This window comes from Acidimicrobiia bacterium (assembly GCA_012959995.1).
Taxonomy (GTDB): Bacteria; Actinomycetota; Acidimicrobiia; order Acidimicrobiales; family MedAcidi-G1; genus MedAcidi-G2B.
In genome coordinates, this window is sequence record DUCC01000002.1 from 1 (window position 1) to 57,671 (window position 57,671).

A 57,671-nucleotide genomic window follows, 5' to 3' on the forward strand; every position below is an offset into this window, starting at 1 on the left:
ATAAATTCATTGCAAGGGGTAGTTGAGTATGACACCAGTTAAAAACTTACAGCGAAAGTCGCGGAAATCGAGCCTTCGAAAAGGTTCGTCAAAGCGCGCTTTATGGGCTACCGAAGAAAATCCTTCCGAGGAAAACAATGAAAGTGAATAACAATGTTGAAAGTTAGTAAGTTTTTACAATTCCAAAGAAACATATTTTTTGGGATTCTCGCTGTCGCGGTCGCGGCCACACTTCTCGTTGTTGTTCCTCAAACAACTCGTACCGCGGGTGCATCTGTTGAAGATTTACCTTCCGATACTGGGTTTACTTGTTCTTCTGAAGGGCGTGGTGGCTTCCCGTATCAAATGATGTGGGCGAACTCTACGAAACAATCAAAGAACTTGTTTAATGGTAATGGGGCAGTTCCTTCAGAGGTAACAGCACTGAACATTAACCCAGAGAGCCATATTCATTTACAACTAGCGAGATATAACGCTGCCACCGAAAAATATGATGTTGTGGGTACTTGGGCTCCAGCTCTTAATGGAGGATTAAAGAATGATAATGGGGAAACATTACTTTCTGCTAACACATTTTTAAAGAATAACTTTGAGCAGGTAAATGGACTTGCTATGGATCCTTATGGAAACGCGTATGTTGCGATTCAACCTGTAGATGGAAAGGGATCCGCATATTATGTTCAATTAATTCCCCCCGCGGAGGGTGAGCTTGGAACGATGCGAGCAATCGCAGAGTTGGCTGGTAACCCAACGAATATTAATGCCGCTACTTATTATGAGACCGCTCTCCTCGGCCTGCCAAAAGTAGTGATGGGTGGAAACTTTTTTAAATCTGCGCCTTATAACGTTCTTCTCTATAGGGCAGAAGGGGCTGCGGTCCCGCTTGTTCAAAAAGAAGAAACTCGAACGGGTAATGATCGTGGTGGGCCAAAAGATTTCTCTTGGATAAGGGAAGGGATTTCTTGGACTGGTTCTTATAGCCCTGGTGCTGGGCAAAGTGATGTAAATGGAACCCAAATTTATGACCTGATCGCTCTTCATCCGGATAGTTCTGGAACAACGGGAACAGTATTTTTAGGTCAAGCTGCTGGTCCGAGTACCGCCAAAATTTCTGGTGTATCTATACCTGCAGAAGCAGAAGCTAAAAAAGACACGTTTGGTGCGTCATATAACTTCAAATTGGGTGACGATAAAACTTACATATATTTCACGGCGAATAAGTCTGGTCAAATGATTCAGGTTGAACTGCCAGATCCGAACAGTGATGGAAATATTACTATTACGGGTGGAAACAGTTTTGATGTAACTCATGTTGGTAAGACTGCAGCAACTTCTGAGAACGATGGAGCAGGATGTCCTAATGACCCGCCACCTCGTTTAGGTTCTCTTGTTGCATCAACGTGGCCGCCGGACTGTAACCTCGCTGACCCGGACGGTAAGGGTTCTACTTTCCCGATTTCGATCTTTAATAGCGAAGACAACCCTCAAAATGTTTTTATTACTGTAAAAGTAAACAATGTAGTTGTTACTGGAGGTCAATATTTCAGTAGTGGTTCTGCCTATAACCCAACGTTAGACGGAACTCACAAGATGTCTGTTCCAGGTAAGAAAAATGGTTCTCAGGGAGAGTTGATTCTCACTGTTGATATCGAAAAAGATCAAACATGGTCTGTCGAAGTTAAAAATCCTAACGATGGCAACAAAATTTTAGAGCTGATTCCAAGCGGCGGCACACTCAATACAGCAGCCTGTGATGGGGATTTTTCTGAAGAAACTATTTTTAACGCAAACCATACCGTTGGTACCTGTAACTCCGTAGGAGACAAATACGAAATCGGTGTTGCGATAAATAACAGTATGTCAAATGTTGACGCAAGTTTCAGAGCAATCGTTGATGGTTTTACTCAAAGTTTCATCACAACGATTCCTCATGGGACAGATTCTCCAGAAAATGACTCTATAAAAAACATTACTTTGGACGTCAGCCCAAATGATCAGATCGTACTTGAGATTGGTGAAAAAGGAGAAGTACCTACCGCCACTACTTACTATGCAACTGATTGTGTAGTCATTGAAGAAGCATCGATAGATCCGTTTCCTTGTAGCTCACCTGACGTAAACGGCCAGATACAAGTACGGCTCAATGAAGACAGTACGGCCTATGCGGTAGTTGTGTTAGATCCATCAGCAGGTGGGTTTAATACTCTTTGGGAAATGCCTTTTACTTGGACGTCAAGTGATGGAAATGCTGCTAACAACTATGAATATTTAAATGGGACTGCTATTCATCCCACGACAGATGAAGCATATGCCTTGCTCAGATTTGAAGACGATAGGTCATATCTAGTTCGTTTCGATGACGAAAAATTTGAATACGTCTTCAAGCTACCTAACTACGGAACTGCAGGTGGGTGGTCTAACAACGGTACTTTTGACGATGATGGAAACTTTTATTATTGGACATCGGGTGGCGTTGTAGCAAAGATTACTGCAGCGCAAATCAATGCGCAGGCGAATCTAAATCACTGGGACATAACCGACGCAAACATACCGACCCTTACCCCTTCTCTCGGAGCCTCATCTATGAGAGGAGCAGACCTGATTGCGGTGACGGATGATTTCGGTTCGGGAGAAAAAACCTATTTAATAGGAATACAGTCAGTAAGCGGAGGAGCAGGAGGTGTCTATGTTTATGACGTCGCCGGTAACATCATTACGCAATTCGCTAGTTTTGGATTTTCTGACGGCAAACCCATGCCTGATGAGGGATACGGGGCGGCTTACAAAGTTACAGACAACAACGGTGCTCCTGGAGTTTTCTTTTCCAGTAATGGTGGAGATACGGGAACAGTAGTCACATTAAACCTTGACTCTATTGATATCACTGATAACTCTCAAAAAGTTACTTTTTCTAAAGCGGGAGGTCTTCCAGCAACAAACCAGAACGATGGTATGGGATGTGCGGTTTCGATTCTTAGCGTCCCTCTTGAATTTGGTGATGTTTATGGATACATGTGGGTTGATTTCAACAAAGACGGCAACCGGACTGCGGTAGAAGCTGGAACGGAACCACATGTAACCGGGTATGACGTTACGTTCACGAACGTAACTCCCTACTTGGATTCAGCTGGCAATGTCGTTCATTTGCCAGGTGCAATGAGATTTGAGGATCATGCCGTAATGGGCGGCACGAATGACACGAATTATAAGTGGGAAGCCAACCTTCCTTGTAAAGACAACAGTGGTGGCATAATTACGTGGCAAGCCGAGTTTGATTATTCAGATGCAACTTGGCCGACTGGTTTCACCCCTGCTGGATACACCGTTCAAAATAATCCTGACAGTGTGAATACAGCAGTATTGGATTCGGATACAGAAATATCAGCTGCAGTCAACTCCATGTCGTCACCCTTTACTGTGAGTTGTGACAGCAGTGTTCATCGAGCCGATGCAGGAGTGGTTGGAGACTATGTATTTACCCCGACCGCTACTATCGATATTGATTGTGCGGCCGGAACCATTGTTGTAAATCTAGATAACAGTGCCTCAGATATTGATTCGAATTTTGTTGTTGGTGTTTACACTGTTGATTCGTTAGGAACAGTCACTCAGATAACAGCAGAGTCAGCATCACAGGTAGTTGCAGCTGGAGTTGGACCTACCGCGTATGCAACCGGAATCACGATCCCTGCGGCAGATACGTTGCTTTATCTTGTAATTGAGGGACAAGGCTCTTTAAATAGTGTTGTCAATTCAACTGATTACAGCGAAGTGGTTTTGAATCAGTCTGCTAATGACGCGATCAACGTTTTGTGTGTCCAAGTCCAAGCAGAAACCGATTGTGCAGGTGACGGCGTCTCGGTAGTTCTGGATAACACTGAATCAAATCAGATAGCGAATTTCACTATTACACCAATTATGAATGGCGTGAACCAAACATCAATCACTCAAGCTGTTCCAGCAGCTGGAACTGTTACGTTAACCAACGCGGATTTAAATATTCCAGAGGATTCTACGTGGGGTATTCAATGGGAAGTCGCTGGCGCTACTGCTGGAAGCTTCGGACCTTATCGGATTCCAGAATCGGCCACAGACGATATGACATTGGACTGTGTGGAACCTGTTTTCGCACCAACAATTAGTGGAACTATTGCCTGCGCATCAAACGATGCAGTCACCGTTACCTTCACAGTAGATAACTCTAATTCCACGCTTACAACTAATAACTCTGATCCAGTGACCGATGGGAACACGGTACAAATCACCAGTGTCGCCGGAGGCGTGGACGTATTCAATCTGAATCGAACCAATGTTGTTCCGGGTGCCACGTATACCGAAACTCTTACCCTGGCTGAAAATGAACCGATCGCGATCAGCGTTTATTCTCTAAACGATGTTTTTGGAGCTGCACTCGTGTTTCCGGTAACAACATGTCCGGATTTTTCTCCTTCAACTTCTATGACCTTTGCATGTGGTGTAGATAATGATGCCTTTGTAAGTTTCACAGTAAATAACAGTGATTCTGAAGTGGATGTTCGATACAAGCTTGTAGCGATTGATTTTGAAAAGAATGAAACAACAGTTATAGATTGGGAAACTCTCCCCGCCGGTTTCGATAAAGAAGTCTTCATCACAGAGACTGGCGAAAAACGAATGGAATATGAGGTGCGGATCAAATCCCTTCATGCCGATCAATCTGGCTGGAGTGCCGTAACTGAATCCGTGTATACAGATTGTGAGGGTGAACCTACGACCTTTGATCCAACAGTGACTCTGGTTGCACAATGTGGTGCTGATCCGAAAATTGTTGAATTAACTCTTGATAATTCTCGGTCAGATTTCCATGCGAGTTTCCAGGTAGATGTTTTTGATGGTTCAACTACATCAGCTGCGAAACTTGATGCACTTTCTACTACACAGGAAGTAGGAGAAGGGTCTCTCGATGCTTACCGCATAGATATTCCTGTCCCAGATCCTGGCAAAATGATCAGTGTTGAAATACTCGCAACCGCATTAAGCACCGGTGGTAAATCAATCACTGCATCCATAGTAATTGAATCTACAATGGCAATTAGTTGCCCTTACGAACTCAATTTTGGTTTAACAACTGCTCCAAACTGTGGTTCAGAATCCATAAACATGGTTCTAAATAACGAAAAATCTGGTTGGAATGCCTTGGCAACACTAGTGCTCTTTATTGATGGAGAACCATCCAATACCAAAGAAGTTCTCATTGATGCTGGTGAACAAAAGGCAGTAAATTTCCAAGTCAGCAACGGTCAAGAATGGTATGTAGCTTGGTCTCTTTCCGTATCAGGAACCACCTACTATTCAGCAGAAACTGAGCCAAGAGTATTTGCTCCTTCTCCTGCTTCTTCCTGTCCAGAAATGCCATTACCTACCGGCTAATTAAGTCATTTTGGTTGCTGGCTTCTTCCATAACCTAGGTGGAAGCCAGTAACCAAACATGTAAGCCCGGCAATCAAATTTTCTCGTCTTTGACCTAAACTGAAATTAAGAACGCTTAATTTAGTTGGGAGTGCAAATGACTGACCTAGTTGAACCTCCAAGAGCTTCCTTTACTTCTTTTGAAGAGTCAACCAAAGATGACCGGTCGTTGATTATGCCCCAACGCTAAGGTTCTACCATTGAACTACATCCACATAAAATTAGGGATAATTTTTAATTGCTATGAGGCTCAAATACCGTAAATTTCTTTCATTCTTTTTTCTTTCCTTACTTATTTTTGGGTTCTCTTCTTGCAGCAAGCCCGAAAGACCGATATTAGTTACTGGTGAGAATTTAATTGAAGAGATAGTCGCTACCAGTTCCTTGCCTTTAATAACTACTCCTTCTGAAATTCAGCAACAAAGTGAATCACCAGTCGAAGATACAGAAATAAATAGTCAAATTTCGTTAACTATCCCGACGGTTTCTGGATACGCAATAGTCAAAGAAAAGATTCCGGTTCTAGATTTTTATTTTTCCCCTGATCCTGACGCTATATATTCAGAAGGATTAACTAACCCCGGGCCGTTTGAAGGGTTTCGTACGCTGCAAACAACTGGCGAGGTAAAGGGCAAATATTTAGAAGTAATACTTCCTCGTTTACCAAATGGGTCAAAGGCATGGATTTTATCTAAAGACGTAGACATTTTTTATAGTGATAAGAAAATAGTCATTGATTTATCCGAGCGGACAGCAAAAGTAATTACGTCAAAAGAGTGTTCTGTTTTTGGTTTATCTGAAGTGCCTTTAATGGCATGTAAGAATTTAAACAATAAGGTTCTGGCTGAAGCTCCGGTAGCGATCGGGAAAGACTCCTCTCCAACTCCTCTAATTGATGCGGTCATTGATTATCTTTGGGAACGGTCAACCTCTTCTGTTTACTTCAGTCAAGGTTATGGTGACCGTATCTTTGGGCTAAATCAACACTCAGAAGTTTTAGACAATTTTGGAGGCAAGAGGCCAGCAATTGCTATACATAGCACTTCGTCTCCCGAATTAATAGGAGGAAAAGTTTCAAATGGCTGCGTCCGCATGAAACCAGAAGATATTGAAATTTTTTTAGAGCATGTCACTTTAGGAATGAAGGTACAAATAGTTGATTAGTAAAATAAATCACTAAGGACCCTCATAGGGAAATCCGAGATCAATAGCAGTAACGAGCGGCCGAAATTCAATATTTTCTGCTGCTGCCAATGAACCACAAGTCCCTCCTCGGTCAACCACTGGCAGAATCATTACTGGATCAGCACCTAAGTCACGAACAACTTGTGCTGCCTCCAAAGCCACAGTCGTTACTTTTGGCTTCGAAGACGGGTACTCCTTCTACACCAACGATAACCGGGATGCTTTCACCACGGCCCTTCACGCCTGGGCCGACGAGCACCCAGACGCAGTTCAAACTCTTCAACACAAACTGGGCACCTCTGTAGCTTTGGATTCCTTGCTGGTCGGCTCTACGAAAGAACTCGACCTCGACGCAACTTTGCATGCTCGCTGGGGGTTTACCGCATGAAAACACGTAACCGTGGTTTTGCTCTCATGGAAGCAGTCGTTGTTTTTCTCCTCATGGGCATCGTCTCAGGGATACTCTGGGGACGCATCAACACTGACGACGTACTGCATCGCTCTGCTGTCTCCAAAGTAGATCTACAAACTGTGGCGTTAGCTGAACACGATTACGCTCTCAGCAACCGTAGTGGCTTCACTAGCGACTTGACTGTGTTACCTGGTTTACTCAACATCGACCTCGCAACGGTCACAGCGTACTCTTCGGTAAACGCCGCCTCCCCTGTCCTGGTTGTCTCTGCTCTGGCCGACGGCACTTGCGTCTACATCGAAACCTCTAATCCGTGGAATCCGTCTAGCACCCAAAAAGGCATAGCGGAAGCTCAAGTAGTAACACCCACGCCAACAATCTGCACAGCGGCTGCGTTGTACTCCACGGACACTGGGGAACTGTCATGATGCGCCGCAGAGGTGTTGGCATGTTAGAAGCCGCCGCATCGATTGTGATCTTTTCGATTGTCGCCGCGATGGTTTTGGTAACCGCTGCTCGCCTGTCCCTGGCGGCTGCTGATTCAGAAATGCGTTCCGAAGCTCTGGCTGCCCTAGATGGTCAGGTAGCTCAAATCGCAACCAACTCGTGGGCAGACCTCGTTGACGGCCTCTCGTCAAGCGACCTCCCCAACAACTATTCTTTAGACGCAAACCAGTCAGCGATCTTCGTAGGGCCACTCCTCATCGAAACCCCTGTCGCCTGGACCATCGACACATCAAACTCAGATACCTGGGTCATTGTCACAGCAACCGTCGCTCTCCCCGACCGGTCAGGGGATGTAACTCTGTCAGCGACGAACCATATTTGGTCACCAACATCGTCAATAATTGTTGAATAAATAAATAAAAACTTTCGTCCCTGGCCGTTAAAAAGAGGCAGAAGAAACGATTTGGCCTTTACTTTGTGCAACAAAATGCATAAACTACACGCATGTAATCTACAGCCTTTACAGGTCAAATGCCCTGCTCAGACTATGTTTTCATATGGAGCGGACGACGAGATTCGAACCCGCGACCCTCACCTTGGCAAGGTGATGCTCTACCAGCTGAGCTACGTCCGCATTGCGTCGTTACCTTATCGGCCTAAAAGCCGATTCGGCCGCTTACGACGTTGAGTCGACTGACGGCCTTAAATCAATACGCAAGGTCAACACGCCATCTTCAAAAGTCGACTGGGCATCGCCGATAATGGCAAAATCTTGAAAATCATTTTGCGCTTGTTCAATAAACATTTTTCGCTCATCCCCACCAATTGGGGGCAGGTTCCGGTTCCGTACCGCCGCCGAGCGTTCACGAAAACGCTCCAACATGGCCTCAACATCTAACTCCTCAGACATGATTAGTTGCTCCTTCATCGGCATCGTTACCAGGTACTTCACGGCTCATAGAATTTGACAGAAGCTCTCTCGAAGATTTCGCCTCGCTCCGGGGCCTCGGTTCAGTATTACTTTCTCGCAATAACGGTTTTTTCTGTTTCGGCGCCGAAACGGTACCGTCTACCTCGCCTCGGTCAACCGCCGCTTGCCATCGCTGCGTGGGGCGAGTGTGCCACCAAAACCCGACCGCACCCATAGCCACTCCCCCAGCAATTAGGCGCAAGGTCAGCACAATTTCATTCACCCGATCGTTGGCCGTTTTTCCCTCTGCATCTACCGCAGAAGGAATCGTCTCTACGGTGGTTACCTGCGCGCCAACCGAAGGAACCAAAAACAAACCGGTAAAAAGCAAAGCTGTAGCAAACCTAAGCCCGCCTGATTTTCGTTTTGCCCCAAGGCTCATAGTGACTTGCTCCCTCTCCGAATCTTCAGGATAGTCCCACAAACCCGTTACTGCTGATGCTGCGGGCACCACCAAGTAGTTCGCCCACCAATAGTGGCCTTTACCAACGGCTCACCCTCTTGAGGGCAACAAGCACCAGGATGGCGGTGTTCGAACAATTCTCCCATGTGCGAACCCCCACGCTTATCCAACTGGTTGAGCACTTGGCGCATTACCCGAGCCAGCACTTTGCTCTCTTGATCGCTCAACAAACCGGCCGGCCGACGGGGGTCTAAACCAGCTCGCCAACACATTTCATCAACCAACAAATTGCCCAACCCGGCGATGCGAGATTGATCCAACAACCGTGCTTTTAACGGACCTCGGCCACCCGACAAAGCCAGGCGTAAACCCCCAACCCCCAGAGTCCACGCATCGGGACCTAAGGCTGCTTCATCAGGAGCTATTTCTACCCCACCAAAACGTCGAGGATCATCCATAATCAACTGGCCGCCCCCCGTAAACGTTAAACCAAAACGATGCCACGCCGGGTTAAACCTTCGGCTTCCCCATTCCAAATGCTCAATGGCTGCCTGACCATCCACCAACAAACGACCCGTCATGCCAAAACGTAGACCTAACGTAGGCCCGCCAGAATCCAGCAACAACAACTTGCCAATACGCCGAGCCTCAGTAAATCGTCGGCCCACCAGAGCAGCAGACACCGACTCCGGGGTGGCCCCGCCTTTAATAAACCAAGTGTCCGGGGCCTGCACCGAATGCACGGTACGACCCACCACTTGCTCGGCTAACCGGCGGTAGACCTCAATTTCTAAAATCTCTGGCATGGGGCTTACCCCTCTGTTGCAGCCAACGCTTGAACAAAGTCGGCTTGCAAATCGTTGACCTGCTCAAGACCACACGACACCCGCACCGTGCCCGGACCAATACCCGAAAGCGCAAGCTCCTCAGGGGTCAAGCTGACATGGGTGGTACTCGCCGGGTGGGTCACCAACGTCTCTGGCCCTCCCAACGAAGTGGCTTGCCAAGCTATTTTCGTAGCCTCCACAAACTTTTGGCCAGCCTCTGCCCCGCCCACCAAATCAAAAGTCAACAACGAACCGTTTGAATTCATTTGGCGCTTAGCCAACGCTCGTTGCGGGTGAGAATCTAAACCGGGATACCGCACCTCGCAGGCCCCTGGGTTGCTTTCTAAAAACTGCGCCAAATGCAGCGCCGTAGCTGCTTGCTGATCAAGACGCACCCCCAAGGTACGCAAACCACGAAGCGCATTCAAAGCATCGAACGGCGAAGCATTACCCCCGTGCAACACGGCAAAACTCCACAACCAAGCCAACAACTCTTGGCTGCCGGCCACCACCCCAATGGTGGCGTCGTTATGACCCGCGATGCCTTTGGTGGCCGAATGCAAAACTAAATCCACCCCAAAAGCCAACGGGTTTTGACCCAACGGGGTAGCAAAAGTAGAATCCACCACGGTCATAGGGCCACTCAGCGCCCCCAGCGCTTCAAGGTCCACCAAATCTAGGCGTGGGTTAGCCGGTGTTTCGGCAATAACCAGCATCGTTTTACCGGGGATAACCGCATCGGCAAAAGCACCTTCTGCGGTGCCGTCCACAAACGTCACGTCAATGCCCATACGGGGGCACACCGATTGCAACAACAGCTGTGTCCCGGCATAGATTTGGCGCTGAGCCACAATATGGTCGCCCGAAGAACACAGCCCCATCACCACCGTGCTCATGGCCCCCATGCCCGACGAAAACGCTCGAGCCGCTTCGGCCCCTTCGAGGTCGGCCACCGCTTCTTCAAACGCATTAATGGTGGGGTTCCCGTAACGCGTGTAAAAGCGTTCCGGAGCCAACGAGGTAGCAAGTTTTTGTCCTTCTTCTACGGAGTCATAGGTAAAGACCGACGACGGGTAGAGCACCGGAGCCAATGAGTTTTCGCCCTCTGCCCGACCCGCCATAACCGCACGGGTCCGCAAATCAAGTGGTTGTTCATTGTTTTCTGCCATTAGGAAATCTCCTCTAAAAAATGCTTTATATGCGTTGATACTTCGTGGGTGGCCGTTAAAAACCCGTCATGTCCGTCATCGTTTTCGACCACATACTGCGTGCATTGGCCACCTATTGCTTGCACCGCTTCGTAAATTTCTTTTTGCTGTTCTACCGGATACAAAAAGTCAGAGCTAATGCTGAGGGTCATTACCGGTACCCGAGCCACCCTTGAGACGGCTTCGTGCACGCTTCCTCGTTGGCGAGCCACATCATGAAGATCCATGGCCCGGTTAAGCACCAAGTAACTGTTGGCATCAAAACGGCGTACCAGTTTTTCGCCGTGGTAATCCAAATAAGACTCCACCTGAAACTGGTCCCACAAGCCGTAGATGCTGCGAGGGTTCGCTACCTCCCGGCCAAAACGTTCAGAAAAAGACCCCGCACTACGGTAATGAATCTGAGCGATAGAACGAGCTACCGCCAACCCGTTATGTGGGCCTTGACCAAGTTCCTGTTGGTAATAGTCGCCGCCAAGAAACTGAGGGTCCAAAACCAAAGCGTTGCGGCCGGCGGCGCTCCAACCGATTTGCCAAGGACTGGCCGCCAAAGCAGTAGCTAGCGGAGCCAGCGCCCCCACCCGGTCGGGGTACATGATCCCCCATTCCAAAACTTGCATTCCGCCCATTGAGCCGCCGATAACTAACTTCCATTGGTCGATACCCAAATGGTCGGCTACCCCAACTTGAGCCCGGACCATGTCTCGGGTTGTGACCACCGGAAAAGCCGAGCCATAAGGCAACTCGGTTATTGGGTTAGGCGAAGCCGGGCCGGTTGACCCTTGGCAACCCCCCAACACGTTGATACAAACAATGAAATGCTTAGCGGGGTCCAAAGCTTGCCCTGGGCCGACCACGCCGTTCCACCAGCCAGGGGTTTTGTGTCCTTTACCGGCTTCACCAAAGACATGAGCATCGCCAGTCAGAGCGTGGCACACCAATACCGCATTGTCGGCTTGCGGCGACAAAGTGCCCCAGGTTTCGTAGGCCATGGTGACTTCGTCGAGGGTTCCGCCGCCTTCTAAAGCAAACGGGCGCCCTTCGTTAATTACCACAAACTGGCGGTCGCCCACCGGGTCACCCTTTTGCCATGCACCAGTAACCGGCAGGTCGACGCTACGCAGACGCCGACTGCTGGCTGGTTTAGTCGAGTCAGGCTCGGAAGAAATGCCGTGGGTGGGGTCAGTCATGTTTTGGTGAGACGAACCACCGGAACCCGGCGACCGGGAGCCTGCATTTGCTGACCCCGGACACTTTGTTGTTCTTACGAACCACATCCTTGCCTAGAAGGCAAGCGGGCACCTTGGGTGTCCGTCCCAGGTTGCCGGATCCAGCCGAAACTGGACCTCTCATAATGTCTTGGCCAAAGTGTAGGCCATTTAGTCTCCAGATGGGCAGACAATTACTCTGCCGTCATGCTGGGGTTAAGCGGCATCCTCAGCGGGATCCCAAGCAGCTAAGTCTTTTAGCCGCTCATCATTAGAAAATATTTCCACGAAGGGGTACTTCATACCTAAGCGGCGCATCAACTTCCGGACTTCCATTTCTTCGTTCCAGAGAACCAAACTGACCACCACACCAGATTCGCCGGCTCGAGCGGTACGGCCCGAACGGTGCACATAAGTTTTTGCGTCAGAAGGTGGGTCGTAGTGAATTACCACGTCAACGTCATCAATATGGATACCGCGGGCCGCTACATCGGTAGCCACCAAGGCTTGCACCTTGTCGCTGGCAAAATCTTTCAAAGATTTCTCGCGTTGCGACTGACGTAGATCTCCATGAATGGGAGCGGCAGAAACACCGGCATCGTTTAGTTTGGCGGCCAACTTATCAGCCCCCCATTTGGTGCGAGAAAAAACAATGGTGCGGTTAGAAGCGTTGATGATGGTGGCCGCCACTTTGATCCGGTCCATTTCGTGCACAGTCAAAAAGCGGTGCTGCATTTCTTTAACTGATACCTCTTCATAGGCCACCTCATGCATGGCCGGGTCAGTTTGATACCGGCTAATGAGGCTGCCCACCATGCCGTCGAGGGTGGCTGAGAACAACATGGTCTGGTGTTTTCCTTCTACCCCACGGAGAACCCATTCAACCTGCGGCATAAAGCCCATATCGGCCATTCGATCTGCTTCGTCAACGATGACCAACTCTAAAGCAGCAACAGAAACTTCTTTTCGCTCTATCAGGTCGATCAAACGACCGGGGGTGGCCACAATAAACTCCACCCCTTTGTTTAAGGCAGCGATTTGTTTCTCAATGGGGGCGCCGCCGTAGATAGCTTGTACCCGAAGGCCACGAACTGCAGCCAAAGGTTCGAGTTCGGCACAAACTTGCACAGCCAACTCGCGGGTCGGCACCAAAGCAAGGGCAGTGGGGCGCCCAGGTTGGGCTTTAGACATAAGTTGCACACAGGGAATGCCAAAGGCCAAGGTTTTTCCAGAGCCGGTTTTGGCTTTCCCGCAGACATCTCGCCGCGACAAACTGTCAGGGATAGTCATGGTTTGAATATCGAACGGCGAGGTGATTCCCCGCTCTGAAAGGGCCTCGACAATATCGGGATCTACTCCGAGGGCCGCGAACTCATTGGTGGACATGCTTCCTAATTTCTCGGTAGCCAGGCCACCGGGTTCGTCACCCGCCACTCTGACAGGTACCGCCACCGCTCTTCATGGGTGACGAACCTATTGAGGTCGAACAATCCAGCAGTCGACACTTCTCAATAGACCTCTTTACTCTACCTCAAGGCCACCTTGACCCGGCTTCTTACCCGTGACGTGGGGTCTGACTCCACGTCACGAACTTGTGGGGGCGACGCGGCCGTTGGTGATGGTTACTCCTTCGGCACACAAAAGACGGGTTTGTTCGTTTTCTAAACCCGGCACCAACCGGCCAGAAGCAGTGACGACCCGCCACCAAGTAAACCCTGGATTGGTTTTTAAAAAACGCCCTACTGCACGATGCGCCCCCGGGAAACCTGCTTCTGCCGCTACCTCACCGTAAGCCAACACCTCGCCCGGTTGCAGCCCCTCCAGCACCCGAGCAACTTCTTTTTCAAACGGGGTCACTGTTCACCAGGGTTTTTAAACTTTTCAAGCGAAGACAACTGCACTACCTCAATCGGATCGCTAAAACCATCAAGAGACCGCAACCCGATTTTGCGAGCAGCAGTATTTACCATCAATTTAATTACCAAATCAGCGGGAGCCAGCACTTGGTGCGGTTCTGCAAGGTCACAAAGCCTTGAGGCCAGAATGACTGGAGCCCCCACATGATCATCCCCATCAATCAACAACACGTAGCCCTCGGCAATGCCAGCGCGCATAGGCAACGGTGACTGAGAGAAGTCAACAAGCCCCTCCATAGCGATCACTGCCTCTACCGTTTCTTCGGCCTCTACCCCCACCAACATGGCTCCATCGCCCAACCATTTGGCTATACGGACCCCCCGCAAAGAAGCCACCCGCCGCACCGACTCGCGAAAACCAATAAGCAACTCCATGGCTGCCTCATCGCCTTCCGTGTTGGTGAAATGCGTAAATCCTGAAAGGTCAAGAAAAGCAAACGTACGTTTGATACGCCGATTAGGTGAGCTATTTTCATCCATAGCTACTTACCAGAACCTAATTTTTGACGGCCCTTTAGGGTGATAAAAGCCCCGACTGCTAAAGCAATCATGCTCAACCATATGTTGACCCGAACCCCAGCAATGAGCGATGCGTGGTCGATACGCAAAGCCTCCACCCACAGACGACCAAGGCCATAACCGAAAATCCAGAGCCCCAAGAGGTGACCTGGTTTGAGCATCCGCCGAGCATCGACCCGCATCAAAAACCAAGCCAAGGCGAGGTTCCAGAGGCCTTCATAAAGAAACGTCGGGTGAAAAGTAGCCACATCAACAAACTCTGTTGGTCGATGCGCCGCATCAATTTTTAAACCCCACGGCAAATCGGTGGGGCCGCCAAAAAGTTCTTGATTAAACCAGTTTCCTAAACGACCGATGGCTTGCGCTATCGGCAAACTCGGAATTACCGCATCCAGAATCCCCGACGGAGAAATACCCCGTTGGCGAGCCACCAACACGCCGACAATTATCCCGGCCGCCAAACCGCCCGGAATACCCAAGCCGCCTTCCCAAATCTTTACCGCATCTCCCCAACTGCCTTGATAACGCTTCCAATCGGTAGCCACGTGATAGACCCGGGCGCCAATTAACCCGGCTGGTACAGCCCACGATGCGATAGCCGTAATGTCATCTTGGTGGCCGCCTTTGGCCACCCAACGTTTCTGCGCCACCCACACCGCAGCCACCACCCCGAGAGCGATCATCATCCCGTAGGCCCGCAACTCTAAAAAGCCAAGATCAATTGAACCGCGGCTCGGGCTCGGCAAAAAAGCGAGGAAGCCCATTAGTTGGCGAACCCATCAGCAGCCATCGCATAAAGATCGCTGGCCCCGGCGGTAACCGACGAAAGTTGCGCCCGCACCACCGGCAAGAGTTGTTGCGCATAAAAACGCGCCAAAACAATTTTGCTCGCCAAATGGTCATCCTCTGAACCTCCGGCGCCATCGGCCAACTTTTCTTGGGCAAAAAGCGCTTGACGCACCACCAGCCAACCGCCGACTAGTTGACCGAACATGCGCAAATAAGGGGTAGCGCCAGCAATTACCTCGTTCGGGCGATCCGTACCCTGGTCAGTAATCCACTGGTTAGCTTCTCGCGTGGCAGCCAAAGCATCGGTTAGGCCAACAACCATGGCAACAAAATCTGGGCCTGCCTGGTCGGCCTCTTTAATAGTTGCTTCAATATCGGCCAGCAGATCGTTCATTACCTGCCCCCCGTTCATGGGGAGTTTACGGCCGATGAGATCCAAGGCTTGAATGCCATTGGTGCCCTCGTAAATCGGAGAAATTCGCGCATCACGGAAATGCTGTGCGGCACCAGTTTCTTCGATATACCCGTAGCCACCATGAACTTGGATACCCAACGAGGTCATCTCACAACCCACATCGGTACACCAAGCTTTGGAGATCGGGGTAAGGAGTTCCGCCCGGTCGGAAGCCTTTTGCGCCGCAGTCGGGTCGTCGTGGCGAGCCGCTATGTCAAGGCACGCTGCGTTGAGGTACAGCAAACTACGCATGGCGTCGGTGTAAGAGCGCATGGTGAGCAACATGCGTCGCACATCAGCATGGTCCACAATGGGCGACGGTTGCCCGGCCGGGCTACCCACCGCTCGGCCTTGAACTCGTTCCTGAGCGTAATCAGCAGCCAACTGCAAGGCGCGCTCGGTTACCGCTAAACCCTCTACCCCCACGCCCAGGCGAGCGTTGTTCATCATTTTGAACATGTAACGCATTCCTTGATGTTCTTCACCTAAAAGGTAACCCACTGCGCCTTGACCTGATTCCCCATAAGACATCACACAAGTAGGGCTGCCATGCAAGCCAAGTTTGTGTTCAAGCGAAAGACACTGATAATCGTTGCGCTCTCCCAAACTGCCGTCTTCGTTGACCAGATATTTAGGGACGATAAACAGCGAGATGCCTTTGGTTCCCGGGGGGCTATTTGGGGTACGGGCCAGCACCGTTTGAATAATGTTTTCGGCGAGTTCATGTTCGCCGAAAGTAATGAAAATCTTGGTGCCAAAAATACGCCAAGTGCCGTCTTGTTGCGGTTCTGCTTTGGTCGTCAAAGCCCCCACGTCAGAGCCCGCCTGGGGTTCGGTCAAGTTCATGGTGCCCGACCACTCTGCGGTAATCATTTTCGGAAGAAACACTTCTTTTTGTTCTTCGGTGGCAAAGGCATGCAAAGCCTCCACCGCCCCCACCGTCAACATGGGGCCCATAGACCATGCCCGGTTAGCGGAGCCCAACATTTCTGTCACCACGGTTTGCACCGCTTTTGGAAAACCGCCGCCCCCGTATTCGGGGTCTTGGGAAAGGGTGGCCCACCCGGCGGCCACAAACTGATCCCAAGCGGTCTGGAACTCTTGGGGCAAAGTGACCACCCCGTCTTTTACCGAACAACCTTCAAGGTCTCCCACCCGATCAGTGGGGGCAACAACCTCAGCCACAAAACGGCCAAACTCATCAAGCAACCCGTCGATTGTTTCGGGGTCTACATGGTCAAAGCCGGGTAGTTCGCAAATGCTTTCTAAATCACTAATGGATTGCAAAGCCAGCCGAATGTCAGCAAGAGGAGGTCGGTAGTCGCTCATATATGCAGGGTACCTCGCTTAGCGGTGCGGCTTCCGAGCGGGACAAGAGAATGTTTATCAACTAGATTCTGACCGTGACCGCCACCCCGCTTCTCAACGAGTTATTGCAGCAAACAGCTGGTGATTTACGCCCTGCGAAACAAGTAGCGTCCCCCCAATGGTTAGGGGCTACTCGGCAAACCCGACTGAGTTTTAGCCGCTCAATGCTGCGACGAGCCCAAGACCACCATTGGCAAGGTGAACAGATAACGAGCGACCTTGACCAGCAAGGCCGCGGTCATCTCGTTTATCGCATAGAAGCCGAAGGGTACCTTTTTCATTTCGTGGCCTTCACCACCACCTTGGACGAATCCCAACACACCGACCGGGTAATCGCTGATGCTTGGGAGATTTCTGCAGCGCTTATTGAAGGGCCGCTTACCGACGACCTTTTTACATTGCTGTCCACCGAGGTTCCTGCTCAAGAAGACGGCCGATTCGACCCACGGGTACTGGTGTTGGCTCGCGGTAACCGCAGCGTGCGCTTTTACGATCTAATCGTTGGACACCTCGCCGCCGGTCGTCAGCCACCAGTTGACCAAGCGGCAGACGCTGGATACCTGCTGCGTAGCACGGCGTTTTATGGAAACGGCAAATTTGGCTTACGGTCGTTTTTGAGTTTCGAAAAAAACCACCCGCTTGCTGCCCCCTATCGAGCGCAGTTTCTCGCCGCCTGGCTATTTCGCGAGGTCGGGTATGACACCGTTGAACACTGCGCTCAAGTCAAAAGCCCAGAAACCGCGGTGGCCTTTGACTCACAGTGGCGCTGCTTCTTTGGGGTAGGCAACGCCACCGGTTTAGGGCTAGTTCCTTGGGCAGTCCGCCACCCCAAAATCATGAACGCTTGGGTCGGAGTGCGTGAATTAGCGCTGGCCAAAGTCCGCAGCAAAACGGGGTCGTCACCAGACAACTTGACCCTAGAAAAATGTTTCAACCGGGCTGCGCAGCATTTTTCTTCGCTAGGCGGCGAAGACCGCCACCCTTGGCGCGGCCCAGGTTGGCTCGCCCAAAGAGTTCAAGAGGTTGCCGGCGTATGGGAAGAACTAAAAGCTGAACCACTCCCCTACGACGCTCTTTACCGCTGGGCCGAACAACAACCCCCAGAAGCCACCGAACTCGTCGTGTCTTTGCTTTTAGAACTCGACCAAACCCCCGACGAACTCATCGACCAATTGCTACTCACCGAAGAATCTTCCCCACCGCCCACGGCCCTTACCGTCGGCGAAGCTTGCGCCCTTCTTGAGCAAAAATATTCTTGGCTAGAAGAAACCGGGGTCAAAAACGCTCATGCCGACCATTATTGGTGGGCGGTTTCTGACAACACCGCCGAACCACGACGAGCCAACCGTCGCTTCGTAGACCCCGAACACCGTGAAGTACCCATTGACCTTCTCCTGCGTTTACACCGATTAGAACAAGACCTTACGACGGCCGACCCGGCGCTGGCCCTCGACACCTTTCGCCAAGAATTTCCTCACCATGGGCTAGCCATTGACCGATTGGTCGACGACCTCGGCCCTTACGGCGAAGCCCGCGACAACGTTTGCGCTCAAGACCATTTGCCGTTAAACCTGCAACGCTTTCAACTCGCTATGTACGGCATGGACAACTTCACCCCACAGTCCACCGACTGGCTGCGCGTTACCTTGTTCCAGGGGGCTCCACGCCTCACCGACCTTTCAACCGGGCTAACCGACCAATGGGTCTGGCCCCCTTGCCCCTCAGGAGAAACCAATGATCATTGACGGCTTAGAAATAAACAATTGGGACCGTTCGGTTGTTGAACAAGTCCGCTCGGGGGGCATAAACATTGTGCACGCCACCTGCGGCGTTTGGGAAGACACCGCCGGAGCGATGACCCGCATCGCTGATTGGCGTCATTTTGCTCGGCAAAACGCTGACCTAGTGCGCATCGTGGGCAGCATCGAAGAAATGCAAACCGCCAAAGCAGACAACGTGCTGGGCATCCTTTTAGGTTTTCAAAATAGTTCCATGTTGGGCGACGACCCCGAAATGGCCGGCATTTTTGCGGACGTCGGCATCCGAGTAGTACAACTCACCTACAACGTGGCCAACCATTTAGGGTCAAGTTGTTGGGAACCTGAAGACGGCGGCCTCACCCGGGTAGGCCAACGCATGGTTACTGCTCTTAACCAGGCTGGGGTGCTCATTGACCTCTCCCACGTAGGAAACCGCACCGGCCTTGAGGCCATTACCGCTTCGTCTAAACCAGTGGCCGTAACTCACGGAAACCCGTTTAGTTTTTGCGACTCCCCACGCAACAAGCCAGACGACTTGTTAAAAGTCCTCGCTGAGCATCACGGGGTTATTGGCTGCACCCTCTACCCGCTTTTCTTGGGCGGAGCCGATGTGCCTCGCCAAACATGGGGGCAAATGATGGCCGACCTTGTTGAACTCATCGGCATCGACCACGTGGCTATTGGGAGCGACGCCGTAGTGGGGTGGGAACCCAATGCTTTGGGCTGGATGCGCAACGGTCGCTGGGACCGCCCAGAAAACCCTGATGCCGTACCGGCTTTTCCTCCATGGCCCGACTGGTTTCAAGGACCCGAAGACTTTGGATCGCTCGGGGTAGGCCTTGAAGACGCCGGGTTTTTACCGGCGGAACGCCACGCCGTGTTAGGCGGCAACTGGATGCGAATATTTGCAGAGGTCATGGCATGACCACAGACCTAGTGCTGGTGGCCCCTCGTGAAATCGTTGACGTGGTTGCTCAAGCCAGCCAAGTGTTGTCGTGCGAAGCCAGTTTGGCCAGCAGCCTCGCTCAAGACATCACTTACTGCCAGGTCCACCACGGAAACGGGGTAAAAGCTTTTCTTCAACTGGCCGCCCAGGGCCCGGAAGTTTTTGTATCCACCCTAAAAACAGCGCAAGAACTTCAGGTGGCGAACCGCTACCAATTCTCTTGGGCCAACCCAATCCTCTTTGCTTTGCTGGCCCGACTCCTCAACGAACGAGGAAACCAAGGGTTTATTTGGGAAAACCAGAATGCCGCAGCAACCGGCACCGACTTAGTCCCGGGCCTTGAGTTAGTGGCTGGCTCCACCCCTTCCGCCACCCCAAACGTGATGCAACAGGCGTTAGCCCAAGGGGTTTCTTTAGATAAAAAAACTTGGGTTTCATTAACGGAGATCGCTCGATCTTTTCTTACCGCAGAAGCAACCCTCGACGCCAACCAACCGGTGGAGGCTTAACCATGTTGACCGTTTCGCTTAACGAGATAGAACAAACCACCCAACAAGCGTTGCTGGCCCACGGCGCCAGCAACCAAGTAGCTGCTCAAGTGGCTCGTGCGGTGCGGGTGGCCGAAGGAAACGGCAACCGTATTTGTGGCCTTTACTACGTTGAGAGTTACTGTCAGCAACTCCGCAGCGGAAGAGTCGACGGCACGGTCACTCCTTTAGTTTCTCATGACCGGCCAGGAGCAGTAAGAGTAGACGGGCGTCTTGGTTTTGCCCAAGCAGCTTTCGCCGCTGGCCTGCCCACTGCCATAAAAGCCGCCAAACAAAATGGTATTTGCGGTTTTTCGGTGGAACACACCCACACCTGTACATCGCTGGGTTACTTCACTGAACAACTTGCCCAGCAAGGGTTCTTGGCTATCGGGGCCACCAATGCGTCGGCCCGAGTAGCACCCCCCGGGGGTTCGGTTCCTGTGTTAGGCACTAACCCCATTGCCATGGCGGCACCTGATGGGTCCGGCGGGGTGGCTTTTCAATTTGATTTCAGCACCAGCGCCGTGGCCTTAGGAAAAATAACCATGGCGGCAGCCGCTGGAGAAGACATCCCTTTGGGCTGGGCCCTTGATGCCCAAGGAAAACCAACCACCGACCCCCAAGAAGCATTGGCCGGGTCGCTCGTCTCTGCCGGCCACTACAAGGGTTACGGCATTGGTTTAATGGTTGAGGTTTTAGCCAGCGCTTTAACCGGCTCTCGGCTCAGCACCGACGTCCCTCCACTAAAAACCCCTGAAGGGTTGCCTCATAATCTTGGGCAATTTTATATTATTATCGACCCTGCCGGTTTTCACGAAAACTTTGCTCAGCAACTCAGCGCATTGGCCCAATCAATTACCGACCAAGAGGGAGCCCGTTTGCCGGGCGCAAACCGAGTAGCCCCCGCCGATGTTTCGTTAGAGGACACGGTTTGGGCAACCGTGCAATCATTAGCCAAGGGGTAAAGACAACGCCCTCAAGCAAAAACGCTTTGCTTGCTAATTGACAATGACCTTGACATGCGCAGTCACCACTCGGGTGCTTTGGGAGCCGCTATCACCGGCTAACCAGTGGCGTCGACACCGCAACTCATACGTCACTTGCTGATTATCGGGTTTGTCGACCACCATCAACGTGCCATCGTAAACCTGCACCCCATCTACCAATCGAGCGTTATGGGTAGCGCGGGTCCCGCACCAGCAACGGGCCTCAACTTGTACCTCTACCGATTCATCAGCCAATTCAAGCAAACGCTGGGTTCCTTCAAAAAGCACCCCTTGAAAAGAAGTCAACAAACCGAAGGCGTACACATCTGTATTGAGTTCATCAACCACGCGGGCCAATTGCTCAATTTGTTCCGGCCGGTAAAACTGCGCTTCGTCGCAGATCACATAGTCCAAACCGGCAGCACGGTCGCTCATGGCTACCGCGAGTTCAAAAAGGTTGAGCAGCGGCCCCACCTCTACCGCATCGGCCGAAACCCCAAGGGCACTTGACACTTTTCCGTCCGCTCGATCCAACTGACTGCACAGCAAGCCTTGAAGCCCCCGAGAAGCCAAATTGTGGTGGATTTGCAAAGCCAGAGTGGACTTACCAGACCCCATGGTTCCAAAAGAAAACCGCAGAACAGCCATTAAGAGCACCCACTGGTGGAGCCACAATCGATACACACGTAGCACGACCCAGCGCGTTGCATCGCTACCCCGCATTGCATGCACATGGGGGCATCTTGCGAGGGACGCATGCTCATTTCGGCCGCCAACTGCGAAGCCGAGGGCACGCTTGGCGGGTCGGCCGGTACTTCAGAGCCTTGGAGGGTGGCCGTGGCGGATTCCATCACTCCCGGCAAGGTTTGCTGGGTACGTTCACCAACCGTCAAAATGTTGAGTTCGGCACGTTCTTCAGCGCTGAGGTACTCCACGGCCAAACGGCGGAAAAGATAATCAATGATGCTTGAAGCGATACGCAAATCTGGGTCGTCGGTCATCCCCGCCGGTTCAAAACGCATACCGGTAAAGGCCTCAACATAGGCCCGCAACGGCACGCCGTATTGCAAGCCGTGACTCAATGAGATGGCAAAAGCATCCATGATGCCGGCCATGGTGGAGCCCTGTTTAGAGACACGGAGAAAAATCTCGCCCGGTCGGCCATCTTCGTACTCACCAATGGTGGCCCACCCTTTGCAATCCGCTACCCGAAACTCGAAGGTACGAGAAACCCGAGTACGAGGCAGTTTGCGCCGGACCGGTTCAGCCAGTGCAGCGGCAAGGTTTTCGGCCACCGTGGCTGGGGTTGATGCATCTTTACCGGTAGAAAGCGGCTGGCCCAGCTTGCAGTTATCACGATAAATAGCTACTGCTTTTAGCCCGAGTTTCCATGACTCAAGGTAGAGCTCTTCTACTTCGTCAACGGTTACTCCTTCGGGCATGTTGCAGGTTTTAGAAATAGCGCCCGACAAAAACGGCTGCACCGCTCCCATCATGCGTACATGACCCAGGTGGTGAATGAAGTTGTCGCCCATTGAGGTAGCGAACACTGCTTGGTGGTCTGCGGAGAGTTCCGGGCAACCGGTCACCGTTTGGTTTTCATCGACAAACGCCGTGATGGCTTTTACCTGATCTTCGTCGTACCCCAAGTGGGTAAGAGCTCGCGGAATTGTTTGGTTGATGATGGACATGGTTCCGCCGCCTACCAAGCGCTTCATTTTGACCAAACTAAAATCTGGTTCGATTCCGGTGGTGTCGCAATCCATGAGCAAACCGATAGTGCCGGTGGGGGCCAGCACCGTGGCCTGGCTGTTTCGTACTCCCACTCGTTGCGCCAAAGCGCAGGCCTCGAACCAGTCTTCTCGACCGGCCGCAACCAAATCTTCAGCAACCCCGTCGTCAAGCAACTCGGCGGCTTCACGATGCTGATCAAGAACCTTCAACGTGGGCTCTCGGTTGGTTTCAAAACCTGCAAATGGTTCTAAACGGTCGGCGATGCGAGCCGAAGTACGGTAAGCGTGGCCGGTCATAAGCGAGGTCAGCGAAGCCGCTACTGCACGGCCTTCGTCGCTGTCATAAGGCAAGCCCAAAGCCATAAGCAAAGCGCCAAGGTTGGCGTAACCCATGCCCAACTGGCGGAAGTCTCGGGTGGTTTCGCCAATGGCTTCGGTCGGGTAGTCAGCGTTAGAAACCAAAATGTCTTGAGCGGTGAACACCAGTTCTATGGCGTGGCGAAAGCCCTCAATGTCAAATGCTTCGATGCCGGCTTCGAGGTCAGAATCGTCGAGAAAAGTCATGAGGTTCAGGCTGGCCAAATTGCACGCCGAGTTATCTAAATGAACATATTCGCTGCATGGGTTGCTGGCCGTAATGGGGCCGGTGTTAGAAGCGGTGTGCCAATGGTTAATGGCGGTATCGAATTGCAAACCAGGGTCGGCGCATTCCCAAGCGGCTTCAGACATTTGGCGAAAGAGCTGGCGGGCTTTAACGGTTTCGATTACCGAGCCGTCGGTGCGAGCGGTGAGGTCCCAGTCGCCGTCGGCTTCTACGGCTTCCATGAAAGCATCGGTTACCCGCACGGAGTTGTTGGCGTTTTGAAACTGGGCCGAGTGAATGTCTTTGCCGTTCAGGCTCATGTCAAAGCCTGCGGCCTCCAAGGCTTTGATCTTGTGTTCTTCTTTGGCTTTGCACCAAATGAACTCTTCAATGTCAGGGTGTTCGGCATCCAAAATAACCATTTTGGCGGCCCGACGGGTTTTACCTCCGCTTTTGATGGTGCCAGCCGAGGCATCGGCACCCCGCATAAAGCTGACCGGACCGCTGGCTTCTCCTCCACCTTTAAGAATCTCTCGTGAGGAACGAATACGGCTGAGGTTTACCCCCGCACCGGAGCCACCTTTAAAGATGGTTCCTTCTTCGACATACCAGTTCAAGATGGAACTCATTTGGTCATCAACCGACAAAATGAAACAAGCCGAAGCTTGCTGAGGAACGCCTGCTACCCCGATGTTGAACCAGACCGGCGAGTTGAAAGCCGCCCGCTGGTTGATGATGAGGTACTTGAGTTCCTCAGAGAAAACAGTTGCTTCTTCTTGATCTTCGAAATAACCGTCTTTGAACCCCCATGCGGTGATGGTGTCAACCACCCGATCGGCTACCTGGCGAAGCGAAGATTCTCTTTCTTCGGTGCCTACCGTGCCCCGAAAATATTTCTGAACCAAAATATTGGTGGCGTTTACCGACCAATCAGAAGGCACTTCAATACCGAGTTGTTCAAAGGCCACCGAACCATCACGGTGATCGACAAGCCGTGCGTCTCGGGTGTCCCATTCGATGGAATCGTAGGGGTGGGTATCGGGTGAGGTGAAATGCCGCTTGAAGCCCAACACTCCTCGGTCTGTTCCTACTGTCATAGTGTTCCTATTCTTTCAAAAAGTTTTATTGTTATTTCTCTGTTGCTCGCCGCGACCAGAGGGGATCTTCACCTTAGAGCCAATACCCCTACTTGTCGGCCATACCAAAAAAGATGCGGTCGGCGACGGGAGACCCAGGTCAAAGACTGTTCTTAAGGCTCCTTTAAGGGCCCCCATCCGAGCCTTAACATCAGCTCGGTTCGAAGAACCCGCCGATGCGTCATGCCGGAATCTCCCGTCGCTGATCGCTACCCCTACAGTACGGAACTTCCCCTGTGGATTGAAAGAGGTAAATCTTGTGGAAATCGGAGAAGTTCTCCACAGCCTTAACAAGATACGGTTTAGGCATGCGACAGCTCCTTCCGCCCGGCGAAGACCAAAACCCGCTTGACGTCTACGACCAACCCCGCCCAACCCCCAATAACCGGCCCTGGGTAATGGCCAACATGATTTCTTCTTTGGATGGGGCAATTAGTGTGCGCGGCACCTCGGGTGGTTTGGGGAACCCTGCGGATCAAAAAGTTTTGGGCATCTTGCGCTCGCTGGCCGACATCATTTTGGTGGGCGCCGGCACGGTGCGTGCCGAGGGGTACCGACCACCTCGCACCCCGCACCCCGAAGCAGCCCAACGGCGAGTAGCCCGCCATCAAGCGCCCCGAGCCCGTTTGGCCGTGGTGACCGGCCGTGGCGACCTGGACTCGCAGGCCGCGCTTTTTGCCGACCACCCACCTGAAGACCCGTTGCCGCTTATTTTTACCACGAGCCATGGGGCGGCCGCTCTGGGTGAATCTTTTGTTGGGCGGGCAGAGGTAGTGGCTTTGGCTGGCCCACGGGTTGACCCAGATTTGGTCATGGAAGACTTGCACCAACGAGGGGCCGGCATTGTTTTGAGCGAAGGAGGACCCTCGCTTAACCATCAGTTGGTGGCCGCTGGGTTGGTTGATGAACTTTGCTTGACCGTGGCCCCGTTGCTGGTTGGCGGCGAGGGGCCGGGCCTTATCAACGGGCCGATACTGGAAAGCTTGGAAGAGTTTGAACTGGCGGGATTGACCACCGAAGCCGGTTTGCTGTTCTGTCGTTACCTTTCGGCCTGAGCGTTCAGCAAACAAACGAACCCTTTCTTACCAGCCGGAAGGAAGCACCAAGCGCTGCCCCGGGAGCAACAAAGAACCCCCGTTAACTGCTTCAAGGTGATCTACCATAAAACGGATGTCTCGCCCGGGAGGAGAAATTCGTTCAGCGATCGCCCACAGCGTGTCCCCCGGTTGCACCACATAAACCACTGGTTCCGCAGCAGCACCGGCGGGCGTTGACCCAGGGACACCGGTTACTCGACCCAACAGCTCGCCGCCCATCATTGACACGGCAAACACCGTGACGGCCAATAAGACAGAAACCATCAACCGGCGGCGGCGATACACCTCGGGAGAAAGAGACAGCCCAGAGGCCACCAGCGGGGAAGAAGGAAGGTGAGTAATAGCGGTCATGGCGTACATCCTTTCAGAGGGGTGTGACATTCTCGCGAGGACCCCAAAGCCAAAAAGGCCTTTTTTTCAAGAGGGTCCTTGACATGGAACGCTTGTTCGGCGAACATATGTGCGGAGAACAGGCGTTCGGTCATAGGCTATACCTTACCGAACATATGTTCGTTGTCAACCCCTAAAGGAAAAACCCTATGAATACAGACCTAACAGACCGTCAAAAACAGATTTTGGAGTTCATTGACTCCCAAACACGCCAAAAAGGCTTCCCGCCGACCGTACGTGAAATTGGTGCCGCCGTGGGTTTGACCTCCCCCTCAACGGTCCATGCCCATCTTTCTACGCTGCAAGAGAAAAGTTATTTACAACGTGACCCCAGCCGGCCACGAGCTTTAAAAGTTTGCCGCGACCCCTACAGCGGTGCCCCCATGGCCGAAGGCACCGTGCAACATGTGCCCCTAGTGGGTGACGTGGCGGCCGGCACCGACGTGCTGGCCCACGAAAATATCGAAGAATCCATCGCCCTCCCCTCAGAGTTCACCGGCGACGGCGAACTCTTTATGCTGCGAGTACGCGGAGAATCCATGATCGAAGCCGGGATATTCGACGGCGACTTCGTGGTGGTCAACGTCCAAAAAACCGCCAACAACGGCGACCTGGTGGTGGCCGGTATTCCCGGCGATGAATCCACCATCAAACATTTTCGTTTAGAAGGCGACCAGGTGGTGCTTATTCCGTCAAACCCAGCCTTTGAAGAAATGCGGTACCCCGCTCACCAAGTAAACATCTTTGGCCGAGTCGTTACGGTCATGCGCAAGGTTTAAACCCCTTGAGTAAGCAGATCCACCAAAGCGGCAAAGGTCGCTTCTAACGGTGCTCGCTCCACCCGCTCATCTGCGGTGTGAGCCAGCGTGGCATCCCCCGGGCCAAAATTAACCGCCGGCACCCCGTGGCCAGAAAAAAAAGCCACATCAGTCCACCCCAATTTGGCTTCAACGGGCAAATCGTTGCGATCAATCAACGTACTGAGCAAAGGATGATTTAACCCGGGGGCGGCGGCCGGCGAATGATCCACCAACCTCACCTGGTCACCGTCTTCTAAAAACGGGGCCAGCACCGAATGCACATGCGCTTCGGCTTGTTCGCCCGTTCGGTCAGGGGCATAGCGATGATTAATCAACAAAGTCACCGCATCGGGCACCACGTTGCCGGCCACCCCACCCGAAATATTTACCACCTGCAAAGCCTCTCGATAAGTGCAGCCATCCACTACAGGTTCCCGGTGCTGATAACCGGCCACTGCGTCCAACAACGGCCCGGCCCGATGAATAGCATTACGCCCCATCCACGGGCGAGCAGAATGCGACCGCACGCCAGCCAGCGTTACTTCAAGACGCATGGTGCCCTGGCAGCCCGCCTCAATAATTCCGTCGGTGGGTTCGCCCAAGATCGCTACATCGCCCGCCAACAACTCGGGGGCCTCCGAGAAAAGTTGACGCAAACCGTTGTGTTCGCTGGCCACTTCTTCGCAGGCATAAAACACGTAGGTGACATCTACCGTTGGTTCGGTCAAGGTGCGGGCCAGTTCCAACATGACCGCCAACCCGCTTTTCATATCGGTGCTTCCCAAACCCCACAAAGTGTCGCCCTCTCGGCGCGACCCCTGCTGGCCCGGCACGGTGTCGGTGTGGCCGGCCAAAATCAAACGATGCTGGTGCCCCAACGTGGTGCGGGCCACCAAGTTGTCCCCCACCCGGTCAACGGTAAGACCGTCAATGGCACGAAGCTCAGCTTCCAAAAAAGCCACCAAAGCCTCTTCGTCGAAACTAACCGAAGGGATGTCCACCAGCTGCGCGGTAAGCGCTAAAAGATCAGCCATCTGCTCAGGTGCTCACGCCATGGCTACGCAGCACATCGTTAAGAGCCGACTTGTTGTGGCGCTCCCCCTCGGTGAGGCGTTTAATGACCAACACGCAAGGCAGACCGAAGGTGCCGCCAGAAAACTCTCGTGACCGAGTGGACTGCACCGCCACACACCACGGCGGGATTTCCCCCCGGCTAATTTCTTCGCCGGTTTCGGCATCAATAACCGGGATAGAAGCGGTAAGCACCGCCCCTGCACCCAGCACCACACCCTCGCCCACTCGGGCGCCTTCGGCAACAATGCACCGGCTACCAATTAAACACTCGTCGCCAATAACTACCGGCACTGCATTGGCGGGCTCTAACACCCCACCGATACCTACCCCGCCAGAAAGGTGCACGTTGCGGCCAATTTGAGCGCACGACCCTACGGTGGCCCAGGTATCGACCATAGTGTTTTCACCCACCCACGCCCCAATGTTGACAAAGCTGGGCATCATGATGACCCCCGGCGCCAAATAACTGCCCCAACGGGCCAGCGCCCCAGGAACCACTCGTACTCCCTGGGCCTCAAAATTAGACTTAAGAGGAATTTTGTCGGCGTACTCAAAAGGCGGCGTCTCAATGGTGGACATCTGCGCCTGTTTAAACAACAACAAGATGGCGTATTTGAGCCACTGGTTGACCACCACCCCATCAGGTCCTGGCTCGGCTACCCGAGCGCCACCGGAATCCAGCAACCCCACGGCCTCATGGATAATCGCATTGGCATCGGCGTCCTGAGCCTCCAACGTTTCTCGATTAGCCCAGAGTTCTTCTATTTGTGCTTGGAGTTCTGCCATGGGCAGAGACTACTCCCCGGCCCCGCCGCCACGGGTTCAATTTGTTTAACTTAAGGCCGAGGCCCGCTGGGCCACCAAAGCTAAGCGCTCATCGGTGGCCACCGCAGCCAAGCGAACATAGCCCGCTCCACGCTCCCCGTAGATTTCACCCAAGGTGGCGACCACTCCGAGTTCTTGAGCCAACCGGCTAATTAGCCCCGCGGCGTCTCCTTGCGGGGCTGCCACCCATAAATAAAACGATCCCCCCGGCAAGCAAGCCTCCACGCCCATCTGCCCCAACACCTCAATCAACAAGTTCAAACGGTTCAAATAACGCTGATGCTGCACCGCCACGTGGTCTTGGTCGCCCAAAGCCACCACGGCCGCCGCTTGAGCAGGGCCCGGAACCATTAACCCCTGGTGACGGCGGGTCTCTCGCAAATAACTCACCAGGTCTTGATCACCGGCGTAAAACCCAAAACGCAAACCCGCCAAATTGGAGCGCTTAGATAACGAATGCACCGCCACCACCCCTTGATGGCCATAATGCAAAATTGAACGAGCAGGGCCATTCCAAGTGAACTCCACGTAGCACTCGTCGCTAAACACCGGCACCCCGTTGCTGCGGCCCCATTCGGCAACTTCTTCAAGATCGTCAAGGCCGCCAGCCGGATTACCCGGGGTATTTACCCACAAAGCCAGTGCCCGTTGGGCATCTTGCGGGTCAATGCTCGAAACATCTAGCCGCCACTGATCGTCCATAGCCACCGGCACGGCACGACACCCGGCTAGCGCTGCCCCCATGGCGTACGAAGGGTAAGCCACTTCGGGGTACAAAATAGTGTCCCGCGAAGGGTCACGGAGTTTCAACAGATGAGGCAACCCCGCCACTAACTCTTTGGTACCGATGCAGGTACCTATTTCGGCTGGGGTTACGGAAACATTTAGCCGGCTATCCAACCAAGAGACAATGGCGTTTTCAATAATGCGTCGGCCAGCCAACGTGGGGTAAGGCCGGGCCGGGTCTGGGTCGGCCAGCACCGCAGCGATGAGGTCCGGTACGGGGTCTACCGGCGTACCGATAGACAAATCTACGGCCCCACCGGGCAACAGTTCTGCCTGTTGACGTAAAGCGCTCTGCCCATCAAAGGGCATGGGGGGCGGCACAAATCCCGATGACTGGTTCATGAGTTTGTCTTGGCTTCTGGGTCAATGAACTCTTCTAATCGGCCTACCGAAGCTTCTTCAAAACGAGCCCGTATTAGCCAACCTTGGCTGCCACTGGTCTCGTTGACTACCTCGCCTTCCCGATGCACTTGAGCCAAGATGTCTCCACGGTCAAAAGGGATCAACAGATCAACGGTGCGGGTCAAACGCCGAAGGTGCGAACCCACTACTTCTAAGAGATCTTCAAGGCCTTCGCCGGTGGTGGCCGAACACACCACCGAACCCGGTTCGCGGGCCTTCAACTGTTGAGCAGCCACTGGGTCAAGGTCAGCCTTATTAAAGACGAAAACTTCCGGCACGGTGTCGGCACCAATTTCTTTTAACACCGTGCGCACGGCGTTAATGCTGCCGGAGGGGTCGGGGTCTGAGGCATCCACGAGATGCAACAAAAGGTCCGCATCGATCACCACATCAAGCGTTGAGGTGAAGGCTTCCACCAGTTGATGGGGAAGTTTGCGCACAAAACCCACCGTGTCGGTCAAAAACACGGCCTCGCCACCGGCCAAGGCAAGACGCCGGGTGGTGGCGTCCAAGGTGGCAAACAAGCGGTCCTCTACCAACACCCCGGCATCGGTGAGCGCATTCAACAAGGTGGATTTTCCGGCGTTGGTGTAACCCACGATGGCCACCGCACGGTTGCTGGTTCGTTTGCGAGACTTCGATTGGGTGGCCCGGTTTTTGCGCAACTGTTTTAAGTTGCCTTCCAATTTAGTGATACGACGCATAAGCCGTCGACGGTCTACCTCGAGTTGCGTTTCACCCGGGCCACGGGTGCCGATACCGCCCGCTTGCTGAGAAAAAGTACGCCCCGAACGACGCAATCGCGGCAACCGGTAACGCAACTGAGCAAGTTCGACTTGCGCTTTACCTTCCGGGCTCGAAGCGTTCTGCGCAAAAATATCCAAGATGACCGCTGTGCGATCCAGGGCACTGCGTTTCAATATTTTTTCTAAATTACCTTGTTGAGCCGGAGACAACTCGTTATCAAAAACCACGGTGTCGGCGTCCAGAGACTCAGATATTTGACGAATCTCTTCGGCTTTACCGCTGCCCACATAGGTTGCTCGGTCGGGCGATAAACGGTTTTGCTGTACCCGAGCCACCGGGTCGGCCCCCGCCGTGTCAACCAGTCGAGCCAGTTCATCTAAAGACGCTTCGGCTTCTTCAATGTTGTCGCCCGGCAAAGTTACCGAAGCCAACACAATGCGCTCACGAAAAGCCCGGTCAATAAAACCGCTGCTTTCGCCACCGAACTCGCCAAACGCCCCCCGGTGGTCGCCTTCGAACGCTTCATCAAGTTCTTCGGTTTCTTCTGCTGGCTGGTCACCCATCAGTTACCTCAAAAGTTGTTTCAAAAGTAGACCGGCAACGGTAGGTCGGTTCGCCTTCTACAGTGATGTTGGCCACCCCGCCAGGCATAGACACCGCTACCTCGCCGCCCACCAGTCCCCAACGGTGCGCCACCAAAGCAGTGGCAGTGGCCCCGGTGCCACAGGCCTCGGTCAGCCCTACACCACGCTCCCAGGGGCGCATGGTCAGAGCGTTAGCGTCTTGGGCTTGCACGATGTGCACGTTGCAACCGGTGGGCATAAAGAAGGCCTCTACGGCGGGGCCCACCTGCGCAAGATCAACCGAATCTATGTTGTCGACTTCGATCACCAAATGCGGATTGCCTAAATCTATGGAATCCATACGGCCTCCACCGAGGCCCGCGAGGTCAAGGTTTAACCCCGCAAAATCCGGGCCCTTTTGAGGCTTACCCATACCCACGGTGGCCATTACCTGATCTTGGTTCGCGGCGCCATCTACCTTTATGGAGCGCGGCCCGGCTGTGGTGTCAACTTCAAGAGAAAGGTCATCAACGGAAAGCTTTTTCGCCAAAGCATGACCAAAGCACGCCAAACCGTTTCCGCTTACTTCGGCCCGACCGCCATCGGCATTAAATAACGAAAACATGTATTGGTTTTGGGTACCGGGGGTACCGAACACCAGGCCGTCGGCTCCCCACGGGCTGGAGCGATCACAAAAGCGGCGCGCCAAGGCGGGCGCCTGACTGGGGATCGTTTCGGCAAAGGCAATCAAGAAGTCGTTGCCTAACCCGTGGTAGCGGCTGATCTGCATAGTTAACAGTCTGGCCTCTGGGCGAGCCTCTGGGGTGGTTGATTAATGATTTGCCAACTCGTCAAAACGCAAGAGCACTTTTTCCAGCACTTCTTGCGAACTTTCTTGCACATCAAGCCATTCGATTCTTGGGTCGCGGCGAAACCAGCGTTCTTGACGGCGAGCAAAGCGGCGGGTATCACGCACCGCTTCGGCCACCGCATCTTCGAGCGTGCAGAGGCCATCAAGGTGTGCCGCAAGCTGGCCATAGCCCAACGCTCGCTTAGCGGTTCGAGAAGGCTCCAAAGCCATGACCTCAGCCACTTCGTCGAGAAAACCTTCATCGAGCTGCTTTTGATAGCGCTCGGCAATGCGCCGGTCTACTAACTCTCGGCTAAGCCTCAGCCCAACCTGGGTAAAGGGGGTCGGCGGGTAAGCATCTATGCCGGGGCCAAAGGCAGAAAAAGGCCGTCCAGCCCCCACCGTGACCTCCAAGGCCCGCAATATCCGGCGCCGGTTAGAGGGCTCCATACGGCCGGCCGCCAGCGGGTCAAGGGTCAACAAGCGTTGATACAACACCTCGATGTCGCTTTCGGTTTCTAACTCGGCTCGTGTTTCAGGAAACTGCCCCGGGATGTCGAGGTCGTCGACCACTGAGCGAACGTGCAGGCCGGTGCCGCCCACCAACACTGCTCGCTTACCCCGTGTTTCTATATCAGCAATGGCCTGTTGGGCAGCCCTTTGAAATTGCGACACCGTGAACTCCTCTGTGGGAGCCGCTAAATCGATCAAATGGTGCGGCACCGCCGCTTGTTCCTCTGCTGTTGGAGTAGCGGTGCCAATATTCATGTGCCGATAAAGCGCCATGGAATCCATGGAAACCAACTCAACGTTTGGGCGCAGTTGAGCCAAAGCAAAAGCTAACGAAGACTTCCCCGAAGCAGTGGTACCCAGAATTACTAAATGGCCGTTGGCAACAACCATGATTAAGCAGCGGCCACCGGAATACGACGGCGGTGGCGAGGGTCGGCGGTTACTTCTTTCAACTCGCCTATTAAGTAAAAGTTGCCCGCATCAATAATCTCAACGTCGGCATAAGCACCCACCCGCAAGCCAGGGGCCGCCGGCAAGTTAACCATCTTGTTTTGACGGGTACGTCCCGTTACTTGATTCGGTTCACGCTTAGCCGGGCCTCCGATGATCACCGACTCCACCCGGCCCACCCGGGCCGCATGGGTAAGGGCCGACGATCGACTCAAGACCGTTCGCAACCGTTCGTAACGGTCCACGCTCACCGCATGGTCAACAAACTGGTCGGTCATTTCTGCCGCCTCGGTACCCGGTCGAGGCGAAAAAATATAGGTGTAGGCAGCGTCAAAACCGACTTCGGCTATTAGCGCCAAGGTTTCTACAAAATCGTCTTCAGTTTCGCCTGGGAAACCCACAATCAAGTCGGTGCTAACGGCCAAGTCTTCAATGGTGGCCCGGGCTTCGTTTAGCCGTTCTAAATAACGTTCAGCGGTGTAACCGCGATGCATGGCCGCCAACACCCGGTCGCTCCCCGACTGCAAAGGCAAGTGCAGGTGTTCGCAGACCTCGGGCACTTCGGCCATGGCGGCAATGGTCTCCGGGCGTAAATCTTTGGGATGAGGACTGACAAAGCGCACCCGTTCGATGCCCTCAACTTGGCCGGCGGCCCGTAAGAGATCAGCAAACAACGGGCGCGGGCGGCGGGTCTGATCTTGAGCCCATAGTTGGCCTGCTTCAGTTTGGTCGGTGTCGCTCGGAGCCTCGGGCCGTAAACGTAAAGTGAGGTCACGGCCATAAGAGTTTACGTTTTGCCCCAACAAGGTTATTTCGGTTACCCCGTCGCCAGATAGGTCTTCCATCTCAGACACCAGTTGACCAAAGGGACGACTGATCTCTGGGCCCCGCACCGAAGGGACGATGCAAAAAGCACAGGAATTGTCGCAACCTATTTGCAAAGTCACCCAAGCACTGTGGTCTTCGTCGCGCCGGGTGGGTAAGGCCGACGGAAATAACTCAGCATCGCCACGCACTACTTCTTCAAGAATCTCTATGACCGAACCATTTTGCCGTGCTTCATCTAAGAGTTCGACCGCTCGATGAACATTGTGGGTACCAAAAACCACGTCTACGTGGCCGGCCCGTTGTTGGATTAAATCTCGGTCTTTTTGCGCCAAACAGCCGCCTACCGCTACTTGCACGTGGGGACGTTTTTCTTTGAGCACCTTGAGGTTGCCCAGCGCTCCGTAGAGCTTGTTGTCGGCGTTTTCACGGATGCAACAGGTGTTGAGCACAATAATGTCGGCCTCGTCTTCAGAGACCGCCCGGGTAAGCCCATCGGCTTCGAGCAAACCAGCGATGCGTTCGCTGTCGTGTTCGTTCATCTGACACCCGTAGGTACGCACGGAGTAAGTGCGTGGTGCAGGAAGTTCAGGGGTTTCGCTCACCCCACTAGGTTATGGGGCGCTCACCCAGCGGCCACCACGTTGGCCTAACCGCTCTCACGGTTAGGCCAACCGGCCAGCGTTAGTCCTGAATAGCGATGGGCACATCGTCAGCAGCGGTGAACTCATCGGTTGCCGCTCCATCCTCTGCTTCCATAACCGGTTCTTCTTCTTCAACTTCAGGAGTCACCTCACGCCACACCCGGTCAGTGATTTCCATCATCACCTCAGGGTTATCAAAGAGGAACTTCTTAGCGTTTTCTCGACCCTGGCCAAGTTGCTCGCCTTCGTAGGTGTACCAAGCACCAGACTTCTTGACGATGTCGAGGTCGACCCCAAGGTCAATAACCGAACCTTCTCGGCTAATACCCTGGCCGTACATGATGTCGAACTCGGCTTGCTTAAAGGGCGGAGCTACCTTGTTCTTTACCACCTTGACTCGGGTGCGGTTACCCACAATGTCTAAGCCATCTTTCAATGCTTCGATGCGGCGGATGTCTAGGCGAACCGAAGCGTAAAACTTCAGCGCACGTCCGCCTGGGGTGGTCTCTGGCGAACCGAACATGACACCAATTTTTTCACGCAACTGGTTGATGAAAATACAAATGGTGTTGGACTTGTTTAGGTTGGCGGCCAACTTGCGCAAAGCCTGCGACATCAAACGAGCTTGGAGGCCTACGTGGGTGTCGCCCATGTCGCCTTCAATCTCTGCCCGAGGAGTCAAAGCAGCCACCGAGTCAACAACAATCACATCTAACGCACCGGAACGAACCAGCATGTCAACAATTTCTAATGCCTGTTCACCAGTGTCGGGTTGCGAGATAAGCAAGGAGTCAACGTCGACCCCGATGGCTGCCGCATAGACCGGGTCCATGGCGTGTTCTGCATCGATGTAGGCACAGACGCCACCGTTGCGTTGGGCCTCGGCCACCACGTGGGTGGCGAGGGTGGTTTTACCTGAACCTTCTGGGCCAAAGATTTCTACCACACGGCCCCGAGGCAACCCACCGACACCCAAAGCCAGGTCGAGGGCCAAAGCGCCAGTGGGGACGGTCTCGATAGCCATGGAGGCTTTATCACCCATCTTCATGACGGCACCGGTACCGAACTGCTTTTCAATCTGACTCAACGCCAGGTCAAGAGCTTTACTTCGACCTACGGCATCTGCGCCGATTTCTGGAACTGTCTTAAGTGGTTTGTTCATTTTCTTTGCCATGATTAACTCCGTTATTTTTGTAGAGGGGTAAGAGAAGTTGTTACGTAGAGAAACTTAGTAGAGGGGTGTGACAATGTGCCCTTGCGAATAACAACAGCGTAATTGCGAACAGGTGTTCGTTGCAAGCATTTCGCCAAATTCTTTTCTTTACTCCTTAAAACAGGTAGGTTTTGGTCATGAACGAAATCCCAAAATCTCAAGAAACTGACCAACAACTGCGCTCACGGCTAACCAGCCAACAATATGACTGCACCCAAGAGGCGGGCACCGAAGCTCCCTTCACCGGCATTTATTGGGACGAAAACCGGGCTGGCACCTACCGTTGCATCGTGTGCGATGAGGCCCTCTTTGCCAGCGCCACCAAGTTTGACGCCGGGTGCGGATGGCCCAGTTTTGACGCCCCGCTCAGCCCCGACATCATCGACACATCCGAAGACCGCAGCACCGGATACCTGCGCACCGAAACCCTGTGCCACAACTGCGGCGCCCACCTGGGCCACGTATTCCCCGACGGCCCCACTCCCACCGGCGACCGCTTCTGCATCAACTCGGCTTCCATTCGTCTCGAAACCAACGACGAATAAAATCTAACCCTTAACCCCGGTCGATTAAACGGCGGCGCAGCATGTTGAGCGCCGAAATAACCGTAAGTTGCCTGGTCATGGTGCGGCCATACGGAAAACGCACTTCCACCGCATCGGTCACCCCATCAACGCTGGTGGCTATCCACACCACACCCGGCTCCACACCCTCTTGAGGCTCTGGGCCTGCCACCCCGGTAACCGCCACCGACACATTTGCCCCCGTCACTCGGCACACCCCGGCCGCCATAGCCCGCACCGCCGCCTCACTAACCACCGGCCCCTCGGGCACCCCCAATAAATCATGTTTCACGCTATTGGCATACGACACCACCGAACCCACAAAAGCTCGGCTGGCTCCCGGCACCTCGGTCAGGCGCGCCCCAATCATGCCGCCGGTCATGGACTCCGCCGTGGCCATGGTTAAACCCTGAGCCACCAAAAGGTCCAGCACCACCGACTCCATATTTTGCTCATCCACCCCAAAAACCACCGACCCGATAATGGCTCGCACCCGAACTTCTTCCTCGGCCAACATGGCCAAAGCGTCCTCCTCGGTGTCGCCCTTAGCGGTGATGCGCACCTTCAACCCCTCCATACCGCTGGCCAAAAAAGCCAACGTAGGGCCGCCCGTCGCATCGAGGCGCTCAATTTCTTCGGCCAGCAACTCGGCCAAACCCGACTCTGACTCACCCCAAGTACGCAACACCCGAGACCGGATAACCGACGTAGAACCCGAACGCAAAATCAAATCAGGTAACACCGTGCCGTTCACCATGTCACGCATTTCGCTGGGCACCCCCGGCACGGCATAAATAACCTTGTCGCCTACCGGGCACACCAACCCCGGAGCGGTCCCCGGCATTTGCTCGATGGTCACCGCCCCCACCGGTACATCCGCCTGACGCAAATTGTTCTCCGGCATACGGCGGCCTCGACCAGCAAACTTTTGCTCAATCCGCTCCACCAAAAAATCTTGACGCTCCAACCCCACCCCCATCACCTCAGCAATTACCTCACGGGTGATGTCATCTTGAGTAGGGCCCAAACCTCCGGTAACGATCACCGCATCGGCTCGACCAAGCGCCTCAGAAACAGCATCATTGATGCGCTGAGCATTATCGCCCACCGCCGCATGGCGCAAACAATCAATACCCGCCAACGCCAGCTGCTCACCAATCCACGCCGAGTTGGTGTCCACGATTTGCCCCAGCAACAACTCCGTGCCCACCGCCACAATCTCGCAGCGCACCGTGACCTACTCCCCTGTGGTGTTGGTGGCTTTACGGCCATCGAGCAAATACTGCAGCCCCGTGACCACCGTCAACACCACCGCCGCCCACAAGGTGGCCTCCACCAGCCAATCAAAGTTTTCAAACAACGGAATAACCGCTACCAACAGCGCCAAACCCTGCACCGTAGTTTTTGCTTTAGCCGACTTGCGGGCCGGCACCGCCAACCCTTGACGAGCAAACCACAAACGATAAAAAGTAATCAGCACCTCTCGCACGGCCAACAAAATCACCGGCAACCAGGTGTAGCGACCTACCGCCACCAAACAAACCGCCGCCCCAATGACCGCCACCTTGTCGGCCAAGGGATCTAAAAAAGCCCCCCAACGGCTGACCTTGCCCGCCCGACGAGCCAACGAACCATCCATGTAATCAGTGAGCCCAAGAATAAAGCCCAACAAAAAAGCACCCCACGACACGCCGCGTCGATCCTGAGCTTCCAAAATAATGACAAACAACACCGGCGAAAGCGCCAACCGCGACAAGGTCACCAAATTTGGCGGGCTCACCACCGTGCCAAAATGTTTAAAAAGGTTCATGCTGTCTCCAAGTCGGGACCCAACGCACCAGTAACCGTAACCGTTGCCACCGCACCCACGGGGAGATCCTCGCTTATCTGCACGATCCCGTCAATTTCTGGCGCCTCACGCCAGGTGCGTCCCACCCCAGGTTCATCCACCAAAACCTCCACCGACTGGCCTATCAACGCATCTCGTCGCTGAGCCGTAATGGCATCTTGTACCTCAGAGAGTTCACGCAAACGCTCGGCCACCAAGCCCGCCTCAGGCGCTCCGTCAAGACCCGCAGCGTAAGTGCCTTCCTCTGGCGAATACGAGAAAAACCCGCACCAATCCAGTTGGGCCTCTTCGATGAAAGCCAACAAAGCATCTTGGTCTTCTTCGGTTTCGCCGGGATAACCCACAATAAAGTTTGAGCGAAACACCGCAGCCGGCTCACGCTGGCGAATAACCTTCATGCGCTGAGTGAACTTCTCGCCGCTCCCCCAACGCTTCATAGCCCGCAACAAAGGCGGCGACACATGCTGCAACGAGAGATCAAAATAAGGCACCCCGGTGGCACAAATAGTGTCAATCAACTCATCGCTAAGGTCCGACGGATAGAGATACAACAAACGCACCCGCTGCGCTACCGTAGACACCGCTTTAACCAACGGCACGATGGCCCGCTCCCCCACTCCTTGATCTCGGCCAAAAGCCGCCAGGTCTTGAGCCACCAACACCACCTCATGTACTTGCAAAGCCTGCGTTTCAGCCACAATGTCAGCAATGGTTCGACTGCGTTGCGGCCCCCGAAAACTCGGAATAGCGCAAAACCCGCAAGCCCGGTCACAACCCTCAGCGATTTTTACGTAAGCCCACGGGCGCTGCGAAGCCGGCCGAGGCAAGTTCAACAAGTCAAACGAAGGTAACGCCTGCTCTGCCGCTCGCTGGCCCAAAGTAACCGGCACCCCAAACCCCGCTACCCGATCCACCTCAGGCAAAGAGGTCGCCAAGTCATCGCCATAGCGTTCAGCCAAGCACCCGGTAACCACCAACTTGGCTCCGGTTCGCCGCAAATCATCAAGGGCCAACACCGTGTCAATGGACTCCTGACGGGCCTCTTCAATAAAAGCACAGGTATTCACCACAATCAGGTCCGCGTCCTCAGGGCGATCCGTGGGCTGCATCCCATCTTGGGTCAACAAGCCCACCAACTTGTCGGAATCCACCTCATTTTTTGGGCAACCCAAAGTCACCAAATGATAAGTAGAAGCAGTCATGACTCTTTAGGTTACGGCCCAACTGGCCTCGACCCCCGGATTACGTCAAAGCAGCGTTAAAGCCCAAGTAAGCCAGTACGCCCAAATAAGTCAGCACCAAAACTGCCCCCTCACGGCGACCCACCACCCGTCCCGTCGCCATCAACGCCAAAGCCAAAACCGCTACCGCCACCATGGCCAACACTCCTCTGGTTTGCATAAATACATCGCTGAGCGTTCCCGGCCCAGCCAAAAACAACCCAGCACCTACCGCCAGGCTGTTAAACAAGTTCGAGCCCAACAAGTTGCCCAAAATCAAACCCGTCTCATTGCGCCGAGCCGCAGCCCCCACGGTGACCAGTTCAGGCAAAGAAGTACCCAAAGCCACCATAGAAAACCCCACAAACCCACCCGAGAGGTTGAGTGTTTCAATCAGGTCCGTAGAAGCACCGACCACCACTTGGGCAGCCGCCATAGTGCCCAACAAACCGGCCCCGGCCCGCAACCAAGGGCTAATGGAACGCTTACTTTCCGGAATAGCCGGCGGCGGGGTTTCCTCAGCAGTGTGCAAACGCACCATCAACACCATGGACATTACAAACACCGCTAACAACACTAAGCCTTGCCCGTTGGTCATTTCGTTTTGCACCAAAGCAGCGAAAATGAGCACCCCACCCAATGACAAAAACCCTCGGGACAAGGTGCCGGTGGGCACGGTAATAGGGCGGATAAACGCCGCTACCCCCAAAACAAAAGTCAAGTTAGCCACGTTTGAGCCCACAATGTTGCCCAAACCGAGGTTAACTTCGCCTTGCCGAGCTGCCCAAGTGGACACCACAAACTCTGGGGCGCTGGTTCCGAAACCCAGAATTAACGCCCCCATAACCACGGTGGGCACATTCATTTGGTGCGCTAAGCGTGACGCCCCCAACACAAACTGGTCAGCCGCCAACGCCAACACCGCCAAACCCACCACCAAACCCACCACCAAAAAAATAACTGAGCCCCCCATTGCGTCGTAGCCTTACAGGCCCTGGGCCATCAGGTTTTCGAGCTCTTCTTCAGAAATCAGCACCTCTCGAGCCTTGGAACCCGTGGAAGGGCCCACCACCCCGGACTCTTCCATCAAATCCATCAAGCGGCCTGCCCGAGCGAACCCCACCCGCAACTTTCGCTGCAACATAGAGGTAGAACCCAACTGGGTAGCCACCACCAACACGCGGGCTTGGTCAAAAAGCTCATCGTCGCTGTTGCCACCCGAAGGCGGGCTCGCAGTGATGCTGTCAGTAATGGTGTCCCTACCCGACGAAGCGGCCCCGCCCCCAGCAGATTGTTTGCCGATTACTTCGGCCTCATCGTCACTCGGTGCATCGTCACCCAAAGCCTTGACCTGTTTAACCCAAACCGCCACCACCTGGCGTACCTCTTCTTCGTCAACCCAAGCCCCTTGAATACGTTGCGGCGTGCCCGAGCTGGGGCCCAGCAACAACATGTCGCCCTGGCCTACCAAACGCTCGGCACCCGGCTGATCCAAAATAACCCGACTATCGGCCAAGCTAGAAACAGCAAAAGCCAAACGAGCCGGGATGTTGGCTTTAATAACCCCAGTAATCACGTTGACCGACGGGCGCTGAGTCGCCACCACCAAGTGGATGCCCACCGCACGAGCCATTTGAGCCAGGCGGCAAATGGAATCTTCAACATCGCGAGCCGCCACCATCATGAGGTCAGCAAGTTCGTCAACCACCACCAAAATAAATGGCAGCCGCTGATAAACCACCGGTTCGTCATCGTCATCGGTCAAACCCAACGGGGCTTTCAAATCGCCCCGATCATAAGACGCGTTATAACCAGTTATGTCACGGAAACCCGTAGCCGACAACAAGCCGTAACGGCGTTCCATTTCTTTTACCGCCCAACTCAAAGCGTTGGCTGCTTTACGGGGATCGGTCACCGGAGCAGTCAGCAAATGCGGCACCCCTTCGTACTGACCCATCTCTACCCGCTTTGGATCAATAAGAATCATTCGCACCTGATCGGGGGTGGTGCGCATCAAAATTGAAGTCACCAGCGAGTTGATACACGAAGACTTTCCGGCCCCGGTGGCCCCAGCAATAAGCATGTGAGGCATGGTGGCTAGGTTCATCATGACCGACTGGCCCTTGATGTCTCGCCCAACCCCAACTTCTAAGGGATGGCGGGCTTTGGCTGCTTCGTTCGAGATCAAAATATCGCCGAGAGCCACGATCTCGCGGTCATCGTTCGGTACCTCAATACCGATGGCCTGCTGACCAGGAATAGGAGCCAAAATACGCACATCAGCAGTCGCCAAAGCGTAAGCAATATCTTTGTTCAGACTGGTAATACGGGCCACCTTGACCCCCTCACCCAACTGCAAGGCGTAGCGGGTTACCGTCGGGCCGACCGTCATGTCGGTAAGACGGGTTTCTACCCCATGGGCGGTCAATGCTTCTTGCAAACGGACACCGCGTGCTTCCACCGCTTTGGCATCTATGTCATGAACCACGCTTCGCGACAAGAGTTTGGTAGACGGCAAGCGCCAAGGGGAATCCGCCACCGCAGGGCCCAACTCAATGGTGAGTTGTTCGCCGCCCACTATGGGTGCCACCTTGCCTTTGCGTTTCTTAGCTTTCGGAGCGGGCTCTGGTTCAGGCTCGGGCGGAACGGGCCGCGGATCAGCCGATTCAGGCGAGTTGATGGTGGGCGTTGGTTCATCGGGGGCCGTAAAAATATCTTTAAAACCGTCGAGAATAACCCGCCCCATGGGGCGCAAAACCTTCATGACCCCCGAAGCCGCTTCGCGCACCGTGACCCCAGTAACAATAGCCACCCCCACAAAACCCAACGCCAATAAAATAGGAACCGCTCCCCAAGGGCTCACCGCAGCCTCTAACGACCCACCAGCCACCAGACCCAGCAAGCCACCCGCTTTACCTAACACAGCGCTGCCATCGTTTAAACCGGGGCGACCCTGGGTCATATGTAACAACCCGGTAACGCCAATAAGCGCCAGGCCAAGCCCGACCGGAATGCGTTTAGAGAGCTCGTCAACTTCGTGGCGTTCTTGAAACATGGCGAAACCCAGACCCACCATGGCTACCGGAAGCACCATTTTGGTCAACCCGATAGACCACCCCAGGCCGCTTTCTAGCCCCCGACCCACTACCCCAGCTTTGTCGAAATACAAAGAAAGTACGCCCAACAAACCCACCAAAATCAAGAACAAGCCCATCATCTCGTCGCCTCGGCCCCCAAAAGCGGCCTGCAACATGCGACGAGATAACGGGTTTCGGTTGGGCTGCGCAGCGATGCTGCTTTTGGTCGACCGAGACCCGGTTTTACCTGATTTTTTTGACCCCTCGGGGCGCGAAGATTTAGCGTTTACCACGGTTTAAAGGTACCACTAGCGTGTGACAACGGCGGGATGCCCACCGTTTATTGTCTAAAACGGTCAGCGTACTTCTACTACGGGCACCAGCGAAGGCCGCCGGCCGGTACGTTGCCCCACCAACTGGCCCGCTGCTCGACGGGCTTTGCGCCCCAACTTGTGGGCATCGCGTTCGCCGTCTTCAAGCGCCTCCGTAACCGCCGCCGCTACCTCTTGGGCTACTTCATGCGACCAATCGTCACGTTCCCCAGGCTCTACCCAACCTCGCGAAGTCACAAACGGCGGCTCAACCAGCACACCCTTCTCGCCATCGACCACCACGCGGATCAACACAAACCCTTGACCCGAAACAGCACGACGCTCCTCCACCAACTCGTCGCTTAAGGCCGTACCTCGTTCATCCATCATGATCCACTGATCAGACACCTGGCCGACTTTTTTAAGACCACCATCGCTTAGTCGCACCTGGTCGCCATCTACACAACGCAACACCCGATCCGGGTTCATGCCGAGCTCTAACGCCAACTCATGATGCGACACCAAATGGGCGTACTCCCCATGCACCGGAATAAACAAGTCAGCATCTACCGCCAGATGCAATTCCGCCAACTCTTCACGCTTGCCATGGCCACTGGTATGCACATTGAGTTGCCCGCTATGCACCAACCGGGCACCCCGCCGAGCCAGGTCGTTTTGCAAACGCGAAACCGCGGCCTCGTTGCCAGGAATAGGGTGCGAAGAAAACACCACGGTGTCCTGGTCAGTAATTTTTAAATAACGATGCCGCCCCTCAGCCATTAACGCCAACGCAGCCCGCGGCTCCCCCTGCGAACCAGTGCACACCACACAAGTAGTCGCCGGGTCGAGATCATCAAGGTCTTCTGCCGTAGCGATCATTTTGTCCGACACCCGCAACAAGCCCAACTCACGAGCCAAAGTGACATTGCGCACCATCGACGCCCCCATCACCACCAAAGTGCGGCCCGTTTCTTTAGCCGCATCAGCGATCTGTTGAACACGATGGATATGGCTCGAAAACGCCGCCACGATGATGCGCTTACCATGGTTATCGGCAAAAATTTGGTCCATTACCGGGCCGATTTCTGACTCGCTACCCGAAGCCCCCGCCGCCCCCGCATTAGTAGAATCAGCCAACAACAGACGAATGCCCGGATCGGCAGAAAGCTCCCGCAAGCGAGGCAAATCAGTCAACCGGCCATCTACCGGAGTGGGGTCCAACTTAAAATCGCTGGAATGCACAATAAGACCCTGGTCGGTAGTGAACACGGTCATCAAACCACTCGGGGTTGAATGCGTCACGGGCAGAAACTCGCAATCAAAGGGTCCGACCTTGTGGTGTTCATGGTCCTTGATTTCAATCATTTTGGTGCCAGTAATGTTGGCAAACTTAAGCTTGCCTTTAATCATGCCCAGGGTGAACTTCGAACCATAAATCGGCACATCCATATCTCGCAAAAGATACGGAAGACCCCCAATATGGTCTTCGTGCGCATGGGTAACGATGCAGCCGTCAATGCGGTCGGCCCGTTCAATAAGCCAAGAAAAATCTGGCAACACCGCATCAACACCCGGCAAGTCGTCGGGAAACAACTGGCCACAATCCAAAATGACTATGCGCCCATTGCTTTCTAAAGCAGCGCAGTTGCGGCCAATTTGTCCTAAGCCACCTAAAAAGGTGATCGTTACCTCGTTGGTCATTAAAACTACGGTCTTCCGAGGCCGGCCAAAATGGTTCGCGCTTTATCGGCCAACCAATCAGGCTCGGGACCCATTGGCAAACGGCAATCCCCGCCCGGCAAACCCAATACTTTCAACATGGCTTTGCTGGGAATGGGGTTCGGGGTCAAGTCACCCGATTCAAAATCATACGACGGGATCATCCGCTGATTGGTGGCCCGAGCCGTAGCCATATCTCCAGAGAAAAACGCATCCATCATGACGACCATCTCGGGAGTAGCCCAATGCGACGCCACGCTTACCGTACCTACCGCACCAACGGCCAGCAGGGACAACGTCAAACAATCCTCGCCGCTATACACCTCAAAGCCCTCGGGGGCCGCTGCTATTAAACGCGCCGTGCTGGCCACATCGCCAGCCGCATCTTTAACCGCCACAATGTTTTCTACCTCATCAGCCAACTGCAAAATAGTGTCAGCGTCCAACGCACGACCGGTACGAGCCGGGATGTCATAAAGCATGATGGGCAATTCGGTACTGGCTGCCACCTCTGCAAAGTGAGCCATCAAACCTGCTTGCGAAGGGCGATTGTAATAAGGCGTCACGCTCAAAATGGCTTGAGCACCAGCATCTACACACCGCTGCGTGTTAGCGATAGCCGACCGAGTGTCGTTACTGCCCGCACCGGCAATAATCGGCACGTCAACAGCATCTACTACCGCTTCGACCAGTTCAATTTGTTCATCCTGAGTAATAGTGGGCGACTCACCGGTAGTGCCGGCCAACACCAACGCCTCGTTGCCCTGTTCAACCAGCCACTTGGCCAACGAACGAGCACCCTCAACGTCTAGCGAGCCATCAGCAGCAAACGGGGTGATCATGGCGGTAATGACCCGACCAAATTTTGGTTTCATAAAATTCTTCCTTCTTGGACGTTAGCCAGCAGATTCATTGGCTCGTTCAATACCAAGCGTAGCCAACAGGTTCTCATGAAGTTCGAACCACACCGTGTGATAAGACTCGATCATGGGTTTAGTGAACCAATCGTGGTCACCGTTACGTACCTTGGTCAGCGCTTCGCTAAACCGGTTTCCGTAGTCGCCAAAACGTTCAAAGGCTTCAGCCAAGGCAGCACAAACCGGTTGCACCATCGCATCGGCTTCGCCCAGGCGTTCAATGACTGCCGCATCGTGAGCCACATCGGCATGATCATTGACTACTTGTTCACCGTCTACCGTGCGCAACTGCCAGTCGGTACAAAGCGCCAAAAAGCCTTGGTTCACCGCTAAAAAACTTTGATAAGCAGTCGCCACCTGGTCCCTATTTCCTGCTGTTTTGAGTTCCGCCGACACCATGGCCTGGCCCCGGGCTCGCCCCTGCGGGGTAAGCATCCAACCCGACATTTTCCCCTCACGGTGGCGCACCTCTTCGGACTCCTTAAAAGCCTGTAAAAACCCCAGCACCTCAGGCTCAAGTAGCCCCGTGACCTCAACAATGGCCGGGGTGTCCACGAAGCCTTTTACCCGTAGGGCATGGATCACACAAAGTTCAGCTTCACTAGAAAACGCCATAGCCCTACGCTACCTCCTCGGTTCGGCGAGCCACATTGGCCATAGCCAGAGGGTAACCCACCACCCCTACCAACGTAAAAGCAAACCACTGCAAGGCGTAACCCAAATGCGGCCCATCAGATAAATCTGGCTCCGGCAAGGGCGCCGGCAACCAATCCACATTGGCGCCATCGGTGGCCTGCAAAACAAACGGGGCCACCGAAACCCCCCAACGTTGACTTAACGCGGCAAGGTCGATACCCATCACCTCATCGCCGAGGCCCCCGCTCCGTACCGTTTGTTCCACCAAAACACCCGAGATTTCCACCTCTCCTAGAGCCGCTGGCCAAAGCGTCGGGTCGTCTTCGAGATAAGTCAGGCGAGGCACAAATCCTCGATTAACCACCACATCGGGGCCATCAGTAACCCGCAGCAAAGTCACCACGTGCAACCCCGGCGAATCATTTTGCGAACGATGGGCCACATAAACTTGCGCCGCCTCATCAAACTCTCCGGTCGCCGAAACCCGCCGGAAAAGCGCTTGGTCGGGTGGGCCCGCCAACGCTTCTTCAAGCGTTACCGGCGGCAACGCCCCCTGCAACTCAACCTGAGCGTTCCAAGTTTGTCGCGTCTCCAAGCGCCGCAATTGCCAAAAGCCAAGATTAAACGTGGTAATCAACAGCACCCCAATAAGCACATGCCAAACCAGCCACTTGGGGCGCAGCAAGCGGCGAAAACCCGGGCTCATGAGTTTGTTAAATGCCCAACAAAGCGTCGAGGCCCACCGTCAAACCGGTGCCTTCAACCTGTTGAGCAGCCAAAACCATGCCCGGCATAAACGATGACCGGTCGGTTGTGTCGTGGCGAATGCTCAGCGATTGGCCCGTCGCCCCCAAAAGCACTTCTTGGTGGGCCACCATGCCCCGCATGCGCACCGCATGTACACGAATATCAGCCGGACCTAACCCACCTCGAGCCCCCGGCAACACCTCGACCTCGGTGGGATCCTCTGCCCAATCAGCCGAAGCGGCGGCCATACGGTCAACGGTGGCCATCGCGGTCCCCGAAGGGGCATCAATTTTTGCGTCGTGATGAAACTCAATAATCTCCGCCGTGTCAAACCATGGTGCAGCCATTTCCGCAAAACGCATCATCAGCACCGCCCCTAAGGCAAAGTTTGGCACCACCAAACAAGCGCTTTGGTTAAAGGCTTCAGCGAGCGAAACAAAATCCTCGTCGCCAAGGCCGCTGGTGCCCACCACGGCATGCACCCCAGCATTGGCCAGCACCGGCAAATTGTTACGGGCCGCTTCGGCCACCGTAAAGTCAATAACTACCTGAGGAGAAGCCGCTAAAAGGCCTTCTACTCCGGACCCCATAGTCAAGCCATGAAGAGACTGCCCGACCGCTTGAGGGTCGGCCACCGCCACCAACTTGAGGCTTTCAGCGGCCTGTACCGCTTCGACTGCCGTGGCTCCCATGCGGCCTGCGGCACCCAAAACGGCTATTCGACGATTTTGTGTTTCCCTACTCATACCAGCGAGGCTAGCGGCACCGGCCCCCAGCATCGGGATGGTTTAACTGTTTGGGCCTACCTGGGTAGTTACCGCATCTACAGAAAACACTTCAGCCAAGGCTTGGTTTATCTCGGCCACCGTCACTGCCCGAAAAGCTTCAACCAATTCTTCAAGCGGCATCACCGTGCCGGTAAGCAATTGGTTGCTGCCCAAACGCCGCATGCGGCTCCCGGTATCTTCGAGACCCAACAACAATGATCCTTCAAAACCACTGCGTGCAATGGCCAACTCTTCTTCGGTAACCCCGTGGTCGGCGATCTCCGCCACCTCTTGGGCTACCACCGCGGCAAGCTCCTCGGCCCGATCCGGCGCCGTGCCGGCATAAATGCTGACCACCCCGGCATCTTCGAAAACGCCACGAGTAGCAAACACGCTGTAAGTCAAACCACGCTCTTCGCGCACTTTTTGAAACAAGCGACTAGACATGCCGCCGCCCAAAATATGCACCCCTAACGTAAGGGCATAGCGGCGAGGGTCTAACCGTGAAGCACCCAACCAGCCCCAAGCCAAATGGGTGGCCTCAATGGGACGCTGCAAGGTAGCACCAACCACCGGAGCCAGCGTCGGCTGCGAACGCACCGGCGAAACCCCGCCTTGGCGCTCGGCAAAGACTTGACCAAAACGCTCCACCAGATACTGGTGATCTACCGCTCCAGCAGCCGCCACCACCAGGTTTGGGGCTCGGTACCACTGGTCATGAAAATCCATTAACGCCGAACGATCAAGGCCCATCACCGAATTTTCGGTGCCAATAACCTCACGACTCAACGGGTGCTTCGGAAACAACCCCTCATGCAACAAGCCAAACAGCGCATCGGTGGGGTCATCAATAGCCAAATGGAGTTCTTCCAAAACGACTTGACGCTCAGTTTCTATGTCGGTGGCCCGTAGCGCTGGCCGGCATAACACATCACCCAACAAATCGATCGCTAAATCTAATTTGTTGGCCGGAAACCGTGCGTAGAACGCCGTGTATTCCATAGTGGTAAAAGCATTCATTTCGCCGCCCGTGGCATCAGCCAGTTCAGCAATAGACCGAGCGGTACGCTCCTCGGTGCCTTTAAACACCAGGTGTTCTAAAAAATGTGAAATGCCCGCTTGATGTTCGCTTTCATCACGAGCACCTACCCCTACCCAAATGCCTACGGCAACCGAGTGGGCATCAGAGACTTGCTCTGACACCACACCCGGGCCGTTAGCGATTTGTGTAAATTCAACAGCCTGATCGGCGCTGAATGTGGTCACCGCAAGCGGAGACCGTTTAGCCGAGGCGTTCAGCGGTCACGGCGACGTCGGCCGCCACCACCACCACGCTTGTTAGAAGATGCAGGACCAAGATCGCCATGCACGCCCTCTAACTCAGCGGTGAACGCATCTTCAAAACTGGCTTCAACTACCTGAGGAGCCGAGTCATCAGCAGTTGATTCGGCGGCGTCATCGCTGCCTGCCTCATCTGCTGCTTCTTCCGCTACTGGAGCATCTTCTGCCACTGGAGTTTCTTCTTGAGCGGGTTTCGCTTCTTTGACTGGCTCATCGCCGGCCAACTTCAACGAAATCTTGCCATTGGGATCGACGTCTTCGACGGCTACCTCAATGTCTTGACCCAACTCGAGCACGTCTTCTACTCGATCGATGCGCTTACCGCCACCGATTTTAGAGATGTGCAACAAGCCGTCACGGCCCGGAAGGATGTTGATGAAAGCGCCGAACTTGGTGATGTTTACCACTTTGCCCGGGTACACCGCACCAACTTCAGCAGTTGGAGGATCAACGATAAGCATGACCTGACGGACTGCTTCGTCTACCTTGGCTCGGTCGGAAGAGGCTACCGAAACAACCCCCACCATGCCGTCATCGTCCACGCTTACTTCAGCGCCGGTTTCGGCTTGAATGGTGTTGATCATCTTACCCTTAGGGCCAATAACCTCACCGATCTTTTCTACCGGAATCTCGAAGCTAGTGATCTTCGGAGCATGCTCGCCTACGTCTTCACGAGGAGCACCAATGGCATCGGCCATCACGCTAAGAATCTTCAACCGGGCTTCTTTGGCCTGGTTCAAAGCGTCAGCCAATACTTCGGCAGGGATACCGTCGATCTTGGTGTCGAGTTGCAAAGCGGTTACGAACTCGGCGGTACCAGCCACCTTGAAGTCCATGTCGCCAAAGGCATCTTCTGCACCCAAAATGTCGGTCAAGGTGACGTACTCACCGTCATGGACAACCAAGCCCATGGCGATACCCGCTACCGGAGCCTTAATAGGTACACCAGCATCCATCATGGACAACGTGCCGGAGCACACCGAACCCATAGAGCTCGAGCCGTTAGAGGCCAGAACTTCAGACACCAAACGCAAGGTGTAAGGGAACTCGTCAAAGCTCGGGACGATTGGGAACAATGCCCGCTCGGCCAAGGCGCCGTGGCCGATTTCTCGACGCTTAGGGCCCCGCATGAAACCGGTTTCACCGGTACAGAACGGAGCAAAGTTGTAATGATGCATGAAGCGTTTACGTTCGGTGGGGTCAATGCCATCGATCATTTGGTCCATGCGACCGGTACCCAAGGTGGTGAAGTTCAATACCTGAGTTTCGCCACGCTGGAACAAACCAGAACCGTGTGAGGTAGCTACTACGCCAACCTCTGAAGCCAGTTCACGAATGTCACCGGGGCTCCGGCCATCGATACGGATTTTTTCATCTACGATGCGTTGACGCACCACGGCTTTGGTTACCGAGCGAATAGCGCCACCGATTTGGCGTTCTGCGCCATCAACGTCGGCAAACTGTTCGGCCAATTCAGCAATCAATGCTGCTTTTACTTCTGATTCAGCAGCGCCTCGTTCGCCTTTGTCGGCCACCGTTTGGGTAGCAGCAATGCGTTCACGGCCTGCAGCATCAACTGCAGCAAAGATTTCTTCGGAGTAGTCGGTGGTTACCGAGAATTCCATTTTCTCTGCGCCGCCCACTGCTTCTACCAAAGCCAACTGAAGTTCAATAACTTCACGAATGTAAGTCTTAGAGAAGTTCAGGCCATCGGCCAAAACATCTTCGTCAACCTTGGCTGCGCCGCCTTCGTAGATTTCCCAGGTGGCTTCGGTGCCACCGGCTTCCACCATCATGACGGCAACATCGCCGTCATCAAGCAAACGACCAGCAACTACCATTTCGAACGCCGAATCGGCGCCCTCTTCGTAGGTTGGGTGAGCAATCCATTCGCCAGCGGCTGACCAAGCGATGCGTACTGCACCAACGGGGCCGTCGAAGGGGACGGGAGAGATCATCAAAGCGGCCGAAGCAGCGTTGAGAGCCAACACGTCGTAAGGGTTTTCCATATCGGCACCCATGACGGTGCCCACAATGTGAACCTCGTTACGGAAACCTTCCGGGAACATTGGACGCAATGGGCGGTCAATGAGGCGGCAGGTCAAGATGGCTGCTTCAGAAGCACGTGCTTCACGGCGGAAGAACGAGCCGGGGATTTTGCCTGCGGCATACATGCGTTCTTCAATGTCCACGGTAAGTGGGAAGAAGTCAGCGCCGGGGCGTGGTGACTTTGCACCAGTAGCGGTGACCAACACGGTTGAGTCACCAAGTTTGGCCAGAATTGACCCGCCAGCAAGGCGAGCCATTCGACCAGTCTCAAAAGAGATAGTTTTGTCGGTCTCGCTAAAGGTATGCGAGACGGTTTGGACAGTTGTCATAATTTTCCTTGTGTTTCGATTCTGCGCGAGACGTTCCCTCGCAGAGTTACGGTGGCGTTGAATAAAGCGAAGCCCCCAGTTTCCAGATGGATGCCTCTCGATGCGGCGAGCCAACAGGGTGGACCGCTACGCCGAGCTGCATGCAACTGGCACTGATGACCGCCGATCATTCGGCGCCATCGTTTGAAGTTGTCAGTGCCCGTATAAGGCACCCGACGAAAAGGCAGCAAAGCCGCCGATATCAGAGGTGGCGTTACCGCCGTAGCCCCAGGTCAGCAATAATCTTCCGGTAGCGCTCAACGTCGTTTTTCTTTACGTAGTCAAGCATCCGGCGACGACGGCCAACCAGCATTAACAAACCTCGACGGCTGTGATGGTCCTTTTTATGGTCCTTCAAGTGCTCGGTGAGATGGTTAATACGGTCGCTGAGCAAAGCAATTTGCACTTCAGGAGAACCGGTATCGGTCTCATGCAAGCGATGCTCGGCCATCGTGTTGGCCTTGGGGGGTAGGTTGGTCGGCATAGTTACCTCTGGGTGTCGGACCCGGCTTTATGGCGCGCTAGGCGTCACCAAAAGCTATACGGAGGGCCGGAGGTGTTGTAACCGACCCTAGATAACCCACATTGGGTTACCCACAAAGAGTAACGCTATCAGCAACACAGCAAATGCCACCTTTTGGCGTGTCTCTGGTTTTGAGTTAACCCATTTCGTTGAGCAGTTGAACCATTTCTATAGCCGCTTCTGCGCAATCAGCGCCTTTGTTGCCTTCAGCGACCCCCGCACGAGCAAAAGCTTGAGCAAAAGTATCGGTGGTGAGCACCCCAAAGACAACCGGCACCCCGGTGTCGAGGCCCACTCGCATCATTCCTAATGCTGCTTCGCCAGCCACAAAGTCAAAGTGTGCGGTTTCGCCGCGGATAACCGCACCAAGGCAAATCACTGCATCGAACTGGCCAGATTTTGCCATGGCCTGAGCAGCCAACGGCATTTCGAAAGCACCAGCTACCCAAGCTAACGTCACCTTTTCGTCTTCGACAGCGAGAGAAGCCAAACGGTCCCTGGTTCCCTGGATTAATTCCTGTGAAATGGCATCGTTAAACCGGCCCGCTACCAAAGCAACACGAAGGCCGGCCCCGTTTAAGGGATTATTTAACTCTTTCATGCGCTCTCCGTTTCGTCCCCATCATTTTCAAGAAAATGACCGAGTCGTTCTCGTTTTGTTTTGAGATAGCGAATATTTTCGGGGTTGGGTTCGATCTGTAAAGGCACGCGCCCCACCACGTCCAACCCGTAACCTTCAAGCCCACCGTATTTCACTGGGTTGTTTGTCATCAGACGCATTTTGTTTACCCCAAGGTCAGAGAGGATTTGTGCCCCCACCCCGTATTCACGCGAATCCACAGGAAGGCCTTGTTGCAAGTTGGCATCGACCGTGTCGTATCCCTCGTCTTGAAGTTCGTAAGCCCGAAGCTTGTGACCTATGCCGATGCCACGCCCCTCGTGACCTCGGAGGTAAACCAGGACACCTACCCCTTCCTCGCCGATCCCTTCAAGTGCCGCATCAAGTTGCGAGCCACAGTCACAACGGATTGAACCCAAAAGATCACCCGTTAAACACTCGGAATGTACCCGCACCAAGGGGTCATCAACTGTGCTTAGATCTCCCAAAACGTATGCCACATGCTCGTCTTCGTCCAGTGTGGAGCGATAAGCGTGTGCGGTGAAATCGCCGTAACGAGTTGGGATACGGGCTGCCGCAAAATGTTCCACCAGTTTTTCATGACGGCGACGGTAGCGAATAAGGTCGGCGATGGTAATAAAAAGCAAGCCGTGTTCTTCGGCGAATACTTCAAGGTCCGGCACTCGAGCCATAGACCCATCGTCGTTCACAATTTCACAGAGCACGCCAACTGGCGCCCGGTCGGCCATAGCGCAGAGGTCAACAGCCGCCTCCGTATGACCCGCACGTTTTAATACTCCACCGACTCGAGCCCGCAAAGGAAAAATATGTCCCGGGCGAGCGAACTCGGTACGCACCCGTGCAGAGTCCGCCAAGGCAACAACCGTCGCTGAACGGTCAGCAGCTGAAATACCAGTGCTGGTTCCGGCGACAAGGTCCACGGTCACCGTAAATGCCGTACGCATTGACTCGGTGTTATCAACCACCATTAACGGAAGGTCAAGTTCGTCAGCACGGCCATCAGACATGGGGGCACAAATAACCCCGCTGGTATGACGAATCATGAACGTCATTTTTTCTGGAGTCATAGCGTCAGCCGCAATAATAAGATCGCCTTCATTTTCGCGATCCTCGTCGTCCACCACTACTAAAAATTCACCTCGGGCATAAGCCTCGATGGCCTGAGAAATATCAGCTAACGGCATTAGGCCTGCTCCTTGTTTTCTTGTACGAATTTTACTTTCAGTAGCCCTGCCACGTAGCGAGCGAACACGTCCGCCTCAACGTTGACCGAGTCTCCTCTTACTTTATGGCCAAGCGTGGTCACGGCGAGAGTATGCGGAACCACCGCGATATCAAAAGATGCTTCATCGTGGTTGACGCTGGCCACGGTCAGGCTGATGCCATCAAGCGCTACCGACCCTTTTTCGACAATTTGCCCAGCCAACATTTCTGGGAGATGAAAAGTCAGTCGTTGAGAACCATCGTCAAGGGACTCAACTTTTTTCAACTGCGTCACCACATCAACGTGGCCTTGAACGACGTGACCGCCGAAACGACCATTAGCGGGCATTGAGCGTTCAAGGTTGACCAGATCATCTACTGCGAGTTGACCCAAGATTGTCCGGTCAAGCGTTTCTGGCACGGCGTCTGCAGCAAACCATGGACCTTTTTCGTCTCCACCGAAGTCGACCGCGGTCAGGCAGCAGCCGCTTACCGAAATGGAATCACCAAGTTTTACTTCAGAAAGAACAAGTTCGGCATTCACGGTTAAGCGACAGCCTGCGCCTTGAGGCACCACTGATCGGACCGTGCCGAGTTCTTCTACAATGCCGGTAAACATTCGGATTCTTCCTTCTTGGTTGTGTGTCCACAAGGAAGGAGAGGTCACAAAGTTCACCTACCGGCAGCCCAAGGCTGTCGGCAAGTACTCGCTCTGTATCCTCTCCCATCCGGACTTTAACCGTCGGCTCAGGGCTCGCACCTGATCAACCTTTCTCTGCATTAATGCTTCGAAAGGGTCGCGGGCTTGTGACATTAAGTCACTTACCGCCGGTAGGGATTTTCACCCAACCCCGAGGATTCTTTTGTAAAGCCCATGTTAGCGGAGCCATCCCAGAAGACGCCAAATCATGTAGCCGGTATTCGTTGGTCTACGCCCAGAGAGTAAGGTCTGTTTATGCCTTACGACTCTTTTCCCCTCCCCTTCAACGCCGACCGAACCTCGCTTGGTTGTTGGATTAAAACCCCTTCTAGTATCGCCGTGGAACTTGCGGCCCGCACCGGTTTTGGCTATCTCTGTTTAGACATGCAACACGGTCTCGTCACCAAAGAAGACTTGGTTCCTTTGCTAACCGCTGCTCGACCAGAAGCTGCCCGCACTTTGGTTCGAGTGCCCAGCAACGAAACAGGAATCATCGGTTGGGCCTTAGATGCGGGAGCAACCGGAGTAATCGTTCCCATGGTCAACTCGGCTGCTGAGGCCCAAGCAGCAGTAGCGGCCTGCCGATATTCACCAGTAGGCATCCGCAGTGTCGGGCCGACTCGAGCGGCCACCATTTATGGTCCCGCCTATGTGGACCAAGTAATTGAGCGAGTGCAGTGCCTGCCCATGATCGAAACTACTTCAGCACTTCATGCTTTAGACGACATTCTTAGCGTGGAAGGCGTTGACGCCATTTATGTCGGACCTTCAGACCTCTCAACAAGTTTGGGCCTCGGCCCCGGCAACCACGACGGTGAAGCACCCTTCGATGAAGCCCTGGCCACCATCGTGGCGGCCTGTCAACGCCATGGCGTGGTGCCTGGCATTCACGCCAACACCGCTCTGGCTGTTCGCCGCTTTGAACAAGGTTTCAAGATTGTCACCATTGTGGAAGACCTTGGGTCGCTCAATACGAGTTTCGCCGGAGCCCTAAACGAATTCGCCGACCATCAATAAAGGCCAAGCAAGCGTCCCGAGAGAGCCAGCACCGCCAAGGTCAATACTGGCCGAATCACTTTCTCTCCACCGGTCACGGTAAAATGAGCTCCTAAAGCACCTCCCACCGCAAAACCGGCTGCCAAAACCAAGGCCGGGCCCCAAGCGATTTTTCCATTCAAAATAAAAACTGGAAGTGCCGTTACGTTGATGGCCATAGCCACCAAAACTTTGACGTTGTTAGCCAACACGAGGTCCATCCCAGAACGGGAGAGCGCTAAGACCAGCAACAAGCCGATCCCCACTTGAAAAGCCCCGCCGTAAAGGCCGATGCCGAAAAAGACCAGCACGGTGGCGGGCAAAGACCACGCACCCAAAGCTACCTTGGGCGGGCGCAGAGCTAGTAACAACAATGGAACCATAAGAATCCCAAAAATTTTCTCAAAAAGCTCATCTGAGAGCAACGAAACACTAAACGAACCCAGCAAAGCCCCAGCCACTACCGGCAACAACACCGGGGTAACTCGTGAGAGCCCTTCTACCCCTAAACGGCGAAAAGCAGTAGCTGCTGTCGCCGTAGAGGCCAGAATCCCGACCCGGTTCGACCCGTTAGCAATGTTTCCGGGCACCCCGGCCATAACCAAAAGCGGCACCGTAAGCATTGAGCCGCCGCCCGCCATAGTGTTAATCCCCCCGGCAAAAAGCCCGCCCCCCAGCAACAGCAATACATTGGTAACCGACATTTACTGAAGCCACTGTGTTGCACTGACCACATCTTTTTCTAACTGTGCGACCAGCGCTTCGAGGTTTTCAAATTTTTGTTGTGGACGCAGATTTTTTTCAAAAGAAACATTTACTTCTTGGCCGTAAAGGTCGCCTGAAAAATCAATGAGATGCGCCTCTAATAAAAGGTCGCCATCGTTGAAAAAATGCGGGCGGGTACCTAACGAAAGAGCAGCGTCTCGTCTTTCGCCAGAAGGAAGCTCCACCCGTCCGGCATACACCCCATCAGCAGGCAACAAGATTGAACCGTCGACCCGTACGTTGGCCGTAGGAAAACCGAGCGTGCGGCCTCGTTGGTCCCCTTTGATTACTGTGCCCCGCACCTCGTAAGGTCGGCCCAGCATCGCGTTCGCTCGGTCAAGGTCGCCACGACCCAAAGCACGACGAATAAAGGTTGACGAAACTTGTTCATGATCACGAGCCGGCTCTCCATCCATGCCCACCAGGCCAAGGTCCATAACGGTGAAACCCAACGCTTGGCCCATTTCGCGCAGCAACGCCACGTTGCCCAAACGGCGAAAACCAAAATGAAAATCTTCACCCACCACAATGAGCTTTACCTTCAAGCAACCAACTAACACGTTGGTTACAAAATCCTCGGCGGTTTCGGCGGCGCGAGCCTCATCGAAAGGAACCACCAAGGTTTGGTCAACGCCAGTAGCAGCCAGCAACTCAAGTTTTTGTTCTAGGTCGGTGAGCAGCAAAGGCGCCGAATCAGGACGCACCACCGAGGCCGGGTGGCGATCAAAGGTCACTACTGCAGAATCCAGGCCCCGCTCCTCGGCCAGACGACATACCTCGGCAATAACTTTTCGGTGGCCACCATGCACCCCATCGTAGGCACCGATGGTCAACACGGTTCCAACAGAATCCGGTCGAGCCGGTTGCAATGTACGGCGAACTTCCACGAGCGCAGACTATCCGAACCGCTCTAACCGACCAGCACCACAGAAGGTTTCGCCCGACCCTTGTGTGGTTCGTAAACGGCAAGCAACTCGCCCTCGGTGTTGAGAACCCCCCATGGGCCATCTCCGTTTACCCCAAGAAGATCGAGGTCCAACACTTTGCCATGGGCTACCGCTTGAGCAATTTCTTCAGACACCGTGACCGAAGAAAAATCCCTTAACGCGGTGGCCGCAGAAAGCAGCACCGGTTTCTCTAATGGGTGGGCTTCGTCAATGGTAAACGAGCCCACCGCCAGGCGACGCAAGCCGGTGAGGTGAGCGCCGCCCCCTAAAGCCGTTCCTACATCTGC

Annotated in this window: 52 protein-coding genes, 1 tRNA gene and 1 riboswitch (1 of these 54 running past the window's edge); of the genes, 12 read left to right on the forward strand and 41 right to left on the reverse strand. The window is 54.1% G+C overall.

The window, feature by feature from the left end:
- The first annotated feature begins 153 nt into the window (after nt 1-153).
- From EYQ49_00075 to EYQ49_00090, 4 genes are all read left to right on the forward strand, one after another.
- Complete coding sequence (locus tag EYQ49_00075; protein ID HIG24274.1) at nt 154-5,409, forward strand: hypothetical protein; 5,256 nt, start codon at nt 154-156, stop codon at nt 5,407-5,409.
- A gap of 282 nt (nt 5,410-5,691) precedes the next feature.
- Nucleotides 5,692-6,612: a L,D-transpeptidase gene (locus EYQ49_00080; protein HIG24275.1), complete on the forward strand. Its 921-nt coding sequence runs from the start codon at nt 5,692-5,694 to the stop codon at nt 6,610-6,612.
- A 405-nt stretch (nt 6,613-7,017) separates the two neighbouring features.
- Nucleotides 7,018-7,473: a hypothetical protein gene (locus EYQ49_00085; GenBank protein HIG24276.1), complete on the forward strand. Its 456-nt coding sequence runs from the start codon at nt 7,018-7,020 to the stop codon at nt 7,471-7,473.
- 20 nt (nt 7,474-7,493) lie between these two features.
- Nucleotides 7,494-7,904, forward strand: coding sequence for a hypothetical protein (locus EYQ49_00090; protein HIG24277.1), 411 nt, complete (start codon nt 7,494-7,496; stop codon nt 7,902-7,904).
- A gap of 146 nt (nt 7,905-8,050) precedes the next feature.
- On the opposite strand, the gene EYQ49_00095 is transcribed toward EYQ49_00090, so the two are convergent.
- From EYQ49_00095 to EYQ49_00145, 11 genes are all read right to left on the reverse strand, one after another.
- A tRNA-Gly gene (locus tag EYQ49_00095) sits at nt 8,051-8,126 on the reverse strand.
- 42 nt (nt 8,127-8,168) lie between these two features.
- Entirely contained in the window at nt 8,169-8,402 is a 234-nt protein-coding gene (locus EYQ49_00100; GenBank protein HIG24278.1) for a hypothetical protein, read from the reverse strand.
- Nucleotides 8,395-8,844 (reverse strand): hypothetical protein, encoded by a 450-nt coding sequence (locus tag EYQ49_00105; protein ID HIG24279.1) that lies wholly within the window; start codon nt 8,842-8,844, stop codon nt 8,395-8,397. Before EYQ49_00105 ends, EYQ49_00100 begins: the two co-directional genes overlap by 8 nt.
- 47 nt (nt 8,845-8,891) lie before the next feature.
- Entirely contained in the window at nt 8,892-9,671 is a 780-nt protein-coding gene (locus EYQ49_00110) for a formamidopyrimidine-DNA glycosylase (GenBank protein ID HIG24280.1), read from the reverse strand.
- Nucleotides 9,672-9,676: 5 nt separating this feature from the next.
- Nucleotides 9,677-10,861 (reverse strand): aminotransferase class I/II-fold pyridoxal phosphate-dependent enzyme, encoded by a 1,185-nt coding sequence (locus EYQ49_00115; GenBank protein ID HIG24281.1) that lies wholly within the window; start codon nt 10,859-10,861, stop codon nt 9,677-9,679.
- Nucleotides 10,861-12,090: a homoserine O-acetyltransferase gene (locus tag EYQ49_00120; GenBank protein HIG24282.1), complete on the reverse strand. Its 1,230-nt coding sequence runs from the start codon at nt 12,088-12,090 to the stop codon at nt 10,861-10,863. Before EYQ49_00120 ends, EYQ49_00115 begins: the two co-directional genes overlap by 1 nt.
- Nucleotides 12,091-12,324: 234 nt before the next feature.
- On the reverse strand, nt 12,325-13,494 hold the full coding sequence (locus tag EYQ49_00125) for a DEAD/DEAH box helicase (GenBank protein HIG24283.1): 1,170 nt from the start codon (nt 13,492-13,494) through the stop codon (nt 12,325-12,327).
- 198 nt (nt 13,495-13,692) lie between these two features.
- Complete coding sequence (locus tag EYQ49_00130) at nt 13,693-13,965, reverse strand: 6-O-methylguanine DNA methyltransferase (GenBank protein ID HIG24284.1); 273 nt, start codon at nt 13,963-13,965, stop codon at nt 13,693-13,695.
- Nucleotides 13,962-14,504 carry an adenylate/guanylate cyclase domain-containing protein gene (locus EYQ49_00135; protein HIG24285.1) on the reverse strand — a complete coding sequence of 181 codons (543 nt, stop codon included), beginning with the start codon at nt 14,502-14,504 and terminating at the stop codon, nt 13,962-13,964. Before EYQ49_00135 ends, EYQ49_00130 begins: the two co-directional genes overlap by 4 nt.
- Before the next feature lie 2 nt (nt 14,505-14,506).
- On the reverse strand, nt 14,507-15,307 hold the full coding sequence (locus EYQ49_00140; protein HIG24286.1) for a prolipoprotein diacylglyceryl transferase: 801 nt from the start codon (nt 15,305-15,307) through the stop codon (nt 14,507-14,509).
- The gene (locus EYQ49_00145; GenBank protein ID HIG24287.1) at nt 15,307-17,115 is read right to left on the reverse strand and encodes an acyl-CoA dehydrogenase; all 1,809 of its coding nucleotides are present in this window, start codon (nt 17,113-17,115) and stop codon (nt 15,307-15,309) included. The genes EYQ49_00140 and EYQ49_00145 overlap by 1 nt, the downstream gene beginning before the upstream one ends.
- 74 nt (nt 17,116-17,189) lie before the next feature.
- Here EYQ49_00145 and EYQ49_00150 point away from each other — a divergent pair, with 74 nt between their 5' ends.
- From EYQ49_00150 to EYQ49_00165, 4 genes are read left to right on the forward strand one after another with little or no spacing between them, the layout of a single operon-like run.
- The gene (locus EYQ49_00150) at nt 17,190-18,899 is read left to right on the forward strand and encodes a hypothetical protein (protein HIG24288.1); all 1,710 of its coding nucleotides are present in this window, start codon (nt 17,190-17,192) and stop codon (nt 18,897-18,899) included.
- Nucleotides 18,889-19,839: a membrane dipeptidase gene (locus tag EYQ49_00155; GenBank protein ID HIG24289.1), complete on the forward strand. Its 951-nt coding sequence runs from the start codon at nt 18,889-18,891 to the stop codon at nt 19,837-19,839. Before EYQ49_00150 ends, EYQ49_00155 begins: the two co-directional genes overlap by 11 nt.
- The gene (locus EYQ49_00160; protein ID HIG24290.1) at nt 19,836-20,369 is read left to right on the forward strand and encodes a hypothetical protein; all 534 of its coding nucleotides are present in this window, start codon (nt 19,836-19,838) and stop codon (nt 20,367-20,369) included. The genes EYQ49_00155 and EYQ49_00160 overlap by 4 nt, the downstream gene beginning before the upstream one ends.
- Before the next feature lie 2 nt (nt 20,370-20,371).
- The gene (locus EYQ49_00165) at nt 20,372-21,355 is read left to right on the forward strand and encodes an Ldh family oxidoreductase (GenBank protein ID HIG24291.1); all 984 of its coding nucleotides are present in this window, start codon (nt 20,372-20,374) and stop codon (nt 21,353-21,355) included.
- Nucleotides 21,356-21,388: 33 nt separating this feature from the next.
- Here the strand turns inward: EYQ49_00165 and EYQ49_00170 are convergent, their stop codons facing one another.
- Together EYQ49_00170 and EYQ49_00175 are read right to left on the reverse strand one after the other, a co-directional pair.
- Nucleotides 21,389-22,024, reverse strand: a complete 636-nt coding sequence (locus tag EYQ49_00170; protein HIG24292.1) for a thymidine kinase — start codon at nt 22,022-22,024, stop codon at nt 21,389-21,391.
- Entirely contained in the window at nt 22,024-24,789 is a 2,766-nt protein-coding gene (locus EYQ49_00175; GenBank protein HIG24293.1) for a vitamin B12-dependent ribonucleotide reductase, read from the reverse strand. The genes EYQ49_00170 and EYQ49_00175 overlap by 1 nt, the downstream gene beginning before the upstream one ends.
- 347 nt (nt 24,790-25,136) lie before the next feature.
- Between EYQ49_00175 and EYQ49_00180 the strand changes: the two genes are divergently transcribed.
- The gene (locus EYQ49_00180) at nt 25,137-25,883 is read left to right on the forward strand and encodes a pyrimidine reductase family protein (GenBank protein ID HIG24294.1); all 747 of its coding nucleotides are present in this window, start codon (nt 25,137-25,139) and stop codon (nt 25,881-25,883) included.
- Nucleotides 25,884-25,910: 27 nt separating this feature from the next.
- Here EYQ49_00180 and EYQ49_00185 read toward each other — a convergent pair whose 3' ends face one another.
- The gene (locus tag EYQ49_00185) at nt 25,911-26,306 is read right to left on the reverse strand and encodes a LysM peptidoglycan-binding domain-containing protein (protein ID HIG24295.1); all 396 of its coding nucleotides are present in this window, start codon (nt 26,304-26,306) and stop codon (nt 25,911-25,913) included.
- A 158-nt stretch (nt 26,307-26,464) separates the two neighbouring features.
- Between EYQ49_00185 and lexA the strand changes: the two genes are divergently transcribed.
- On the forward strand, nt 26,465-27,094 hold the full coding sequence (gene lexA / locus EYQ49_00190; GenBank protein HIG24296.1) for a transcriptional repressor LexA: 630 nt from the start codon (nt 26,465-26,467) through the stop codon (nt 27,092-27,094).
- On the opposite strand, the gene EYQ49_00195 is transcribed toward lexA, so the two are convergent.
- The 8 genes from EYQ49_00195 to recA all read right to left on the reverse strand — a co-directional run bounded on the left by EYQ49_00195 (nt 27,091) and on the right by recA (nt 35,956).
- Nucleotides 27,091-28,149 carry a succinyl-diaminopimelate desuccinylase gene (locus EYQ49_00195; GenBank protein HIG24297.1) on the reverse strand — a complete coding sequence of 353 codons (1,059 nt, stop codon included), beginning with the start codon at nt 28,147-28,149 and terminating at the stop codon, nt 27,091-27,093. The two genes, lexA and EYQ49_00195, sit on opposite strands and share 4 nt — an antisense overlap.
- Nucleotides 28,150-28,153: 4 nt before the next feature.
- Nucleotides 28,154-28,975: a 2,3,4,5-tetrahydropyridine-2,6-dicarboxylate N-succinyltransferase gene (locus EYQ49_00200; GenBank protein ID HIG24298.1), complete on the reverse strand. Its 822-nt coding sequence runs from the start codon at nt 28,973-28,975 to the stop codon at nt 28,154-28,156.
- Nucleotides 28,976-29,020: 45 nt separating this feature from the next.
- Nucleotides 29,021-30,142 carry an aminotransferase class I/II-fold pyridoxal phosphate-dependent enzyme gene (locus tag EYQ49_00205; GenBank protein ID HIG24299.1) on the reverse strand — a complete coding sequence of 374 codons (1,122 nt, stop codon included), beginning with the start codon at nt 30,140-30,142 and terminating at the stop codon, nt 29,021-29,023.
- Nucleotides 30,139-31,512 carry a GTPase HflX gene (gene hflX, locus EYQ49_00210; protein ID HIG24300.1) on the reverse strand — a complete coding sequence of 458 codons (1,374 nt, stop codon included), beginning with the start codon at nt 31,510-31,512 and terminating at the stop codon, nt 30,139-30,141. The genes EYQ49_00205 and hflX overlap by 4 nt, the downstream gene beginning before the upstream one ends.
- Nucleotides 31,505-32,302 carry a diaminopimelate epimerase gene (dapF, locus tag EYQ49_00215; GenBank protein HIG24301.1) on the reverse strand — a complete coding sequence of 266 codons (798 nt, stop codon included), beginning with the start codon at nt 32,300-32,302 and terminating at the stop codon, nt 31,505-31,507. Before dapF ends, hflX begins: the two co-directional genes overlap by 8 nt.
- 42 nt (nt 32,303-32,344) lie before the next feature.
- Entirely contained in the window at nt 32,345-33,265 is a 921-nt protein-coding gene (gene miaA, locus EYQ49_00220) for a tRNA (adenosine(37)-N6)-dimethylallyltransferase MiaA (protein ID HIG24302.1), read from the reverse strand.
- Between the two features lie 2 nt (nt 33,266-33,267).
- Nucleotides 33,268-34,692 (reverse strand): MiaB/RimO family radical SAM methylthiotransferase, encoded by a 1,425-nt coding sequence (locus tag EYQ49_00225; protein HIG24303.1) that lies wholly within the window; start codon nt 34,690-34,692, stop codon nt 33,268-33,270.
- 142 nt (nt 34,693-34,834) lie between these two features.
- Nucleotides 34,835-35,956: a recombinase RecA gene (gene recA / locus EYQ49_00230; GenBank protein ID HIG24304.1), complete on the reverse strand. Its 1,122-nt coding sequence runs from the start codon at nt 35,954-35,956 to the stop codon at nt 34,835-34,837.
- A gap of 188 nt (nt 35,957-36,144) precedes the next feature.
- Between recA and msrB the strand changes: the two genes are divergently transcribed.
- Nucleotides 36,145-36,552: a peptide-methionine (R)-S-oxide reductase MsrB gene (gene msrB / locus EYQ49_00235; protein ID HIG24305.1), complete on the forward strand. Its 408-nt coding sequence runs from the start codon at nt 36,145-36,147 to the stop codon at nt 36,550-36,552.
- Nucleotides 36,553-36,562: 10 nt separating this feature from the next.
- On the opposite strand, the gene EYQ49_00240 is transcribed toward msrB, so the two are convergent.
- From EYQ49_00240 to EYQ49_00315, 16 genes are all read right to left on the reverse strand, one after another.
- Nucleotides 36,563-37,801 (reverse strand): competence/damage-inducible protein A, encoded by a 1,239-nt coding sequence (locus EYQ49_00240; protein ID HIG24306.1) that lies wholly within the window; start codon nt 37,799-37,801, stop codon nt 36,563-36,565.
- A gap of 6 nt (nt 37,802-37,807) precedes the next feature.
- Nucleotides 37,808-38,380: a CDP-diacylglycerol--glycerol-3-phosphate 3-phosphatidyltransferase gene (gene pgsA / locus EYQ49_00245; GenBank protein ID HIG24307.1), complete on the reverse strand. Its 573-nt coding sequence runs from the start codon at nt 38,378-38,380 to the stop codon at nt 37,808-37,810.
- Complete coding sequence (rimO, locus tag EYQ49_00250) at nt 38,377-39,621, reverse strand: 30S ribosomal protein S12 methylthiotransferase RimO (protein ID HIG24308.1); 1,245 nt, start codon at nt 39,619-39,621, stop codon at nt 38,377-38,379. Before rimO ends, pgsA begins: the two co-directional genes overlap by 4 nt.
- A gap of 40 nt (nt 39,622-39,661) precedes the next feature.
- Nucleotides 39,662-40,612: a sodium:calcium antiporter gene (locus tag EYQ49_00255; protein ID HIG24309.1), complete on the reverse strand. Its 951-nt coding sequence runs from the start codon at nt 40,610-40,612 to the stop codon at nt 39,662-39,664.
- Nucleotides 40,613-40,624: 12 nt separating this feature from the next.
- Entirely contained in the window at nt 40,625-43,009 is a 2,385-nt protein-coding gene (locus EYQ49_00260) for a DNA translocase FtsK (GenBank protein ID HIG24310.1), read from the reverse strand.
- Between the two features lie 63 nt (nt 43,010-43,072).
- On the reverse strand, nt 43,073-44,728 hold the full coding sequence (locus EYQ49_00265; protein ID HIG24311.1) for a ribonuclease J: 1,656 nt from the start codon (nt 44,726-44,728) through the stop codon (nt 43,073-43,075).
- A 5-nt stretch (nt 44,729-44,733) separates the two neighbouring features.
- Complete coding sequence (locus EYQ49_00270; GenBank protein HIG24312.1) at nt 44,734-45,621, reverse strand: 4-hydroxy-tetrahydrodipicolinate synthase; 888 nt, start codon at nt 45,619-45,621, stop codon at nt 44,734-44,736.
- A 21-nt stretch (nt 45,622-45,642) separates the two neighbouring features.
- Nucleotides 45,643-46,278, reverse strand: coding sequence for a transcriptional regulator (locus EYQ49_00275; protein HIG24313.1), 636 nt, complete (start codon nt 46,276-46,278; stop codon nt 45,643-45,645).
- Between the two features lie 4 nt (nt 46,279-46,282).
- The gene (locus EYQ49_00280) at nt 46,283-47,005 is read right to left on the reverse strand and encodes an SURF1 family protein (GenBank protein ID HIG24314.1); all 723 of its coding nucleotides are present in this window, start codon (nt 47,003-47,005) and stop codon (nt 46,283-46,285) included.
- A 7-nt stretch (nt 47,006-47,012) separates the two neighbouring features.
- A complete protein-coding gene (locus EYQ49_00285; GenBank protein ID HIG24315.1) occupies nt 47,013-47,792 on the reverse strand; it encodes a 4-hydroxy-tetrahydrodipicolinate reductase in 780 nt (259 codons plus the stop codon).
- Nucleotides 47,793-47,834: 42 nt separating this feature from the next.
- A complete protein-coding gene (locus EYQ49_00290) occupies nt 47,835-49,079 on the reverse strand; it encodes an insulinase family protein (GenBank protein HIG24316.1) in 1,245 nt (414 codons plus the stop codon).
- A 29-nt stretch (nt 49,080-49,108) separates the two neighbouring features.
- A complete protein-coding gene (locus EYQ49_00295) occupies nt 49,109-51,532 on the reverse strand; it encodes a polyribonucleotide nucleotidyltransferase (protein ID HIG24317.1) in 2,424 nt (807 codons plus the stop codon).
- A 253-nt stretch (nt 51,533-51,785) separates the two neighbouring features.
- Nucleotides 51,786-52,055, reverse strand: coding sequence for a 30S ribosomal protein S15 (rpsO, locus tag EYQ49_00300; protein ID HIG24318.1), 270 nt, complete (start codon nt 52,053-52,055; stop codon nt 51,786-51,788).
- Between the two features lie 175 nt (nt 52,056-52,230).
- On the reverse strand, nt 52,231-52,695 hold the full coding sequence (locus tag EYQ49_00305) for a 6,7-dimethyl-8-ribityllumazine synthase (GenBank protein ID HIG24319.1): 465 nt from the start codon (nt 52,693-52,695) through the stop codon (nt 52,231-52,233).
- Nucleotides 52,692-53,918, reverse strand: coding sequence for a bifunctional 3,4-dihydroxy-2-butanone-4-phosphate synthase/GTP cyclohydrolase II (locus EYQ49_00310; protein ID HIG24320.1), 1,227 nt, complete (start codon nt 53,916-53,918; stop codon nt 52,692-52,694). Before EYQ49_00310 ends, EYQ49_00305 begins: the two co-directional genes overlap by 4 nt.
- On the reverse strand, nt 53,918-54,556 hold the full coding sequence (locus EYQ49_00315; protein HIG24321.1) for a riboflavin synthase: 639 nt from the start codon (nt 54,554-54,556) through the stop codon (nt 53,918-53,920). Before EYQ49_00315 ends, EYQ49_00310 begins: the two co-directional genes overlap by 1 nt.
- Nucleotides 54,557-54,649: 93 nt before the next feature.
- A riboswitch (FMN riboswitch) is annotated at nt 54,650-54,800 on the reverse strand.
- Nucleotides 54,801-54,892: 92 nt separating this feature from the next.
- On the opposite strand from EYQ49_00315, the gene EYQ49_00320 reads away from it, so the two are divergent.
- Nucleotides 54,893-55,654 (forward strand): aldolase, encoded by a 762-nt coding sequence (locus EYQ49_00320; protein ID HIG24322.1) that lies wholly within the window; start codon nt 54,893-54,895, stop codon nt 55,652-55,654.
- Here EYQ49_00320 and EYQ49_00325 read toward each other — a convergent pair.
- The 3 genes in view from EYQ49_00325 to truB are tightly spaced (at most 41 nt apart) and all read right to left on the reverse strand, a layout consistent with a single transcriptional unit that may run on beyond the window.
- Nucleotides 55,648-56,376: a hypothetical protein gene (locus EYQ49_00325; GenBank protein ID HIG24323.1), complete on the reverse strand. Its 729-nt coding sequence runs from the start codon at nt 56,374-56,376 to the stop codon at nt 55,648-55,650. The two genes, EYQ49_00320 and EYQ49_00325, sit on opposite strands and share 7 nt — an antisense overlap.
- Nucleotides 56,377-57,306 carry a bifunctional riboflavin kinase/FAD synthetase gene (locus EYQ49_00330; GenBank protein HIG24324.1) on the reverse strand — a complete coding sequence of 310 codons (930 nt, stop codon included), beginning with the start codon at nt 57,304-57,306 and terminating at the stop codon, nt 56,377-56,379. It lies immediately after the preceding gene.
- A 41-nt stretch (nt 57,307-57,347) separates the two neighbouring features.
- Nucleotides 57,348-57,671: the 3' end of a tRNA pseudouridine(55) synthase TruB gene (gene truB / locus EYQ49_00335; protein ID HIG24325.1), read on the reverse strand. 549 nt of this gene lie beyond the right edge of the window; only the last 324 of its 873 coding nucleotides appear in the window; its start codon lies beyond the right edge, outside the window; the stop codon is at nt 57,348-57,350.

Bases quoted from the DNA above. Each gene is read 5' to 3' on its own strand.
- dapF (HIG24301.1), bottom strand. From the start codon at position 32,302: ATGCAGATCAGCCGCTACCACGGGTTAGGCAACGACTTCTTGATTGCC.
- rpsO (HIG24318.1), bottom strand. From the start codon at position 52,055: ATGCCGACCAACCTACCCCCCAAGGCCAACACGATGGCCGAGCATCGC.
- EYQ49_00305 (HIG24319.1), bottom strand. From the start codon at position 52,695: ATGAAAGAGTTAAATAATCCCTTAAACGGGGCCGGCCTTCGTGTTGCT.
- EYQ49_00080 (HIG24275.1), top strand. From the start codon at position 5,692: ATGAGGCTCAAATACCGTAAATTTCTTTCATTCTTTTTTCTTTCCTTA.
- EYQ49_00285 (HIG24315.1), bottom strand. From the start codon at position 47,792: ATGAGTAGGGAAACACAAAATCGTCGAATAGCCGTTTTGGGTGCCGCA.
- lexA (HIG24296.1), top strand. From the start codon at position 26,465: ATGAATACAGACCTAACAGACCGTCAAAAACAGATTTTGGAGTTCATT.
- EYQ49_00280 (HIG24314.1), bottom strand. From the start codon at position 47,005: ATGAGCCCGGGTTTTCGCCGCTTGCTGCGCCCCAAGTGGCTGGTTTGG.
- hflX (HIG24300.1), bottom strand. From the start codon at position 31,512: ATGGGTGACCAGCCAGCAGAAGAAACCGAAGAACTTGATGAAGCGTTC.
- EYQ49_00255 (HIG24309.1), bottom strand. From the start codon at position 40,612: ATGGGGGGCTCAGTTATTTTTTTGGTGGTGGGTTTGGTGGTGGGTTTG.
- EYQ49_00270 (HIG24312.1), bottom strand. From the start codon at position 45,621: ATGAAACCAAAATTTGGTCGGGTCATTACCGCCATGATCACCCCGTTT.
- EYQ49_00075 (HIG24274.1), top strand. From the start codon at position 154: ATGTTGAAAGTTAGTAAGTTTTTACAATTCCAAAGAAACATATTTTTT.
- EYQ49_00195 (HIG24297.1), bottom strand. From the start codon at position 28,149: ATGGCTGATCTTTTAGCGCTTACCGCGCAGCTGGTGGACATCCCTTCG.
- EYQ49_00125 (HIG24283.1), bottom strand. From the start codon at position 13,494: ATGTCCACCAATGAGTTCGCGGCCCTCGGAGTAGATCCCGATATTGTC.
- miaA (HIG24302.1), bottom strand. From the start codon at position 33,265: ATGGTTGTTGCCAACGGCCATTTAGTAATTCTGGGTACCACTGCTTCG.
- EYQ49_00085 (HIG24276.1), top strand. From the start codon at position 7,018: ATGAAAACACGTAACCGTGGTTTTGCTCTCATGGAAGCAGTCGTTGTT.
- EYQ49_00185 (HIG24295.1), bottom strand. From the start codon at position 26,306: ATGTCACACCCCTCTGAAAGGATGTACGCCATGACCGCTATTACTCAC.
- pgsA (HIG24307.1), bottom strand. From the start codon at position 38,380: ATGAACCTTTTTAAACATTTTGGCACGGTGGTGAGCCCGCCAAATTTG.
- EYQ49_00090 (HIG24277.1), top strand. From the start codon at position 7,494: ATGTTAGAAGCCGCCGCATCGATTGTGATCTTTTCGATTGTCGCCGCG.
- EYQ49_00310 (HIG24320.1), bottom strand. From the start codon at position 53,918: ATGCCGTTAGCTGATATTTCTCAGGCCATCGAGGCTTATGCCCGAGGT.
- EYQ49_00180 (HIG24294.1), top strand. From the start codon at position 25,137: ATGCGACAGCTCCTTCCGCCCGGCGAAGACCAAAACCCGCTTGACGTC.
- EYQ49_00165 (HIG24291.1), top strand. From the start codon at position 20,372: ATGTTGACCGTTTCGCTTAACGAGATAGAACAAACCACCCAACAAGCG.
- recA (HIG24304.1), bottom strand. From the start codon at position 35,956: ATGAACAAACCACTTAAGACAGTTCCAGAAATCGGCGCAGATGCCGTA.
- EYQ49_00205 (HIG24299.1), bottom strand. From the start codon at position 30,142: ATGAACCAGTCATCGGGATTTGTGCCGCCCCCCATGCCCTTTGATGGG.
- EYQ49_00315 (HIG24321.1), bottom strand. From the start codon at position 54,556: ATGTTTACCGGCATTGTAGAAGAACTCGGCACGGTCCGATCAGTGGTG.
- EYQ49_00175 (HIG24293.1), bottom strand. From the start codon at position 24,789: ATGACAGTAGGAACAGACCGAGGAGTGTTGGGCTTCAAGCGGCATTTC.
- rimO (HIG24308.1), bottom strand. From the start codon at position 39,621: ATGACTGCTTCTACTTATCATTTGGTGACTTTGGGTTGCCCAAAAAAT.
- EYQ49_00110 (HIG24280.1), bottom strand. From the start codon at position 9,671: ATGCCAGAGATTTTAGAAATTGAGGTCTACCGCCGGTTAGCCGAGCAA.
- EYQ49_00155 (HIG24289.1), top strand. From the start codon at position 18,889: ATGATCATTGACGGCTTAGAAATAAACAATTGGGACCGTTCGGTTGTT.
- EYQ49_00115 (HIG24281.1), bottom strand. From the start codon at position 10,861: ATGGCAGAAAACAATGAACAACCACTTGATTTGCGGACCCGTGCGGTT.
- EYQ49_00140 (HIG24286.1), bottom strand. From the start codon at position 15,307: ATGGGCTTCCTCGCTTTTTTGCCGAGCCCGAGCCGCGGTTCAATTGAT.
- EYQ49_00200 (HIG24298.1), bottom strand. From the start codon at position 28,975: ATGGCAGAACTCCAAGCACAAATAGAAGAACTCTGGGCTAATCGAGAA.
- EYQ49_00225 (HIG24303.1), bottom strand. From the start codon at position 34,692: ATGAACGAACACGACAGCGAACGCATCGCTGGTTTGCTCGAAGCCGAT.
- EYQ49_00160 (HIG24290.1), top strand. From the start codon at position 19,836: ATGACCACAGACCTAGTGCTGGTGGCCCCTCGTGAAATCGTTGACGTG.
- EYQ49_00325 (HIG24323.1), bottom strand. From the start codon at position 56,376: ATGTCGGTTACCAATGTATTGCTGTTGCTGGGGGGCGGGCTTTTTGCC.
- msrB (HIG24305.1), top strand. From the start codon at position 36,145: ATGAACGAAATCCCAAAATCTCAAGAAACTGACCAACAACTGCGCTCA.
- EYQ49_00145 (HIG24287.1), bottom strand. From the start codon at position 17,115: ATGAGCGACTACCGACCTCCTCTTGCTGACATTCGGCTGGCTTTGCAA.
- EYQ49_00135 (HIG24285.1), bottom strand. From the start codon at position 14,504: ATGGATGAAAATAGCTCACCTAATCGGCGTATCAAACGTACGTTTGCT.
- EYQ49_00275 (HIG24313.1), bottom strand. From the start codon at position 46,278: ATGGCGTTTTCTAGTGAAGCTGAACTTTGTGTGATCCATGCCCTACGG.
- EYQ49_00105 (HIG24279.1), bottom strand. From the start codon at position 8,844: ATGAGCCTTGGGGCAAAACGAAAATCAGGCGGGCTTAGGTTTGCTACA.
- EYQ49_00170 (HIG24292.1), bottom strand. From the start codon at position 22,024: ATGGCTGTTCTGCGGTTTTCTTTTGGAACCATGGGGTCTGGTAAGTCC.
- EYQ49_00100 (HIG24278.1), bottom strand. From the start codon at position 8,402: ATGTCTGAGGAGTTAGATGTTGAGGCCATGTTGGAGCGTTTTCGTGAA.
- EYQ49_00295 (HIG24317.1), bottom strand. From the start codon at position 51,532: ATGACAACTGTCCAAACCGTCTCGCATACCTTTAGCGAGACCGACAAA.
- EYQ49_00120 (HIG24282.1), bottom strand. From the start codon at position 12,090: ATGACTGACCCCACCCACGGCATTTCTTCCGAGCCTGACTCGACTAAA.
- EYQ49_00265 (HIG24311.1), bottom strand. From the start codon at position 44,728: ATGACCAACGAGGTAACGATCACCTTTTTAGGTGGCTTAGGACAAATT.
- EYQ49_00320 (HIG24322.1), top strand. From the start codon at position 54,893: ATGCCTTACGACTCTTTTCCCCTCCCCTTCAACGCCGACCGAACCTCG.